Source organism: Amycolatopsis sp. NPDC059657 (assembly GCF_042734395.1).
Lineage (GTDB): Bacteria > Actinomycetota > Actinomycetes > Mycobacteriales > Pseudonocardiaceae > Amycolatopsis.
Genome location: NZ_JBHWEB010000026.1, coordinates 1 through 57,671 on the forward strand (window position 1 = coordinate 1; position 57,671 = coordinate 57,671).

Genomic DNA, 57,671 nt, shown 5'->3' on the forward strand with positions numbered 1-57,671 from the left:
CGGCGTCGAGGTTCGTTGCCCGAGTAACTTGGCCGCGATGTGGACGGGGCGGACCGCCGATTACGGCCTCGATGGTCGGTGTTCTCTTATCCGGACGATGCGGTCAGGCGCCTGTGTCAGTGGCGCCCCTTGTCACGTCAGTGGGCCGTGTCTGCGGCACGGCATCGCACCTCTAACCGCAGCTGCCCCGTCCGTCGCAGTTGCAAGTTAACGAACGCCTCGTGCGCAACTTGACCGTTGCGTATGAGGCGTCGTATCAGAGTGACTCTTAGGTCTTTGGGTTCTTGTATTGTGCTATGCGCTTGGCTTCTTGTTCTTTAAATCTCTGCGCTTGTTTCGCGGAGATGGGAACAACCCTGAAAGTGCTTGTTGTGGGTTCAAGTGAGAGTAGCTGGTCGGAAAGTGTCCACCCGAGACTGGCTGTGAATTGCTCTTTGATTGTGGTGCCATCTTCCGTTTCCCAAGTGGGCGACGCTGATGGGATTATCGATCGTACGCCTGGGGGTGAGGATAGCGTAGTACTTGTAGTTGCGCTCCTGTTCTTCCTCTGGTGTGACTGCCTGCAAATTTGAAGAATTATCGGAGAATGTGACAGTGAAGCCACGATGACCCCGTTGGGGGTCCGCAGATTCTCGGTACTTTTCGCTACTCTCTCGAATTTGCTGGACTTGAGCCTCGGTAATGGGTGTGACTTGGTAGGTTTCATGTCCGTATTTTATGCGGATTAAAAGGTCTGACCACGCCCACTTTGAATCGTGTGTCAAAATCTCTTCTGCCTGCACGCCGTCGCCGCGATCTCCCTGGCGCAAGATCGCGAACGGATCGTCAGTCGTGGTGTTGTGGTCTACAATCGCATAGTAGCGGTATGTTTTCTGTGTCAAGAGTCCTCCCTGCGCTGCGGCGATCTCAGAGGCGGATGGCGCCGGCTGGAATTGGGACATCGCCAAATATTTCTCTCATTATAGCTTCTGCGGCTTCGATGTTGGCCGGCGTCTGGTTAGGTACCCGCTTCTCCTCGTACTGTGGGTGGGTACTTTGCTTTGCGTCAAAGCTATCGCGTGTGTGGAATTGAATTTCGAAGACCTGGCCTGTTTCTGGGTCGAGCCAGTTGGTGTTGAGTCCGCGATACGCGGCCTCGGCATCCCCGTTGTCGATCATCGCCTGGAGTATCTTTTCAAATTCAATGTTCCAATAGTTTGTTGTGTTGACTTCCTTGAATCCCTTTGCTTCAAGATATTTTGCAGCAGGTTTTCGAGCAGTTCCCGCCGCTCCGGCGACGGTTCCGCGGCCACTTCGTCGTATGCGGTGGCGAGTGCGTCCGAGTAGAGGTCGATCGTCCGCCAAACGGTCGAACTCATCGCCGCCGTTTGCGCCGAGCTGATGAACCCTGGCCCGGCCAGCCCCAGTAACGCCTAGTAGACGAAGATCCCGCCGATCCGGAACGCCCGCAGCACCGACGGCAGCGGGATGCCCTGCCGTGCCTGTGCCAGCCTGGTCTTGCGGGCGGCGTCGAGTGAGAGTTCGCGTCCGTCGGCGAACGAGATGAGCGCCCCGCTTCAGGTTCGCGCGGCAGGCCTGGCGCAGCTCATCGGGGGCGACGGTGTCGACCTGGTGGTAGAACTCGTCTTTCTCGCTGAGCAGCTTCGCCAGGCGGTCGGCGAACTCCGGGAGCCGCGTGAGCATCGCCTGCATGGGCTCACGCTGCTCCCGAGGAGCCGGAGTTGCGAGAGCCTCGGTGCCCATCCGCTGACTCTAGCCCGCCTTTGCGTGACGACACAGTTCACTGGATGTGACATCTGGGTGTCAACGGTGTCAAGGGGCCCGGACATCCAATGGTCGGTTGTCTGCAGGCTGCTGGGCTCGACGGTTCGGGATTTAGCGGGCTTTACTCCGGAAGGGCTCGCCCAGGCTCCCCGATTTCGGTTTTCGGCGCGTCCGGCTTCATGATCAGATCCGTTTGGAACCCGTACTGTTGTAGCTTCGGAATAGAATAAGGTTCCTCACTTCGGGCTCTCCGAAGTGAGGAACCTTAAGGGTCGTGATCGACACCTAGCGTGGTGTCTTAACCTTCTAGTTTTCGTCGTTCGACGCGTTCTGCCTGAAATTCCTCAAACCTTAGAGTGGCCTCTTCGTTGATCGGGAGGGCGTCATGACTGAGGCCTCCGTTGCTAATGCTCCGCAGGACGCTGGATTCTTCCCACTTTAAATTGATGGTAAATACTTCTTCGGATTCGATCCCCTCTTCTGGGCCCCATGCCCGGACCACTGTAAGAGGCTCCTCGACGGAGTAGTTCGGAGTTACGATTGCGTAGTATCTAAATTTTCGCTCTTGCATGAACTTCCCTGCTTGGGGAACTTGGGGATCTGCACTGCGCCTGGCGGGGGTGGCACGTTGCCGTAGATGAGTCTATTCGACTTCTGGAGTGCCTCTATCTCGGCCGCATCGGTCTCGCTGTTCAGTACTGTGTTGCGCCAAGTGCTGTTGATACGCACATATTTGCCGTTGGTCTCATTCCTTTTCCAATTGTTTTTCAGCTCAACCATTTCGAGACGCTGGGCCTTTAAGTGCTCAATGGTATCCAATTTCAAGATAGCACGCTGTCATTTATTTCAACAAAAGCATTGGCGACGGTTTCACTGAGGTCGAGTTCGTCAGCTTTACTTGGGACTGGCGGGCGAGTGGCGCCTCTGCTGTGTTAGATGCAGTGGAGGTGTCACTTGTCCATCGCGTCACGTGGTCAAGCGGGTTGGCTTAGGCTTCGCCGAAGATTGACGATTGTGACAATTGGGCTGCCCGTCTTGGTGAAAACCGATTCCATTGACTTGGTGAAAGAAAGGTTAACCCCTCCTCTTTGCTTATCCTGAAGAGGAGGGGTTAACGATCAATGTGACGCGATCGGCGCTTGTTGAATGTTCTTAATCGTCTTGCGCTCGCTTTGCAACTCGCTCTGCTTGAAATGCCTCGAACCTCAAAGCGGCTTCTTTGTCAATGGGGACGGCCTCGTAGTCGAGGCTTCCGGTGCTGATGCTGCGCAGTTTGCTGGATTGTTCCCATTTCAAATTTATCGTGAAGGATTCCTCGAGTTCGATGCCGGCTTCCGGACCCCATGCGCGAACTACTGTGACCGGCTCTTCTGTGGAGTAGTTAGAATCCGTAATTGCGTAGTATCTGTAATTTCGGTCGTGCATGGGAACTCCAAATTAGAATGGTCTCGTGATTTCGATCGCCCCAGGTGGGGAGGGAACGTTGCCAAAGATCAGTCTAGATGTCTCTCTGAGGGCGTTGATTTCGGCCTCTTGGGTCTCCTTGTTTAGGACGCGGATATCCTCGTAGATGGGATGCTCGATCGTCTTTGCCCAGTAGCTGTACTCTGTGTGGAACTGGACTTCAAAGATTTGCCCGGTTGCGGGGTCGCGCCAAGTGGTGTTGAGGCCCACGTACTTACCGTTGGTTTCGTTCTTCTTCCACAGATTGTTGAAGCCGGTCATTTCGAGATCCTGGCTTCGTAGTGTATCGAATGCTTTCTGTGTCAAGCTAGTGTATTGAGTCTCGGGGAGAGTTATGGTGTACCGAACACTGTCGTTAACCTTGCCAAATGCGTAATCTGCGGTTTGACCATCCGCGATTTCCGAAGCGATTTTCCGCTTGAGTGAATCTTCTCCTTTGAGTCGATATGGCCAACCTTCGGCTTTAGCGGCCGGTTCGCGCAAATCCTCGATTGTCCGCTCAATTTTAGGGGATATGGTTTTTTCGTTCTTCTCGGCCGCGGCGAGCAGGTCGTCCGCCCGCTTGTTAACTGAAGGATCGAGACCGAGTTCTTGGCCGTTCTGTCTGCCAATCCAGGAGCCGTCGTGCTGCGTGCCGGTGGGTAGTCCGGGCGCTTCCGGTCCCTTTGGAGGCTCGAACTTGATACCAGAGACTTCCAGCTTTCCGACACCTTGATCGAGGGAGAGTGTCGCGCTTTCGATCTTGGCGGTCCAGCCCTCCATGTTGGCCAAATTACGTTGACCGTTGTAGACGTATTCATTAATCCGGAAGAGTTGTCCATCGAGAGCAGCGACTCCTCTATTGAGGGTGACTGTGCCGTTCTCGATCTTGATCGTAAGCCCCACGACCTGAGCCGTGTCGCCCATAAACCTGCCAGGCACCATCTCGGCGACTTTGGCGGTGAATTCGCCTACCCTGCCGAAGCCGTTGCTGATCTTGGCAACCGCTCTCGAGAGCGCGGCGCTGACCGCCTCGGCGACCTTGCCGACGGCGCCAGACCCGCCGGGGATGGCGAACGTGGCGATGTCGAACAGGGTCATCCCGAGCGCCTTGCCCGGGTTCTCGTGCCAGTCGGTGAGGTGGATCACTTCGAACGGGTGGTTGTACAGGTTCGTGAGGCCGTTGCCGATCGTGGCGCATGCCTGACGCTGTCCGGGGTCAAGCGGGCTGCCGAGTCCGCAGTAGCCGAGGTTGAACAGCCCGATGCCGAAGTTCTTCGCGCTCTCGAACAGGCCGTCTTCCATGTTCTGCTGGAACAGGTAGATCTTGGCGCTGGCCAGCTGCCACGCGTCGCACGCGGCCTGCTGACCCTGTACACAGTGGATGATGTTCGAGAAATAGTCGCCGATTGCGGCGGAAACGTCGTTGTAGACGTCCTCGACGAATTTGCCGACGATCTTGCAGGCCCTGGTGTCCACAGTGCACTGCCAGATGCGGTACAGGGCGTTCTTGAAGCTGTCTTCGTACTGCTGCTGCCTGCGCGCTACTTCGGCTCGCTGTGCGTTGGCGTCCTCCACCTGCTTGAGCATCGAGATGATCTCGGTGGTGAACTCGTGGATCGAGTTCGTCGACGCGTTCGCCCAGTCCCGGATCTCTTCGGCTTCGCCTGCCGCGCGCTGCGCCGCCTCCGCCGCCCCGGTGGCCATCATGGCCGCACGTCCGGCGAGGGTGGCGTCGGATCGTGCCGAAGACGCGGATTGGGTGGCGTTGGTGGCGGCCCGGTGCGCACCGGCTGCCGCCTGCACGGCTGCGCGAGCCGCTTCGGTGGCGCTGTCCGCGTCCTGTGCCGCCTGCAACGCCGAGTTCGCGGCGCGAGCGGCGGCTTCGTAGGCGGCCTTCATCTCCTCGACCGCGGTGTCCGCGGCTTGACGGGCCCGCTGGGCCGCTTCCCCTGCCTCGGCCGCCTTGTCCTTGGCGGACTTGGCCTGCTCGTCGCCGATCATCAACGCGTTTGCGGCCACGTCCATCGCTCGGCGCGCGTCGGCGTTGATGCCGGCGAACGACCTGGCGATGATCGTGGCCGTCTTGGCGGGGTCGACGACCATCGCGGAGGAGGCGCTGGCCGCGTAAGCCGCCCGATCGGCGACGTAGGTCTGGAACACCGCCTGGTTGCTCTCGGAGATCGCGGCTTCCGCCTCGTAGCGGGTGTGGTCCGCGTCGGCCTGCGACTGGGCGGCCGCACTCGCCGCCTCCATCGCAAGACGGTTCGCCTCATCGGCAGCGCGGCGGGCGGTGAGCGCTTCCTGATCCGCCTGTGCCGCCGCCTGCCTGGCGCGCTGAGCTTCGGCGCTCGCCGCCGCGGCCTCCGACCTGGCCACCGCCGCGGCGTTACGGGCACGTTCGGCGCTGGCGCCCGCGGCGTTGGCGTTGTCACGTGCGCGTTTGGTCGCCTCGGCGATGTCCTTGGTGGCCTCGTCCGCGTTCTTCCCGGCTTTGGTCGCCTCGTCGCGAGCTCGCCGCAGAGTCTGCTCGCTGGTGTCGGCGACCTTGATCTGTGCCCACCAGTAGGGAATCGTGAATTCCATGCTGGCGGCGGTCGTCTTGACGTCCGCGATCGCCTTCGATTCCCTGGTGCTGGCCTTCGCCGCGGCGTTACGCGCGCTGATCGCGGCGTTGCCCTTGTTGATCGCGTTGATGCCGGCGCTCTGGGCGTTGATCCGCGCGGTCCTGGCGTTGGCGGCGTGCTGACGTGCCTTGCGTGCCGCGTCTTCGGCGACGGCCTGCTGAGCCCTGGCCCTGTCTCTGGCCTGGACCGCGATCTGCAACTGGACCTTCGCCGCGGCCGCGAGATCCGCGGCGATCTGGGCTTGCCGGTCTGCTTCTTCGCGCCACTTGCGCGCGTTGTCGGCGTGCTCCTGCGCGTTCGCGTCGGCATCGAGCGCGCGGCTGTCGGCCAGTGTGGCTTCGGTCGCGTGCTGCGCGGTCTCTGTCGCCTTCGCCGCCGCCTGGGTGGCGGAGCCCACCGCGATGGTGACCTTGGCCCAGTCGACGCCGTTGGTCATGCCGGTGTGGATCAGGTTGGCCGCCGCGTTCTGCACCTGCGCGGTGGTGCTGGCGGCGAAGTCCGCCGCCGCGGCCGCGCTCTCGGTCTGGCGGGTGGCTTCTGCTCGCAGCGCGTCGATGTCGGCGTTGCGTCCACGGTGGCCGTTGGCCCGAAGCGGCTTGTCTTCCTGCAGGATCTCGTCCGCGCGCTGCGCGGCCGCCCTGCCCCGCAGCATGGCTTGGCTGGCGTTGTCGAGGAACTGGACCGCGTCGATGTTGGCTCGCAGGATGGTCGTGCGCGCCTTCGCCGCGTCGGCTGACCGCTGCGCGATCGCGGTCAGTTCCGCGATGGCCTTGTTCCGGTCGTCCAGCGCCTTTTCGATGACCTTCTGGTACTCGTGGTCGCGGTTGTTCGCTTGGGCGTAGCCGGTTTTGTAGAACGCTTCGATCTGCGCGTAGTCGCCGCTGGCGAGCGCGGCCGCGCCTTCGGTCTTCACCTGCGGCCCGCCTTGGGCGACCATGGCGCGCACGCGGCCGGTGATCCGCTCGCGCTCCGCCTTCGAGTCGATCTCGGCCTGGGCGTCCTGCTTCTCGGCGATCTCCTTGCCGAAAGCGACGAAGTCGTTGATCCGGGTGTCGTCCCCGCTGTCGATCGCAGCCTTCGCGCCCGCCCGCACGTTGGGCCCGCCGTTCTCGACCCAGCCCTTGACCGTCTCGCGATTGGCGAGCGTGGTCAGCCGCTTGCGTTCGGCGGCCCGCTTCTTCGCCGCGGGCTCGCCGTAGTCGAGGAAGTCGAGGATCACCGCCGGGTCGTTGGTGGCCAGCGCGGCTTGAGCCGCCTCACGGACCTCGGGGTCATTGGCGAGCCTGGCGATGTCTTCGACGAGCTGGCGGTTGAACGCGTCCTCGTCATCGTCCGCGACCGCTGCGGTTGTCATCGGAGTCGCGGCCATCGGGACGGGCGGCGGCTGGACGCCCGCGGCGTTGGCCGTGGTGCCGCTCAGCAGCGCGATGATCATCGCGAGGACGATGACCACGCTGCTTCTGGATGTGGTTCTCACTGGTTCCCCCCATTGCGACTCTCCGCCGCGGTCGCACTCGCTCGGGCCTGCTCCGCCGTCGCGGCCCACTTGGCGGCCTGCGTGACCGCCCATTCGGCTTCCTCTGCCCACGAGGCCTGGTTGGCGCCCGCCCTGGCGAGCACGCTCGCCCAGTCCTGGCCGGTCGTGGCGGCGTGGGCATGGTCGGCGACGCCCGACCAGGCGGCGGCTTGCGCGGCAGCTTTGTCCCGCTCGGCCATCCAGTTCACAGTGGACTGCCCGGCGACGTCGGCGAGCGTGCGCCACGCGGCGATCGCGTCCGCACGTGCCTTGTCCGCCAGCACTCCGCTGGTCTCGCGTTCGGTTCGTTCGGCAGCGAGCGCGGCTTCCAGAAGCCGCTTCACGCTGTTCTGCCACAACGCGTCCCGATCAGCGGTGAACATGCGAAACGCTTCGTTGTCCAGTTTCGCGGCGCTGGCCCAGTAGTAGGCGAAGAAATCCGCGATGCCGGCATCGTCGCCGTCACGCAGCGCGCGGCTCGCGGCCGCCCGGACCTGCGGCCCTGGATCGTTGACCGACAGGTCGGTGACGTAATCGCGGTCGGCTCGGGCTTGTTCGGCGACGTGCTGCTCGTATTTGTTGTCGTTCAGCCGATCCGCTTCTTGCGCCTTGTCGAATCCGGTGCGGACGTACTCGTCTTTCTCGGTGTCGGTGCCCAGCAGCGCACGCTCGGCGGTGACGCGCACGTTGCTGCCGGTCAGCGAGGTGGTGATGGTGCGCTGGATGATTCCGGTGTTGCGGCGCGCGTTGTCGGCCGCACGCGCCCTTGCCTTGTCCAAGCCGGTGGCCAGGAATTCGGCGATCGCCTCGTCGCCCCGGCTGCTCAGCAGCGCCGTCCATGCGGAGGTCTGGACCTCTGGCCGTGGATCTCGCTTCGCGATCCGCTTGACCCTCGCCCGGTCCGCTGCCGCTTGCTGAGCCGGATCGGGTGCGGTGATCACCGTGTCCGCGACAGCCGCGGCGGATCCGATGGAACCCGTTGCCCCCATGACTATCGCGGCGACCATGACCGCGCGTATGAGCGTATGACGCCCCACGTGGTTTTCCCCCCTGCAAATGTGAAATTAGAATTTGCCCGACCTTTTTCTAGCACGTGTCGAACCGGCCGAAGGTCGGGGGTTTGGTGATGTGGATCACCAAACTTGCGTGTAACGCGAATCGCGTGCGAAGGTCCGATCGGCATTCGGCTACGGGGAGCCGGTTACTCTTTTTGGGTGATGCCGCACGGTTAACTGAATTGAGGGGGGAATTTCTGGTGCTCACCAGAACATCTGTTGTGCGCGGGATAGCCGCGCTCGCGGCCGTGGCATCGCTGGCCGCCGGCGTGACCACCGCTCCCGCGATCGCCGCGCCTGTATCGGCATCTGCACAGGTCACGGTCCCGGAGTCGTCGGAAGAGGCAAAGGTTGCCGCGGCTCGGGTGCTGGGTATCCAGGCTCGCGAAGACCTGCTTGTGCTCAGCGACAAGAACTTTGTCATCGCTCTGTGGCAGAAAGCCAAAGACGGCAGCGAGATCAAGGCGGCCGCGCTGCGCGCGTTCACCGACAATGGCGACGAACTGGCCTGCAAGAAGTACATCGAGACCGGCATCTACGAGGCCGACCGGCTCGACCAGATTGCCAAAGCCGTAAAAGCACAACGTGACACCGAGCGACGATCGGCCGCGCAGGAGCTCGGCATTGTCGCAACCGATGAAATGCTGGACGCGACCAGTGAGAATTTCATTTTCCGCCTGTGGGAACGCGCCGAGACCGGCAGCGACGTGAAGAAGGCCGCGGTCGCGGTCCTCAAACAGGGGACCACAGAGGAACAGCGCCAGGCCTTCATCGTCAAGGGCATCCACGACGCGGCCGCGATCGATCGCCAGCGCAAGATCGATGAGGCCGACCGGCTCGAACGGGAGGCCGCCGAGCGCAAGGCCAACCAGGAGGCGAAGGCCGCGGCATTCGCCGCCGCGCTGAACGTGATCGCGAGCGACGCGGACAAGAACCTGCCCGATCACGAGTTCATCTACGAGATCGTCAGGCGCACCGCCGGCGCCCAGGTCAAGGCAGCCGCACAGGCCGCCTATGACAGCCGGGAGCCCGCCGTCTGGAAGGCGTTCATCTACACCGGTGTGCACGCGGCGCATAAAGCCGACGTCGACGAGCGCAACCGCCTCGAGGCCATCGAGGCCGAACGCCAGGTCCGGGTGATCCTCGACGCGGCCGAGCGCGATGGCTTCCAGCCCAATCTCGTCGCCGCCGCACGTGCCGCGCTGGCCGGAACCGTCGCAGACCGTAACGCCTTCTTGAACACCGGCCGCCACACCGCCGCGAAAGCCGACCTGATCAAGCCGAAGAACAACCGGGTCATCGAGCTGCAGGGCACCCAGTCCGGGCGTTGCCTGCAGGTCTCCGGTCTCTGGGACCAGCCCGACGAGGGCGCCAACGCCGACGGGGCCACCACCGAGCTGTGGGACTGCCAGCGCGGACCCAAGCAGGTCTGGGAGCTACTGGCCAAGGACAACGGCCAGTACATGTTGCAGAACCTCGGCTCGAAGCGCTGCCTGGACCTCAACGGCGATCTGGTCGTCCAGAATGGCTGCGACGACGACAGCGCGACTCAGCGCTGGGAGTTCCTCGAGAACGCCAACGGCACCTTCCAGCTCCGCAATGTCGCGACCGGCAAGTTCGCCACCGCTCTGGACTCCGGGACCGCCAACGCGACGCTGGTGGTGCAGTACACGAACACCAACGCGATCGACCAGCAGTGGCGCATCATCGATCCCACCCATGTCTCGTGGACCGTCGCGATGACCCCTGGCACCGTCGAGCTCAAGAGCGTCGACTCCGGTCGGTGCCTGCAGGTCGCCGGCCGCACGGACCGGCCCGACGCCGGGGCCAACGCTGACTTGGCGCGCACCGAGATCTGGGACTGCACCCAGGGAGTCAAGCAGGTGTGGGAACTGATCTCGCTGGGAGAAAAGAAGTACGGGCTCAAGAACAAGAACTCCGGCAAGTGCCTGGACATGCTCAACAGCGATCCTGCCAACGGTGCGCCGCTGATCCAGTACAGCTGCCACTTCGCCGGCTCACAGCAGTGGGTGTTCACCCAGGGCGACAACGGCAGCCTCGGCCTGGCTAGCGCCTACACCGGCAAATTCGCCGATGTCGAGAACGCTTACACCGCCAATGGCTCGGCCGTCATCCAGCAGGACGGCACAGGGGAGCTCAACCAGCGGTGGACGGTGCACCAACTCACCACCGCATAGACAGCCTGCGCGAGGTGCGGGTGCAACGCAGGCCCTGGTGGCATGCACGGACCTACAGTTGACTCAATGGCCCGCTGGCACGATCTCGAGACTTCGGGGTCTGCCAGCGGGCTTGTTTTATGCAAAGAAGGCAAGTGCGGACGCCGGTCCATAGGCATCGAAGATGCACCACTCCGGCCACTTAGTTGCTGGGCTTGGACCTATGCCGACTCCGCATCATGGCCGACACGTTGGCGGCCTGCGGGTCGCCAGCTTCCGCTTTGCCTCCGGCGCAGTGGGTTCTCAGTCCGCGCGGAGTCCGATCCGACTCTTCGCAATGTTACGTATCTTCTTGGTGCTGCCGGACTCGGCGAGCAGGTCGAGTACCGGCGCTGACGTCGTTTCTTCGGCTAGGAGGCGCTGCATCCAGTCCGTGATCTCCGCCAACTCTGCCGCCGTCGGCACCTGGCCCTCTGCAACGGATAGGTAGAGCGACCAGTCGCGGACACGGTGGCGGATGAACGCGCGGTGGCCTTCCGCTTTGAGGTGATCCAGTGCCGGCAGAAGTTCAGCGGCCCAGTGCTCGAAGGAGGCCGGATCGGTTGCCTGCCTCGCGATCTCGTCCACGAGTGCCACGACCGCGGTCTTGGACGTGAGCTCTTGAGGGTCACGCAGGATGGTGGCCACGATCGCGAGGTCACCGTTGCGGTTGGGCGAGGCGACTGCCACCGCAACTATGCGCTGGTAGGCGGCAGAGCGCACGCGCTCGTCCGCGACGGCCTCATCGACGTCCACGTCGACAATCCCGGCGTCTGTGAGCAAGGTGGTCAGATCCGTATGCAGTGTCATTTTGCCCCACCGGCGAGGCGGGGAAGGGACTCCTGTGTCAGCACCGGTTTGTCCTCAGTACCCGGCCTTCGACTCGAAGTCCCTGAGCCAGTGCCGGAAGTCGTCTTCGCCGTAGAGGTAGACACCAGGATCGGTTTCGGTGTCAGCACCGCTGAGCCAATCAAGGGTGTCCCGCACGACCTCGTCCTCGACATCGCCGGCTTCTTCGGTGATCCACGGTGTTGCCCAATCCGAAGCCTCGCGCGGGCTGACCTCACCGGAGATCAGGCCCCGCAGGATTTCCCGGACCTCGTCCCTGGTCGGTTCCTGACTGCCGTGAGTCGTCATGCGTCGATCCTGTTTCCGTCGGCGTCGAAGGTGTGGTGCACCTGGGGACCTGGGAGTCCAACAGCGCCAGCAGCTCTTTGGCCAGCTTTCTGGCGGAGCTACCGTCGGACCGGTCATCGGCTACGTCACGCAGGAGTCCCGCTGCGTCGCGGATCTGGCGCTCGACTGCTTCTAGCAGGTCGACAGGTCGCCCATCGGCGCCCTGGTAGCTGGCGTAGCCGGGCTCGGGCACAAAACAGCCCCACCAGTCCAACAACGCGCTCAGCACCTCGATACGCGGCTTGCCCGGCATGTCCCGGATAACCTTGAGAAGGATGGTCATCGCAGGGACCACGGCTGGGTACAGCGCCCCAGCGTGGTCATTGCCCACCGCGGCCATCAACCGGCCGACCGCCAAAGCGGCGTTGTCAGCCGACACTGACGCCGCTAACTCTTCAACAGCGCCGGCGGCTGCCTCTGGCCGGTACCACGTCGGGCCGGGCAACGCGAACCAATCGATGGTCGTCCAGGCGTCCATCGCACCACCGTACTCAAGCCGCCGTCGCCGGCACGCCGAAATTAACCCGATGCACAGCGTGCGCCGACAAGCTACCGATCAGCGGTGCTGAGAGTGCGTTGCGGCCGAGCAGCGACAAGGGTATTTGGTAGTCAGTCGCGATACCTCGTAGGTCGCTGCTGAAGTGGCTCTCGTCTGGTCACTTCTCGTGCGACGCCCACCCAGCGAGGTTCGGAACCGAGGTGGAAAGCCGTGCACTGGACCGCGAACGCGGCCACGACCTTCCCTGACGACAGCAAGAACTCCACGCCGAGACTTCCGGGGCTGACATCGACTACATCAGCTGCCGAAAGTATGTGGCTTCGCCAAGGATTGACCACTCGTAATCGGTCACCGCCGAGTTCAATGCGTGAACGAAACGCCGACCACACCAGCAGCCCCATGGCGACGTAGAGCACCGCGGCCCAGAACCATTCGGACGCGGGCATGCCATCACGCTGCCACTCCGGGTTGAGCAGCAAAGGCTGGAACCACACGAATGGCGACAGCAGCAGCGGCACCGCCACGGAAAGCAAACGAACCCACCACCGCACACGCCAAACTCGACGACTTCTGGGCGATCCGATCACTTCGTGATCGTTCCATGGCTCTCCGACCTTGGCTGAGGGCGCCCCAGGGAGGCGCGCTGAGCGGACGCGGCCAGCTGTCTGGAACGATAAATCCGTGGACATCGCATGGCCCGGGCAGCGCGAGGACGTGCTCGTCGCACTCGAAGTGCTCGCGGCAGAACCTCCGGTGCTGGACGACGCGGGACGAGACACGCGATGGCCTGACCTCACCAACGCTATCCACTGGTTTGTGGATGACACAGGGTGGGATCAGCAGGATCCGGCCACCTCAATCGGGACAATTCTCCGCAACGAGCACGAGGCCGACCTGGTTCGCGATGTCGTGGCCGCGGTCGTCGCCGTGTCGGATCGTCAAGGTGCCACGAGTTCGGATGCGGCCTGGTTCGCCGATGGCGGTTGGTGCGAAGTTCGGCGGCTCGCCACCGACGCACTCACCTTCCTGGCACGGTGAAAGCGCTCGGTCAGCTCCGGAAAATGGCGGCGATGATGGCGTAGGAACCTGTTTTTCAGGGGCGGTGGGCATCCGCGCCAGGGGAGCGGACGCCGAGGAGGAGACTGGCCGGGTGTCTAGTGGCGAACGACGGAATCGGGCGGCCATGCGCCGTGCCGCGGTCGACGGCGTGGCGGCGTACCTAGCCGACGAGGACGCGGACGTCTACAACATCACCGACGCCGCCGTCCGCGAGAACGCGATGGGGGCAGCGTTGAACCTGGTCGCGCTGGCAGCGGCAGCTGTCACGGCCGTCGCCGAGGCGACCGGCCGCACACCACACGAGGCTCTACGCTCGATCGACCAAGAATGCGTTGGCGAGGCACTCGGGGAGGCCACATGACGTCACCGGCACGGCGCAGATATGACGTCATCGACTGTTCGGTAGTCGGCCAGGCGCACTACGGGCTCCTGATCGAATCCGAGGATGGCGAACGTGGGTTCGTCGACCGCGCGCATATCTCAGACGATCCGGGCGAGCCATGGCCGGTGGTGGGCCAACGGTTGCGCTGCGTCGTACTGGGCTACACGAACGACGGCAGGCTCCGAGCCGCGTCGACTCCCACGTATGTCGAGATGGTGGCCACGGCGGAAGATCCCGCCCTGGCGGCGGCCCGGTGGAGTTCGCTGACCGGCAGGTGAGAACAGCGCCAGGGTCACTGCTCGCGCTTGTCCGTGAGCTCCTCGATCTTGGCGATGATTTCCCTGTCGGATGCGACGCTGAGCACGGTGAGTCCGCTAGGACCAGGTGCCCGCTTGAGCAGCCCGAGCTTCACCGACAGCCACGCTCGCAGGTCAGCAAGCTCTTGGCGCAGCGCATTCCGCTCCGCGCGCACGTCCTCGAAGCGCTCCTCCACATCAGCCTGCTCCCTCACGATGCCAGTCTCACATAAGCCTGCCGCCTGGACGCACGGCTCCGATTGGCTCGCTGCTACTCGGCATGAGTGAGCGAGGGTCTGGACTGCGTGCGCGGTCAACGAGTGGCTAGTGGGGCCGAACGAGGTCGATCAAGCTGTACGAGCCGTCTTCGTGCCGCTCGAAGTACGGTGTGTACCCACCCGGGTTGCCGACACGATGCTTGGGCAAGAACACGCCGTATGTGTGGTCAGCCCAGCCTGGGCAAGCTGTTCGGACGTCTGCTGGCCGAAACCGTTCCGGCAAGGTCCCCTGTGTCCGAGCCTGCCGGATGTCCTCGACGAGCCGACTCATGGCAGCAGCATCGCACGCCGCCTATGCCGCAGGCAGCGCGAGTGTTGGTCACCGACTGGCGACAGTGACGCGTGTCGCGGGCAACCCGGTCAGCGGCATGTGCGGACGTCAGAACCCGCGGAAGACACCATTGTTGTCTACCGAACTCGTGAAGTCCGCCCAGTCCATGTTCGCCAGGTTGATGTTGTTCTCCACGCTCCACAGCTCGGCGGGTACCACTCGGAATGGCTGATGGTCGCGTCGGTCACCGCCACGGTGTGAGGCGACCCGAACAGCGAGGATGGGATGCTCAGCGCTGCTGAGAGTTGTCTCATCCGCGAGGAACGACACGACCGGCCCAGCTGACTGCTTCTCCGCCAAAGCCTCAGCGGTTAGGCCCTCGAAGGCTGGGGCGTCCACGAGAGCGACCGTGGCAAGGAACCCCTCGCCGCTGGGTGCCTGAACCCGTCGAACCAGAGATTCCCATGCGCCGTCACCGCCGAACCATGTGCGGACAAGAACGGAGGCGCTCGGCAGCGCTGTCATACCGAAACCATAGCCACACCGGCGGCACCGGCCCCGATAGCGACGGGCCGCGCGAGCGTCGTCTGGCTCTCCAGGTGTCGCTGCAATTCCGACTCAACGTGGCCGCATCTGTTAGCCGACCCGGCTTCGATCGTCGCGAGAGCGTCTCGGCACAGCTGGGCCGACTTCTCGTCCTGGAGTTCTTCATAGATGGGGATGCTTTCGCGGGCGTTGTCGGCGGCGAACTGCCACTGAGCTCGTGTCAACCGAATGGCGATGATCTGATCGAACGGCGGCCAGTCACCGTTCACCCAGGGGACCTGGTCCCACCCCGCTTGCCGGATGTCTCGCCCGATGCGCACAGCCTGCTCATCTCCGTCGACTGCGGCAAGAGACACGACATTGTCGATCCCGGCATCGATACCCGCCCAGACGCGGGCAGTCATGTGCAGTGTGGCCGGCTCATCTGGCAGGTGATTCATGGAAGACATCCTGCATCCACCCCGTCAAGCTGTTCAAGATCGGCCGTGCGCTCGCTAGGGCAGGCACGGTTGCCGTTTCGATGAGCCACCTCAGCGATCTCATATGTACGTCGCGAATGAGAACGCGTTGACGACCACACAAAAAGGTTCTGGCACGGGAAAAGTGACACGGTGACGGCGCGTGATTGTCAGTGGCGGTTGAGGATGCGGCAGCGGAGCAGGTCGAGGTTCGCTCGGCCGAACATGGTCCTTTTCAACATCTTCACTCTGTTCACCTGCCCCTCAACCGGTCCCGAATTCCAGTGCAGGCTCAGTCCCGCGGTGACTGCTGCCTGATCACGCCGCAGCCCAATGACCAGGGAGCGCAAAGCGGGAAGAGCGCTTGCTTCGACCGAGCACATCCAGTCTTCGAGAAGGTCGCCGCGTGGGTCGCGCATCATGGCCGCGAACTCACGGACGTATCCGGCCGTGGCATCGAGCTCGGGGCAGCGGGCCAGAATCTCTTTGAGCCGCAACGCGTCCTCGGCATTGAGGTCGTCAGGTTTCGTCATGATCCAACGGGCCACCTGCCGGGGCTTGGGTGGCGTCGGGGCGACGGGCGGTGCGGTGAGCGTGGTGCGGAACGGATGCACGTAGCGGCGGACGGCCTGCACGCTGCCGCGCCAGCCGCGGGCCTGGATTTCGGCGTGGAGGCGGGTGGCGTCGGTGCAGCCCTCGTTCCATCGCTGGTTGAGATAGGGCTTGTAGCGGTCGAGTTTGCTGGCCCGGTTCACCGCCTTGACCAGCAGCTCCTCCACGCAGGTGGCGCGGGCGAAGCGGCGCACCGTCGAGTGGTCCAGTTTCAGTTCCCGGCTGATCTTGCCCAGCGAGTACCCTTGGGCGAGCAAACCCTGGACATCGTCGTAACGCTGCCGGGTCCGGGCCACCAGCGGGCGTTCCCGCCCGCAGACGTCGCGCATCCCATCCGGTTCAACGGGCGCGTTTTCCGATACCGCTGACGATTCACCGTCATCGTCGTCAGGTGTGGGTTCTGGTTTCCGCAGGCAGCCGTGGTGGGTGACGACCGTTTTCTCCACGGCCTCACCGAGATTCGCCCACAGGTGGTACCGGTCGGCGACCTGGATCGCCTCAGGCGCACCCAGACGTGCTCCTTCGGCGTAGGCGCCGGCCCGGTCCCGGCAGATGATCTCCACTCCGGGATGGGCCTTCAGCCACGCGGCGAGCGTGGTGGCCTCGCGGTCAGCGAGAACGTCGATCGGCTGGCGGGTTTCCATATCCAGCAAGATCGTCGAATACACATGCCCGCGGCGCAGCGCGAAATCGTCGACACCGAGCACGCGTGGGGTCGTGATCTGCGGCTCGGGTATGGCTCGTACCAGCCGTAGCAGCGTCATCCGCGATGTCGCGATCGCCATACCGGCGGCCAACCGAGCGCCGGCCCGCCCTGCCAGCGCCAACCCGATCGACGTCAGCACCTCAGACAACAGCGAACTACACCGTCGACGCCGCGACGCCAGACCTTCCACCTGCTCGACGAACGTCCGGCGGACACAGTCCTTGGTGCGGCAGAAGAACCGCCGGACCCGCAGCATGATCCGCACCGGCTGACCGCCAGCGGGCATATCGGCGAGTTGACGCTCGTAGCGGCTGTGCACCGCGGCCGAGACCGCGGCACAGTCCGGGCACACCGCGCTCGTCCCACGCGGCCGCGCCCGGATCAGCAGGATGCCGACTTCGGCATCGACCTGATCAACAACGACCCCGGACAGATGCGGGAACACAGCCTCGGTCAGCTTGGTATCAAACACAAATGACCATGATCACCAACCACGATCACCGACCGTCACGGGGTCACGCTTCCCGTGCCAGAACCGAATTACCTGATCGTCCACAAAAAACCTGGTCGACAGGTGCGCTTGCCGCTGGCAGCATCACGGGATGCAGGCGCTCCGGGGCATCAAGGGCGACGCGACCAGCCCACACGCCAAGGGGCCGAAGATCATCGCGCACGTCTGCAACGACCTCGGCGGGTGGGGCAAAGGCTTTGTTCTGGCCATCTCGAAACGGTGGCCAGAACCGGAACACGCATATCGAGCCTGGCATCGCGCGCGACCCGGCAACGACTTCGGGCTCGGTGCCATTCAGCTGATCCGAGTCCGAGCCGATACCTGGGTGGCCAACATGATCGCCCAGCACGGCATGCGCGTCGGCAGCAAGGGCCCGCCGATCCGCTATGACGCCGTCGCCAGCTGCTTGGCAGACGTCGCCAGCCACGCACTACGACTCGGAGCCAGCGTGCACATGCCTCGCATCGGCTGCGGCCTCGCCGGCGGACGCTGGGAACGCATCGAACCCATCATTACCGATACATTGCTGACCAACGACATCCCTGCCACGGTCTGCGACTTCGACTGACCCCACGCCATTCGGCACGACACCGCGTGATCTACGGCATGACCGTGGCTTGGCTCGAATGTCCTCATCGCGGCAGAAGAGGGCGTCGCGGCTCTAGAGGTGGCTGTTCCAGGGACTTCCCACGCCTGTTCGTGTCGCGCTGCTGCCGGGTGGCAAGTAGAGGAGGTCGATCAGGCTTTGGTCTTCGTCGATGGCGTGGTGCAGGTGCCCGATCTTGCCGGTACCGCTGTCCGCGTCGGAGACGCCGATCAGCTGCCAGACGCCGTCATCAGCGTCATGCTGAACGTACAGAATGGGCTCGTGGCGCTCGAAGACCTCGAAGGTCTGGATGCAGGTGGTTCGCAGCAGCCAGTGCCGCATCCACCAGGCCCGTCGATCGCGCTGCATGACCTGGTCGGTGACCCACCAGATGAACGGCAGGTCCTCATGCGCGCGTGCCTGGTCCGCGGTCAGGTCCGGGCCGCCCTGCGGCACGTTCTCGAACGGGTCGTCGGTCAGCGAGAACGCATGCCCGCCCTCGTTTTCGAAGATGACGGCATGGAAGGTTCCACCGCCGGGATTGCCCGCGCCGATTCCGACCGACAGGCGAGCGACGTGTGGGTCTGACCCGGTGGTCCAGCCGAGTGCGTACGAGGCCAGCTCACCCTGCGGGCCGACGAACTTCCCGAACGCGCGCCGATCAATTCCCGTGACAGCGTTTGTGGGCGCCTCGAGCAGCGCACCCTCCCGCACCTGGATATCCACCCCGGCAACATAGCCGATCAAGAATGCACACCCAGGTACCCGCCACCTTCAGAGGCCGAGAGGATGGGCGGAGAGCCAGTCGGCGTGACGACATTTCAGGGCGTCACGTTCATCGGTGGTGGGCAGCAGTATGTCGGCGCCTCCGTCGTACGGGTGGTAGACGCGGTCGAAGGACAGGCTCGTGACCATCACCCTGCCGGTGACATCGTCGGCCACGGCACGAAGCAGGTCGTCTACGAGACCGGATCGCCAGGGGCTGCGGCTGACGTACAGGTGGATGTACGTGATGAATTCCGGGTCCGTTTCGTGCTCGTCGGTCCGCACCGACGTCCAGTGACGAGCGCCGGGGTTCCAGAGCGCGTGCCGCGCGGACAGCGGCGGCGGCTCCGACGTGCCCGACCAGTCGGCGGTGACGATCCTGACTTCCTCGCCGCTGAACAGCTCGGCCAGGACGGTGTTGTAGCGATGGAGCACGATGTCGTACTCGACGTCGTGGCCGGGGTAGCGCTTGGACCCGGGCAAGCTGTGGAAACGCACCCATCGGTCGTGATAGGCGTGTTTCAGGTCGTCGGCCAACGGAGGGCCCTTGGGCCACTGCCGCTGCCACAGCTCCGAAAGGTCGTCTGACACGCGATCATCTTCTCCAACTGCAGTCGCTACCGAGCCCCGCCGAATTTACGTACCGAATCATCCGTACGCAGCCCGTTTTCTGCTCATCGGCACGAGAGCGCGGACGGTGTGGTTAGTCCTGGCTGTTCCAGAGAAGTTGGTCGAGGGAGAGTAGAGGGAAGTCGATCTCGGCAGCAGCAGCCCTGGCCAGGACCATGATCGAGTGGGTGTCACCGGGAACTGTGAACCCCAGTCCACGTAAGGCTTTGGCTACCCTCAGGTCGGGCTTGAGCGCGTCTGCGCCGCAGCGCATCCGCAGGTAGGCGAACAAAGCTGGACCGATACCTGGTACCGCGCCCACTACCGGGTCGAGGCGATGCGCGTGCTCGAGCACTTGGACGCTGTCGGCCCATATGCGGCATCCGGTGTCCTCGTCCGTTCTCAAGTCGCGAATCAGTTGTGTCAGGTTTCGCGCGATGGTCTGCATGGTGACTGGTTCGGATGGTAAGAGGCCATACGTTGCTGCGTCCGGCGGAGTTTCGGCCAACACCTCCAGGGTCGCTGGCTGGTGATCGGCTTCCCATCGTTTGACCATGGGAAGCACTCGCTCGACGTAGCGTCGTTGCCGGGAGGCGACCACGTCGATGACCATCGAGCCACGCCGTTTCGCGTATTCCGCGGCGTACTTATGTGCGGCAGTGCGTGCCTCGTTACCAAATTCATCGGCGAGATTCTGCAACCTGCCCACTGCGGCTCGCCACTCGGGACGCTGCCGGAGCACAAGCAGCTCATCGGATTCCATCGCACCTGTCTATCAGCAGATACCAACCCGGGCACCAGAAGCGCCCGGCGGCCGTATCTCGCGGTTTGCGGCTTGAGAATGCGTCCAGGTCACGAACAGTCAGTCGATGAGACCGTTGGCTCGTGCTTTCGCCAGTTCGTACCGTGCTGGTTTGGTGTCGAGCAGTTTCAGGCCGCTCACCGCCCAGGATCGCAGCGATTCGTCGTCGTTGTGGAGCTGTTCTATGAGTACTGGTAGTGCCTTGGGTGAGCGAGCTTCGCCGATGAGTTCGAGCAGCCAGCAGCGCAGGCCATGGTCGGCCTGCTCCTGGTTGAACTCGGCGATGAGCTGATCGAGGTGTTCTGCGGTGTGGGGTAGTAGGAGCCCGAAGCCGTCTTCGCGGTCCTGCGGGTTGCGTTTGCGCATGAGATGTATGGCTTGCTGGAAACGCTCTGTCACACCGTAGAGGCTAGCGACCGGGTAGAGCGACAGCGATGACTCGCGGCGATACAAGGCCGCTAGCCGCTCCTGAGGCCAAGTGGGCACTGCGGCGGCGTATCGCCTGAGCCGGAGCCGGTTGAGCCTGAGACTCAGTTCTGAACGACGTCACGACGGCGCTGAGCGATAGCATGTCGCTGCGGGACTCGCAGAGTTCACTTGCCGTCAGCCGCTGGATCCGACCAGTTGCCCGCGTTCATCAGGACCAGCAGCTCCTTGGCCATCTTTCTGGCGGAGCTGCCGTCGGACCGGTCGTCGGCGACGTCGCGCAGGACGTCCGCCGCGTTGCGGATCTGGCGCTCGACTGCCTTGAGCAGGTCGACAGGTTGCCCATCAGTGCCCTGCTAGATGGCATAGCCGGGCTCGGGCACGAAACAGCCCCACCAGTCCAACAACACCCCCAACACTTCACTACGCGGCTTGCCCGGCATGACCCGGACAACCTCGATCAGGATGCTCACCGCCGGGATCCAGCGGGGCGGCGACGGCCACCATCGACGCGAAGTCGGCGTTGGCGATCGGCAACTCGTCCGGATGCAGGTACACCGCGCAATCCCAACGACGTGCGAGGTATCGGGCCGCACCGGCGTGGTCGGGATGGACGTGGGTGAGCAGGATCGCGGCCGGCGGGCCGGCGGTGGCGCCGAACAGTTTCGGCCGCGTTTTCGATTCGCAGGGCGTCTTTCGCCCAGCCGGCGTCCACGAGCACCCACGCCGGGCCCGACCGGACGAAGTAGACGTTGGTGCGGGTGTGTCCGGGCAGCCCCAGCCAGAACACGTTCGACGCGATCTCGCGTACTCCTGCGGCGTCGCTGACGTTCTTTCCTCTGGCCATCACCATCACCTGGCTCGATGTCGTTCCCGCGGCCGAGCGCGGGCCGGATGCCCTCGCCGGTGGTTCCGCCGCGGCCCACTGTCGATGACGCCCTCACTCCGCGTCGGCCGGTCCGGGCTCGGCGACCCGGAACACCGGATAGCGCTCGGCCACCGCTGCGATCTCGTCCGGTGGCGCTTGGACGCTGATGCCGAAGTAGTGGCGAGCCTCGGCCGCCCGTCCCCACGAACGGCCGGTTCGGCCGGCCCTGCCGAGGTATGCCCGAATCACCGGTGGCCGCTCTCCGAGTGCGACCTCCTGCAGCGTCACCGCGCGTCGCTCCCGGCGGCCGAGCACCGCCCGGCCGCCGGCCGCGCGGACGTTGCGGACCCAGTCCGACTCACCCGCCAGCGACACCAGAAAGCGCTGCTCATCGAGGACGACCTGGACCACCGTCGTCCGGCGGATGATGGAACTCCGGCGCCCCGGCACTTCGAGGGTCGCCACATAGGCCGGACTGAGTCCGTGCCTGGTCAGCCACCACCCCAGCGGTTGCAGCCGCTGATACAGCCAGGGCGTCCCGCGGTATCGAGTGCGTGCGGTGTAGTCGACCGGCCCGATGATTCCCTCGACGATCCGGTACCGGCGAAAGCTGGGCATCGCGCGACCTCCCCGCGTAGGCGTGACGGTTCGAGCGTCGAGGGGCAAGCACCTCGGCAACGAGAGTCGAAGGTCCCCCTGTGGCCGCCTTTCGGCATGAGCGGGTGGCGATGCGACCCCACATCGACGCGGCGCCGACGGACCCGGCCACCAGCACGGATGCTCCGCGACGTCGAAGCCTGGCCTGTGGTGGCGGAACATGCACCTTGAGTAGTTTCACGCTGCCGAGAGCGTTGATCGGGACCTATCGTTGATCTTCATGGAACGACAGCGGGCGGGTGGGGGATGCCTGATCGCGGGGATCATCGGTTTGGTCGCGTTGATCCCCACGATCTTCGTCGTCTCCGCGATCTCGGTCATGGCCTCCGATGGGTGTTTCACCCCGTATGACAGGCCGATTTGCGATCCGGCGCGTCAGGCGCTGGTCGGCTATGTCCCGTTCGGTGCTGTGGTGGCCGGGCTCCTGCTGGCAGTGGTCGGCGGCGGGTGGGCGATGCGCCGGCACTCGACACCGATGTGGTGGGTCTCGGCCGCTTATGCGCTGGTCGGGATGGCTGTGTTCACGGCATGTGGCCTCGCCACCGCAAAGCCGTCTCAGCACGATCGTGAACGGGCCGACGCCTACCGAGCAGCGCAAGCCGAGCAACGTGCCGCCGAAGATATCCGGGAGATGAAGGCACTACCCAATCTGGAAGACATGGTCGCGCGCTACGGAAAGCTGCGGGAACAGCTAGAGCGCGACGTGACAGCCGCGGTGCCGGGCATCCGTTGGCCACGCCTCTACGAGGGTGACGGCGCATCGTGCTACTTGCCCGGGTTGGATCCCCGCAGGATGTCCAGCGACCGCCGTGCGACCGCCACCATGTCACCTGGCGCTTCCGGCACTATGTTCACTGCGGATCAGGTCAAGGCGCTCGATGCCGCGATCCGGCCTGTGGCCGCCGCCGCGGGGCTCACCGGCCCTGCGCTGGAATTGCCGTATGGAGCTGACCGTGTGGGGAGCGCGCTCTATGCGCGTATCGAGCTGGTGGGGCCGCATCGGGAGCGGCTGTTGCTGATCGTCGCGCACTTGACGGACATCACGGTTGAGTTCAGCACCCCGTGTTTCCTTCCCTCGGCCCAACACTGACTAATCCCCCCCCCCGGCAATCAGGTACACCACGAAAGCTCGCTTTCGGCAGTACCGAATACGTTGCGCCACAAGGACTCTCGTCCGTTGCCCGCGCTCTTCGCGGCATAAGCGGCTGTTGGTCATGGGTAGGTAAGGGCGCCGCCGCCGGACATCCCCCGACGTAGCATCGATGGCTTCCGGCCCTCGGTTCCGGTGACCTAAGGCCAATGCGTCCCCTGTATGACGCGCGCAGGATCGTGTCAGACAACGTGGAACGATCGCTGGAGGAGGTCACGGCTATGCCGTCTGACGAGAGTGTCGCCCAGATGTACAGACTCATCCATCGGAGCCTGGTCAGCCCCGATGCGAAGACTCGCGTGGACGGCATCGATATGGCGTATGACGATTCATCCGGAATGGGCTGGTACGGCGGAGATGGCGTGCGGGAGCAAATCACGGACATGATCTCGCACGATCCCTCCCCTTGGGTGCGACGTGAGGCCATTTTGTGCGTCGGGAATGAGCGGACAACACCCGGCTCCGTCCTGTTGGGGGCGGCGCGAGACGACCCCGATCGCGCCGTACGTCACAGTGCCCTGCTGGCATACCTGCGCACTGGCCAGGGGCGGGACGCTTCTGGGGAGCCGAACATCCGGCCCGATGTGCAGGCCCTACTGCGGAAGGAGGCGGGTCCGCCCCACCGCCGGCTGTTCGAGCGGCTGTCCCAGCGAAATGCGGACCTTGTCGCCCGGTGTGTGTCCGCGGGCATGACGGAGTACCTCTCATTGCTCAAGAAGCTTCTCAGCAGGGTTGTGCACTGGGATTGGGGCGGTCTGCGACTCGCGATCGTCGATTTCTACAACGAGCATCCGCAGGACTGGGTGCGGGAGGCCCTCGACGGAATCGTTGAGAACTGGGACCACCTGGACGGCCGGGATCGCCGGTGGACGAAACGGTTCTTGAAGCGGCTCGCCAAGGCCGAAAGCGAGTACGCGAACTACTCGTCGGCTGCGAGGGCCTGCCTCAAGAAACTCGAGTCGCGGTAGCCTCACTCACTGGCCGCTTTGGAAAATGACAGGAGAGTCGGACTCGTCGACATACAGTAGTTCGCCACCTGGCCAACGCTCGCTCATCGGCATGACAGGACACGACTCGCGGCATGTGAGGATGTCGCAGGGAGGTCCGGTGCTGAGCGCAGCATCTGCCGGCGAAAAATCAACCAGTGGCGTGGGCGGACGTTGTCGATGTCAGGGCGTGGCAGCGCGACGATCCGGATAGGTGACCAGCAAAGGGTTACGCTCGGCAAGCTTGGCGAGAATGTCTGCTGTGGTCGATGCCAGCATCGTTTCTTTCTCGTCAGCGGTAACGCCGACAACCTGCAAGAAGATGAGGTCGCCATTCGGGGTGCCGATCTGGCCGAGTTGAGGGTCCATCGTGAGCGCGTACACCGTCAACTCGGTTGCCGGCGCGTCCGGCAGGTGAGGGTGGCCCGTGATGGGTTGGCGAAGATCGATCCGATGCCCTGGCTTGAGTAGCACCTGGTTGTTGTTCACATATTTCGCCAGTTCCTGCAGCATGGCGAACGGCCAGCCAGGCGCCTGGTCGTCGTCGGGCTTCCGTGGCACGCGCAGCGTCAGCTCGAAACCCCAGCCTGACCACTCGGGGTCGTCTTCAGATTGGGGCTGGTATAGCTCGCTCAAACCGTAGGTGACGTAATGCCAGTGCCCCTCGGCCGGATACGCCGAGCAGCCTTGCAGCGCTCCACCGACGAAACCACGCGGCGGGTGGTAGCCGACGTGGTGAGGCTCGATACCGGGATACAAAGCTGCCAGCACGGCATCGATCGCGTCCCATCCGGGCGCTTCGTCAACATCTGTCACGACATCATCCTCTCTAACGCCGAACTCCCCAGGCTTTGGCGCTGACGTCGGCATGGGCGCGACTCAGTCAGACGAAAGACTGTTCACCGAAGTTGATCCCGTTGCGCTGGGCCATGGTGAGGACTTGGCGAGACACGTGGTGCGGCGGCGTGCGCAGATACTGCCGGTAGCCGTGGGCTCGCAGGCGGATGTCGAAGTTCTGGCCCTGGATGTGGTGCCACGCCGGGTATGCGTGGTCGTCAGGTGAGGCTAGCCGGTGCACGTCGTCGATCCCCAGGGGTTCGTGTAGCGGGCCGAGATGACCGGTGATGTCCCATGCTTGCTCGAACACGAGTGTTGCCGGTGCGATCCAGAAGGTGAAGTGCTTCTCCGGCGGTACCGGGTCGACCCAGCGCACGATGTAGTCCAAGTCAAGCAAGAGCCGAGTCGGCGGGACCGTGTCGTCGTCGTACTTGGTGACGCCGAGGGCGCGGATTCTGCAGTCGTGCCAGCCCATGAACTGGAAGTCCGCATCGGTCCAGGTGGCTTTGGACAACCCGGAAGGCGGGTGCGCTGCAGCGGTCATCGGCACAGTATCGTCGAGACACTCATGCCCCGCACCGCAATTGCGGCGTCCGCTCATCGGCATTTCCGGATGTTCGATCGACGTCGCCATGATCGGTCCGCAAGGTAGATCTGGAACTTGTTCTCTTGGTGGATTACCTGCTGTTGTGGGTCCACCGGCCGGCAACAGCAGGTAATCCCGCAACAGGTGGCAGAACAACGGTCAACCTCAAGGCAACGGTCGCGTGGCCGCGGTTGGTCGACGAGCATGTGGCGATCACTGACCGTGCAACTGGCCGCGAGCGGGAATCGAACTGGCCGTCCATGGGTGGTCGTCCACGGGGAAATTCCGACTGGCCGCTGACAGGGGCGGCAAGGATCGGTTGTCACGGAGAAACGTGGTTGCATCTCGTGAACCAAACCAGCTTGCCGGTCGTGGTTGCCCCGTGCACCGCGGCGGCGCTCGAGCGGGCGCTGGGTGTGCTCGCCGACGAGGTCTACGGCTTCGCCTACGGCAGAGGGGTCCGCTCTGGTGGGGTTGTGGGGACTGTTGGGTGTGGTCCTGGCGTGTGTGGTCGGGGCAGGATGTCTGGTTTCTGGGTCGCTACGTGCGAGCCTTGGACGACCTTGCCGCCGACCTGTGCGAGCGGTGATGGCCTACGCCGGCTTGCGCCCGCCGAGGAGGTTGTGCTCGACCTCGCCATCCAGGACGCCGAACGCCGCCACCACGATGAACCCGAACTCACCGCAAACTGGAGACCGGGCTGTCACCTGCGCGGTTCGCGACTACGACTGGTTCGCTCTGCAGGACGTGCTGTTCCAGGACAGAGACTGTGACGGCGGACGCTCTGGAAGACCTGCTGGATAACCCGTCCGACCCCAAAGTGGGGACAGAGCAGGGAGATGACCATGGGGCGATCGCAGGTCAGCGCGCTGACCTGCGAAAACTGTGGGGCGCGTGGGACTCGAACCCACAACCTACAGATTAAAAGTTTGCGGCTACCCGGTGTCGCCGAGTGTCACTTGATGTCAGTTTGCACCGCTGGTGCAGGTCGACGCGAGAGACGTTCACTTTCGAGTGTCGTCTAGTGCGTGCTGGTGCCGGGCGATGTTTCGGCACAGGAGCACCCAGGGAGCACGCTGCGGCGGGTACGTGGCTGGCCGGGTGCGAGGACTGCCAGCGCGGTCGAGGCGCTAACAGGGGCCGCGAATACGTGGGAGTCCCCATCGACCGCTTCTTTAACTCCAGGTTGCGAGGCGAGGGCGTCTTGGCAGTTTTGCGTAGCCAATTGCTGATCTTCGAGCGTTTACGCCAGCGCGTAGTCACAAAATACTGCTGGGCGGGCACCAACTGCCTTGATGCCAGCGTCGGCAGACGATCATGGCCCTCTAGCGGCGAGGATGACCGTCACGGTCCTGGTGCCATTGTCCGCTGAGCCAGCCGCAGGGCCCAGTCCATGAATTCGACAGAAACTCCGTCGACCCTAGGGCTGATGCTCACTTTAGCGTTCGCCCACTCGTCGGACGTGTTGTAAACGGCGAGGACCGCACCTACTTCCTCGGTGTTGGAATCAATGAACTCCAACACACGTTCACCGCTTACATCGTCAAAGTCGATGACCTGCACCCGGCGTCCGTTAAATTCCTCATATCGCACGAGAACACCCTACTTGGCCAGGTACTCGATGTCGGAGACGACGAACTCGCCATAGCCGAACTCTTCGCCCAGCCTGATGTAACGCTCATATTGGGCAGTGGACAGTACGCACCCTCGTTGATTGATGATGCGGAGCAGAAGACGAAATGCGAGGTCTGGTGAGCATTGCCGTACACATCGGATCAGCGCGGCACGGACGTCATCCGCGGGCAAAACCTCGATCACTTCCGCTTCTACGGCGGATGCGAGCTGGTGCCCTGGACCAGGAACCTCAACTTCCAGAGCATCATGTTCGACGAGCCGCCGGCCACAGCGCTCGGCGATGAGTTCCATCCAGCGAGTCCCGGTCGGAACTCCGATGGCAGGGTCGCCGAGTTTGAACCCGTAGCAGCTCGCGTTCCACAGATTCTCGATCTCAGCCGAGCTGAGTCCATCGCGCAGGAGTATCACGTCGTTGCGCAACGCGACCACCCCTGACCGGTCGCCGCCTGGGTGCATGCCGACCTCGACCACGTCCATCGGCCCGCCAACGTGGCTCCAATCCTGATGGAACTGCGACGCTAGCCCTGTGATGCCGAAATCGAAGTCGGTGAACGTCACGGGTTGGCGTTCTCGAACGAGTTCGCCTACCTCCGACATGACTGTTTCCGCGTAGTCGAGTTCCTGGCCAAGCAGAGCTAGGCGGTCGTACTGCTCACCCGACACCTCATACCAACTGCTGCGAAGAATCTTGAGTAGGAAGCGGAATGCCAGATCCGGCGAGCAGGCCGTCGCGCACCGCAGCAGGGCAGTTTCGGTCTCGTCGCCGGGCACTGCCTCGGTGATTTCCTTCGCGACACGCGTCGTAAGTTCTTCTGTCGGCGCTGGGAACTCGATGTGTGGAGCGTTGTGATCAGCAAGCCACTGGTCACAACGCTCCACGACATCGTGCATCCACTGCGTCCAGGACGTGTCGTCCTTGGTCACGATCGGGAGGAAGGTCGCAGGCACGGTGCTCATCCACAAAGACTCGATTTCGGCTGAGCTGAGGCCGTCGCGAAGGAGCATCGCGTCGGTGCGCACGGCGAGTACCACCGCCGGGTCGTCTGGCATCGCCGAGGCCACCACGTTCAGCGGATCGCCGTGGCGCTGCCAGGTGGCCGGGATGCTGGCCACCAGACCTGTGATCCCGAGATCGGACTTCATGTACAGCTACTCATCTCTCCTGGACGGGAAACCCAGTCAACACGAAGTATCCTCGCGCGTGTCCCGGTTGCCGTTTCAACCTGACGACGAACCGGTTGGTGGCGTCCGCGATGGAGCCGTCGGCCTTCGCGATCCATCCGATCGAGTTGTTCACCCCGGAAGGAAATCGAGCGCATCCAGCGGCATTGTGCTCAGGTGGAAGCACGACTAGCAACTCAGAGAATCTGAACTCTGCCTCGATGGACAGAGACCTGTTCGCGAATTTTCCTATCGCGAACAGGTCTCCGGCAAAGTTGGCGACCTCCATCAGCTACTCGGTGAGGTACTTCACGTCTGAAACAACAAACTCGCCGTAACCGAATTCCTCACCTAAACGCGCATACCGCTCGTACAGTGTTGTGCTGAAGCGGTGCCTGCGCTCACCGATCACGCGAAGCAAGAACCGGAAGGCGAGATCTGGCGAACATTCACTTACGCATTTGACCAGCACTGCACATAAGTCGTGCTCGGACAACGCTTCTGTCACTTCCGCCGTAACAGTCGAGGCGAGTTGACGGCCAGGACCGGGGATTCTGGAGGTCGGCGCGCTGTGGCTCGCCAACCGTCGATCGCAGCGCTCGATGATGCGTTCCATCCACTGAGCACCTGTCGTGATCCCAAAAGTGCGCGAACCGAAGAAGTTTCCACTGTATGCCGAGGCCAGCCACAGCCTCTCGATCTCGTCTGACTCCAGTCCGTCCAACAGAAGCATTGCGTCGTTGCGCAGGGCGATAACTTCGGCGTGGTCATCATCGTCGCGCATGGTGGTCTCGACTACGTCCATGGGTCCGCCGACGTGTCCCCAGTCTTCGTGAAATTGGGAGGCCAGTCCGGTGATGCCGTAGTCGAAATCAGTGAACTCCAGCGGCCGATAGTCGGACACAAGATGTAACAGCGAAGCAACTATCGATTCATCGTAGTCAAATCCTCTGCCCAGCTCCACGTAGCGTTCATACTGCACACTGGGCAGATCACTGAAATACGCATTGATCATCCTGAGCAGAAAGCGAAAAGCTAAGTCCGACGAACACTTCCGAACGCACAGGGTCAGCAAGGATTGCTCTTCCTTGCACAATCCAGACTCAGAGATCTCCTTGATCACGCTGGCCTTGAGCCGATCACTCGAACCCGGAAGTACGCCCGCTCGGGTGCTGCGGCCAGCGAGTTGCCGGTCGCAGCGCTCGACGATCAGGTTCATCCATCGCGTGCCAGACCAAGCTTCCCCGGTTTCATCGGGACAGGAGTCCACGCGAGCCGCGCCGACCCACAGCGCCTCGATCTCGGCGGCCGACAGTTTCTCGCGCAGCAGTACTGCATCCTGCCTCAGCACAACGAGTGCAGCAAGGTCGTCAGGCATGCATGAATCAAGCACATCCAACGGACTGCCATGGTCATGGCGATCGGGTGGAAACGCAACCAGTAGCCCGGTGATCCCGAACCCGGCGTCGATGGATGGCACAGTTCACTCCTTGACTGGAAATCCGGTTAGCACGAAGTATCCCGATTTATGTTCTTTGGGCGACACGCGCTTAAGGACGATGACGTACTGCGTGCCAGCAGCGACGGGTGGACCTTCAGCCTTGGCGACCCACCCTAGCGAAGTCGTCCCGAACTCACCTTTGAGCTCCAGGTTGCGCGCGCTCATCGGGTTCTTTCCGGTCTTGTTCTTCCAGTTGTTGATCGTTGTTGCATGCTTGAGCAGAGCGTCCGCTACGACTTCTTCCGCGAGCTCCTGACTAAGGAATACACCGTTTGTATCACCCTTGTTCTCTGCTTTCTTCTTGCGAGCCAGCGCAATCGCCGTCGGCTCGTCAACATTGACGTGCTCGTCGAGGATATGCGCTTCTCGGAACTGGGCCGCGTCTGCGGTCAACCGTCCGCAGTTGTGTACCAGGACCGGGGTTCCTGCGGCGACCACGTAGAACGTGTGCACCGTGTCGACGCTCAGATTGTACGTGCGCATCGTACCCGAGTAGGCGCGTGTGGCTCGGACCTCGGTACTGGCGTCCGGCGTGGCGAGCTGATCACCCGCACGCAGGTCAGCGGCGTCAAGCCAGCCGTGTTTGGCCGGGTTCCAGAACCAGTGGTGCGCGGTTGTGGTGATGGTTGACGCGCCGACTGCGAGATCGACGAAGTCCCGGTCACTGTCAGTGACGTTCGTTGCCAGGACCTTGTGTTTCTCTGCGACTCCGCTATCCGGGACGGTGTTGGCCACCTCGTCGCCGACCGCCACCTGGGCGATCGGTTTGGTGGTGCCGTCGGCCATGAGAACTTGAGTGTTCGCGGCGAAGCTATTCGAGCACCCGGGGTCGAAGGGGCCTGGCTTGATCGGTGCGGTGGGTTCGAGTCCTGGATGGACCGGCTCCACCTTGAGCGTTCCGCCTTCGAACTTGGCGACGTCGCCCTCGAGACGGATCGTCCCGCCTTCGATACGGCCTGTCATCCCTTCCAGCCTGGCGAGATCACCTTCGGCCTTGATCGCGCCGATCTCCAGGCGATACGGCACGCCATCGATCTTCACGATCCCGTTCGTGATCTTGGGAAGCCCGTTCTCAATCTTGAGTGTGAGGCCCAAGACCTCGGCCACCTTGCTGGCGAAGTTCGCCAAGGGGACAGCGAAATGATCGATCTTGATCACGTTGCCCAGGAACCTGGCGACCGCTCGCCCCACAGCGCTGCCGACCGCGTCCAGCACCTTGATCAGGGCGCCAGCGGGGTTCGGGATGGCGAAAGAGGTGAGATCGAACAAGGACAGTCCGAGCGCCTTGCCGGGATTTCGGTCCCACTCGCTGAGGTGAAACAGCTCGAGCGGGTGATCAAGGAGCTGCTTGAAGCCATCGGCGATCCGGCCACACGCGGCAAAGCCGCTGGTGACAATCGGGCCTGACAGGCCGCAGTGACCGAGCTCCAGCAGGCCCTTGCCGAAGTTGACCGCGCCTTCCTTGAATCCGTCGATCGCTTGTGACACGAAGTAGTCGATCTTGGCGTTGGCTTCGCGGAGCTTGACGCATGCCTGCTCGTCATTACCGAGAGTGCAGCTGAGCAGGACGGCGTAGTAGTCCTTGATCGCGTCTTTCGCCTTACCTGCCAGTTCGTCGATCTTCGACTTGACCTCGCCGCAGGCCGTGGGGTTGCTGTACTTCAGGCATTTGATGACGTTGGTCGCGCCGAGCAGGAAGTTGGCTTCCAGTTCGCGCTGGTGCCGTTCGGCCTCTTCACGTTTCAGCCTGGCTTCTTCCTCGGCTTGTTTCTTGAGGTCGTAGAACTGGGTGAGTGACGCTTGGACGTTGGTGGCGAACTGGTGAATGTTGCCGGTCGTCTCGACTGCCCAGGCGTAGAGCGCCTCGGTTTCACCGGCGGCCTTGCCGGCTACCGCGGCGGCCGACGAAGCGATCGCTGCCGCGTTGCCGGCCTGCACGGCCTCGGAGCGAGCCATCGAAGAAGCTTGCGAAGCATCGTTGGATGCCCGGTGTGCGTTCTGTGCGGACTGCGCCGCGGCGTTGGCCGCGTTGTTCGCGGCCTCGGCGGATTGCGCTGCCGCCGCCGCGGACTCCGCCGCGCGCTCCACTGCCTCGAATGCGGGTTTGACCTCGTCGATGGCCGCTTCAGCCGCAGCACGGGCGCGCTGAGCGGCCTCGTCGGCCTCTCCCGCCTTGGCCTGTGCGGCCGCGGCCTGCTCCGCACCGATCTCCAGAGCATCAGCCGCTGATTCCAAGGCGAACCGTGCGTCGGCGTTGATCTCCGAACTCGGCGTGCCGAGGTCGACCACTGTATGCGCCGGATCGATGATCTGCGCGGACGAGGCTCTCGCCGCGTACGCGGCCCGGCCCGCGACGGCGGACTGATAGGTGGCTTGAGCCGCTTCGTCCACTGCGGCATAAGCCTCGCTCTGGGTGTTCTCCGCAGCGGACTTCGCCGCGTTGACGGCAACAACCGCTTCGACGGTGAGCCGGTTGGCCTCGTCAGCGGCCCTGCGCGCGGTCACGGCTTCCTGGTCGGCCTGGGCCGCGGCCTGCTTGGCTCGCTGGGCTTCCGCCCGCGCGGCGTCGGCTTCCGCTTTCGCCCGATTGGCGAACGCACGGGCACGCTCGGCATATCCAGCCGAAGCGTTGGCGTCCGCGCGAGCTCGCGCGGCCATCTCACCCATCGCCCTGGTGGCCTCGTCCGCGTCCTTGCCTGCCGCGATTGCCTCGTCCCGGGCGCGCTTGAGGCCTTGTTCGACCTGATCGGCGTAGCTCTGCTTGATACCGCACGAGTGCACGGCGAACCACAGATCCGACGAAGCCTGCTGCGTTCGTTTGAACGCGGCGTCCTCGCCGACCTTCGCCTTGACCGCGACATTGTGCGCAAGGACCGCCTTGTTACTCCGATCGATCGCGTTCGCCGCCATCGCCTGGGCGTTGACGCGTGCCGTGCGCGCGCTGGCCGCGTGCGCACGGGCCTTTCGGGCGGCGTCTTCAGCGGCCAACTGCTGGGCTTTGGCTCGTTCCGCGGCCTTGACCGCGATCTGCTCTTGCACCTTCGCGGCGGCGGCCAGGTCAGCTGCGGCCTGTGCCTGCCGTTCCGCTTCCTCGCGCCATTTCCGCGCGTTGTCGGCGTGCTCCTGCGCGTTCGCGTCGGCGTCGAGTGCTCGGCTGTCGGCCAGTGTCGCCTCGGCGGCATGCTGTGCGGTTTCTGTTGCCTTCGCGGCGGCCTTGGTAGCGGCGCCTACCGCGATGGTGACCTTGGCCCAGTCAAGACCGTTCGTCATGCCTGCTTGTTCGAGTTTGGTGGCCGCGTTCTGAGCCTGCGCGCTGGTGCTGCCGGTCAGTTCCGCTGTCTCAGCCGCCTGCCTGGCGTGCTGGGCGGCTTCGGCTCGGAAAGCGTCGATCTCAGGATTACGGCCTCGCTGTCCATTTGCACGAAGAGGCTTGTCCTCCTGGAAAATGCGATCGGCGTTGCGCGCGGCCGCAGTACCCAGCTGCATGAACCGGACGCCGTCTTCCAGGAACTTGAGCGCCTCCATGTTGGCGCGGATGATCTCGGCACGAGCCGTCGCCGCGTCCGCGGAGCGCTTGGCCAGGTCGATGAGCGCAGCGATGGCCTTGTTCCGGTCATCGAGTGCCTTTTCGATCTGGGCTTGGTACTCGTGGTCGCGTTTGTTGGCCTCGGCGTAGCCGGTCTTGTAGAACTCGGCGATCTGGTCGTAGTCACCGATGGCGAGGATGGCTTCGCCTTCGACCTTCACCTGCGGCCCACCGTGGGCCACCATGTCGCGGACTCGGCCGATGATCCGGTCTTGCTCGGCCTTGGTGTCCACTACGGCCTGCGCGTCCTGCTTCTCGGCGATTTCCTTGCCATAGGCCACGAAGTCGCCGATCCGGACATCGTCACCGCTGTCCCAGGCCGCTTTCGCGCCTGCTCGGACATTGGGACCACCGGTCTCGGCCCAGAGCTTCACCTTCTCGCGGTTCTCGAGGATCACGAGCTTCTTGCGGTCGGCCGCCCGCTTCTTGGCCGCGGGTTCGCCGTAGTCGAGGAACTCGAGGATCTTGGCCGGATCATTGGTGTCCAAAGCCGCTTGAGCGGCCTCTCGCACCTCGATGTCAGCCGCGCCCTTGGCGATGTCCTCCACGAGCTGCCTGTTGAATGCGTCCTCGTCGTCATCGGTGACGGCAGCGGGCACAATGGTGCTGGCCGAAGCAGCCGGCGCGGCGAAGGCGGCCACCTGAACAGTGCCGCCGAGCAAGGCGCTGATCACCATCAGGACAACTGCCATGGTGAACTTTCGCCGCCACCAAGCGGCACTCAGGACCTCGGGTCTCGCGTTCACTGGTTCCCCCCGTTGCGAATGGTGGCCGCGTCCGCGCTCGCGCGGGCTTGGTCCGCGATACCGGTCCACTTCGCGGCCTGCGCGATGGCCCACTCGGCTTCGTCGGCCCACGACTTCTGGTTGGCGCCTGCGCGGGCGAGCACGCTCGCCCAGTCTTGGTCGGTGGTCGCGGTGCGGGCGTAGTCGGCGACCGTCGCCCAGGAAGCAGCCTGGGCCAGTGCCTTGTCCCGCTCCGCACCCCAGTTGACCGATGACACGTCGGCCTGGTCCGAGATCGAACGCCACGCGGCGATCGCGTCGGCACGCGCCTTGTCGGCGAGGGCGCCGGACGATTCACGTTCAGCCCGCTCAGCAGCCAACGCGGCTTCCTGCAGCCGACGCACGGTGTTGTGCCAGATCACGTCCCGGTCAGCGGTGAACATCCGAAACGCTTCATCGTCCAGCTTCGCCGCGCTCGGCCAGTAGTAGGTGAAGAAGTCCGCGATATCGGCGTCGTCACCGGTGCGCAGAGCACGGCTCGCCGCTGCCCGGACCTGCGGGCCGGGATCATCGACCGACAACCGGGTCACATAGTCTCGGTCCGCCTGAGCCTGTTTGGCGACATGCTCCTGGTACTTGTTGTCGTTGAGTCGATCCGCTTCCTGAGCCTTGGCAAAACCGGTGCGGACGTATTCGTCTCTCTCGGCGTCCGTGCCGCGCAGTGCGCGTTCGGCGGTGACGCGCACGTTGCTGCCGGGCAGCGACGTGGTGATGGTGCGCTGGATGATGTCGGTATTGCGCCGTGCGTTGTCGATCGCACGTGCCCTGGCCTTGTCCAGGCCGGTGGCCAGGAATTCGGCGATCGCCTCGTCGCCCCTGCTGCTCAGCAGCGCGGTCCACGCGGAGGTCTGGACCTCCGGCCGTGGGTCCCGCTTGGCGATCCGCTTCACCCGCGCACGATCCGCCGCCGCCTGCTGAGCAGGGTCGACCGCGGCGATCACAGTGTCCGCGATTGCCGCGGTGGATGCGATCGCCCCTGTCGTTCCGATGATTATCGCGGTGACCATGACCGCGCGCATGAGCGTATGACGCCTCACGCTGTCCCCCCTGCAAATGTGAAATTAGAATTTGCCCGATCTTTTTCTAGCACGCGCCGGACCGGCCGAAGGTCGGGGGTTCGGTGATGTGGATCACCAAAGTTGCGTGTAACGCGAACCGCGTGCGAAAGTCCGATCGGCATTCGGCTACGGGGAGCCGGACTACTCTTTTCGAGTGATGCCGCACAGTTAATTGAATGAGGGGGGAAGTTTCTGATGTTCACCAGAACATCGTTTGTCACCTATGGCGTGCGGGGGATCGCCGCGCTCGCCGTCGCGACGTCGGTCGCGGCCGGGGTGACCGCCGCGCCCGCGCTTGCCGCACCTGCGGTGGCGTCCGCGCTGGCCACGGTGCCTGAGTCGTCGGAAGAGGCGAAGATCGCCGCCGCTCGCGTGCTGGGCATCCAAGCCCGCGAAGATCTGCTGGTGCTCAGCGACAAGAACTTCGTCATCGCCCTGTGGCAGAAGGCCAAAGAAGGCACTGAGATCAAGGCCGCCGCATTGCGCGCCTTCACTGACAATGTCGATGAACTGGCATGTAAGAAGTACATTGAGACCGGCATCTACGAGGCTGACCGGCTCGACCAGATCGCCAAAGCTGTCAAAGCGCAGCGTGACACAGAGCGTCGCTCCGCCGCGCAGGAACTTGGCATTGTCGCCACCGATGAAATGCTCGATGCGACCAGTGAGAATTTCATTTTCCGCCTGTGGGAACGTGCCGAGGCGGGCAGCGACGTGAAGAAGGCCGCGGCCGTCGTCCTCAAGCAGGGGACCACTGAGGAGCAGCGTCAGGCCTTCATCGTCAAGGGCATCCACGACGCGGCCGCCATTGATCGCCAGCGCAAGATCGACGAGGCCGACCGGCTCGAGAGGGAAGCCGCCGAGCGCAAGGCGAACCAGGAAGCCAAGGCTGCGGCGTTCTCCGCGGCGTTGGGCGTCGTCGCCTCCGAGGCCGACAAGAACCTGCCCGACCACGAGTTCATCTACGAGATCATCCGCCGCACCACCGGCGCCCAGGTCAAGGCTGCCGCGCAAGCTGCCTATGACAACCGGGACCCGGCCGCGTGGAAGGCGTTCATCTACACCGGCGTGCACGCCGCGCACAAGGCCGACCTCGACGAGCGTGACCGGCTCGCCGCCATCGAAGCCGAGCGTCAGGTACGCGTGATCCTCGACGCGGCCGAGCGTGATGGCTTCCAGCCCAATCTCGTCGCCGCTGCACGCGCCGCCCTGGCCGGAACCGTCGCGGACCGCAACAACTTCCTCAATACGGGACGGCACACCGCTGCCAAGGCGGATCTGATCAAGCCGAAGAACAACCGTGTCATCGAGCTGCAGGGCACCCAGTCCGGGCGTTGCCTGCAGGTCTCCGGTCTTTGGGACCAGCCGGACGAAGGCGCCAACGCCGACGGTGCCACCACCGAACTGTGGGACTGCCAGCGCGGACCTAAGCAGGTCTGGGAGCTACTGGCCAAGGACAACGGCCAGTACACGCTGCAGAACCTCGCCTCCAAGCACTGCCTCGACCTCGACGGGGACCACGTCGTCCAGCACGCCTGCGACGACGCGAAGGCCACCCAGCGCTGGGAGTTCTTGGAAGACGTGAACGGCACGTTCGGGCTGCGCAATGTCGCCACCGGCAAGTTCGCCACCGCGCTGGACTCCGGAACAGGCAACGCGACCCTCGTCGTGCAGTACACCAACACCAACTCGATCGACCAGAAATGGCGCATCATCGACCCGACCCACGTCTCGTGGACCGTCGCGATGACCCCGGGCACCATTGAGCTCAAAAGCGTCGACTCCGGCCGATGCCTGCAGGTCGCCGGCCGCACAGACCGACCCAACGACGGTGCCAACGCAGACTCGGCGCGCACCGAGATCTGGGACTGCACCCAGGGGACCAAACAGGTGTGGGAACTGATCTCGCTGGGCGAAAAGAAGTACGGGCTCAAGAACAAGAACTCCGGCAAATGCCTGGACATGCTCAACAGCGATCCTGCCAACGGTGCGCCGCTGATCCAGTACAGCTGCCACTTCGCCGGCTCACAGCAGTGGGTGTTCACCCAAGGCGACAACGGCAGCCTCGGCCTGGCTAGCGCCTACACCGGCAAATTCGCCGATGTCGAGAACGCCTACACCGCCAACGGCTCGGCCGTCATCCAGCACGACGGCACCGGAGAACTCAACCAGCGGTGGACGGTGCACCAGCTCACCACCACGTAGCCGGTCAGTCTGCGCGAGGCGCGGGTGCAACGCAGGCCCTGGTGGCGTACACGGACCTGCAGTTGGCTTACAAGCCCGCTGGCACGATCTCGACACTTCGGGGTCTTGCCAGCGGGACTTTTTCTGTACAAAGAAGACAAGTGCGGACGCTGGCCGCATATACATCGAAGACGTACTACTCCGGCCACCTGGTTGCTGGGCTTGGAGCTATGCCGACTTAACGTCGTGGCCGACACGTTGCCGGCCCTGGACCCCTCAACGAGATGGTGACTGGTTTCCGCACGGGGACCCGGTTTGTCATCCGTCGAGCGGCCTGAGGGTTTCCAGCTTCTGGCTCAGTTGGTTCTCAGCCCGCGCGGAGTCCGATCCGACTCTTCGCAATGTTACGTATCTTCTTGGTGCTGCCGGACTCGGCGAGCAGGTCGAGTACCGGCGCCGACGTTGCCTCTTCGGCAAGGAGGCGCTGCATCCAGTCCGTGACCTCCGCCAACTCCGCCGCCGTCGGCACTTGGCCCTCTGCAACGGACAGATAGAGCGACCAGTCGCGAACACGTTGGCGGATGAACGCGCGGTGGCCTTCCGCTTTGAGGCGATCCAGTTCCGGCAGAAGCTCAGCGGCCCAATGCTCGAAGGAGGCCGGATCGCTCGTCTGCGTCGCGATCTCGTCCACGAGCGCCACGACCGCGGTCTTGGACGTGAGCTCTTGAGGGTCACGCAGGATGGTGGCCACGATCGAGAGGTCACCGTTGCGGTTGGGCGAGGCGACTGCCACCGCAACTATGCGCTGATAGGCGGCAGATCGCACGTGCCCGTCCGCGACAGCCTCATCGACGTCCACGTCGACAATCCCGGCGTCTGCGAGCAACGTGGCCAGATCCCTGCGCAGCGTCATTCCGCCTCACCTGCTAGGCAGGGCAGGCACTCCTGTGTCAGCACCGGCTTGTCCTCAGTACCCGGCCTTCGACTCGAAGTCCCTGAGCCAGTGCCGGAAGTCGTCGTCGCCGTGGAGGAATACGCTGGGCTCGGTTTCGATGTCAGCACCGCTGAGCCAATCAAGTGCGTCCCACACGACCTCGTCCTCGACATCGCCGGCTTCTTCGGTGATCCACGGTGTCGCCCAATCCGAAGCCTCGCGCGGGCTGACCTCACCGGAGATCAGACCCCGCAGGATTTCCCGGACCTCGTCCCTGGTCGGTTCCTGATTGCCGTGAGTCGTCATGCGTCGATCCTGTTTCCGTCGGCGTCGAAGGTGTGGTGCACCTGGGGAACTGGGAGTCCATCAGCGCCAGCAGCTCTTTGGCCAGCTTTCTGGCGGAGCTACCGTCGGACCGGTCAGCGGCGACGTCACGCAGGAGTCCCGCTGCGTCGCGGATGCGGCGCTCGGCCGCTTCTAGCAGGTCGACAGGTCGCCCATCGGCGCCCTGGTAGCTGGTGTAGCCGGGCTCGGGCACGAAACAGCCCCGCCAGTCCAACAACGCACCCAACGCCTCGATACGAGGTTTGCCCGGCGTGTCCCGGATAACCTTGAGAAGGATGGTCATCGCAGGGACCACGGCTGGGTACAGCGCGCCAGCATGGTCATTGCCCACTGCGGCGACCAATCGGCCGACGGCCAAAGCAGCGTTGTCAGCCGAAGCCGACGCCGCTAACTCTTCAACAGCGCCAGCGGCTGCCTCCGGGCGATACCAGGTCGGGCCAGGCAAAGCGAACCAATCGATGGTCGTCGAGGCGTCCATCGCACCACCGTACTCAAGCCGTCGCCGTTGGCACGCAGAACTGGCCCGATGCACAGCGTGCGCCGACAAGCTACCGATCAGTGGCGCTGAGAGTGCGTTTGCGGCCGAGCAGCACCAAGGGTATTTGGGAGTCAGTCGCGATACCTCGTAGGTTGCTGCTGAAGTGGCTCTCGTTTGGTCACTTCTCGTGCGACGCCCACCCAGCGAGGTTCCGAACTGAGGTCGAAAGCCGTGCACTGGACCGCGAACGCGGCCACGACCTTCCCTGACGACAGCAAGAACTCCACGCCGAGACTTCCGGGGCTGACATCGACTACATCAGCTGCCGAAAGTATGCGGCTTCGCCAAGGATTGACCACACGTAATTGGTCACCGCAGAGTTCAATGCGTGAGCGAAACGCCGACCACACCAGCAGCCCCATGGCGACGTAGAGCACCGCGGCCCAGAACCATTCGGACGCGGGCATGCCATCGCGCTGCCACTCCGGGTTGAGCAGCGAAGGCTGGAACCACACGAATGGCGATAGCAGCAGCGGCACCGCCACGGAAAGCAAACGAACCCACCATCGCACACGCCAAACTCGACGACTTCTGGGCAATCCGATCACTTCATGATCGTTTCACGGCTTTCTCGACCTTGACTGAGGGCGCCCCAGGGAGGCGCGCTGAGCGGACGCGGCCAGCTGTCTGGAACGATAAATCCGTGGACATCGCATGGCCCGGGCGGTGCGAGGACGTGCTCGTCGCACTCGAAGTGCTCGCGGCAGAACCTCCAGTGCTGGACGACGCGGGACGAGACTGTCGACGGCGAGTGAAAACTGATCACGGCGTGGCATCTGAATTTTGACCCCTTGTCCGGTGACTCTGGCTGGAACCGAGCCAGGGAGGACGAAGGGTGTTGTCCGTGGAGGATTGGGCTGAGATTCGTCGTTTGCGCAGGTCGGAGGGGTTGCCGATCAAGGCGATCGCTCGGGTGTTGGGTATTTCGCGCAACACTGTGCGTGCCGCGCTGGCTTCGGATGCGCCGCCGAAGTATGTGCGGGCGCCGCAGGGGTCGATTGTGGACGAGGTGGAGCCTCGGATTCGTGAGCTGTTGCAGGCGTTTCCGACGATGCCGGCGACGGTGATCGCGGAGCGGATCGGCTGGACGCGGTCGATCCGGGGTGCTCTCGGCGCGGGTGGCGGCGTTGCGGCCGGTGTATCTGTCGCCGGACCCGGCATCGCGCACGAACTACGTGGCAGGCGAGATCGCACAGTGCGATTTGTGGTTCCCGCCGATCACGCTGCCGGTCGGGTTCGGGCAGGTGCGCAAACCGGCCCGGTTGCCGGTGCTGACCATGGTCACCGGGTATTCGCGGTGGCTCTCGGCGGTGCTGATCCCGTCGCGGGGCGCGGAGGACCTGTTCGCCGGGTGGTGGCGGCTGATCGAGCAGCTCGGCGCGGTGCCGCGGGTGCTGGTCTGGGATGGTGAGGGCGCGATCGGCCGGTGGCGCGGCGGGCGCAGCGAGCTGACGGCGGAGTGCCAGGCGTTTCGCGGGACGCTGGGCACGAAGGTGATCGTTTGCCGGCCGGCGGACCCGGAGGCCAAGGGCCTGGTCGAACGTGCGCATGATCATCTGGAGCGGTCGTTCCTGCCGGGGCGGGTGTTCGCTTCGCCGGCGGAGTTCAACACGCAGCTGGCGGGTTGGCTGGCGACCGTGCGCACCCGCACTCGGCGGGCGCTGGGATGCGCTCCGGCCGACCGGATCGTCGGCGACAAGGCGGCGATGCTCGAGTTGCCGCCGGTGGCTCCGGTGGTGGGCTGGCGGGAGACGAGCAGGCTGGCGCGGGATCACTACATCCGGCTCGATTCCAACGACTATTCGGTGCACCCGGCGGTGATCGGCCGCCGAATCGAGGTGGTCGCGGATCTGGACCGGGTGCGGGTGTTCTGTGACGGGAAGACCGTCGCCGATCACGAGCGGATCTGGGCGCGGCATCAGACGATCTCCAATCCTGAGCATGTCGCCGCGGCGAAGTCGTTGCGCCGCAAGCGGATTGGTGTATTGCGGCCCGCGCCGGAACCTGAGGTCGAAGTCCGGCGCCTGGCCGACTACGACGCCGCGCTCGGTGTCGAGGACGAGGGTGGGGTGGCCTGATGGCGGTCGTGAAGAAGACCACGAGTTCGCGGGATCTGACCGCGGAGGTCGCTTACCTGACCCGGGCGTTGAAAGCGCCGACCCTGCGCGAGTCGGTGGACCGGCTGGCCGGAGCGGGCGAGGGCGGAATCCTGGACGCATGAGGAGTTCCTCGTCGCCTGTCTGCAACGCGAGGTCGCCGCGCGTGAGTCTCACGGCGGCGAGGGCAGGATCCGTGCGGCCCGGTTCCCGGCCCGCAAATCGTTGGAGGAGTTCGATTTCGACCACGCTCGCGGACTCAAACGCGACACGATCGCGCACCTGGGAACTCTGGATTTCGTTGTCGGTAAAGAGAATGTCGTGTTTCTCGGGCCGCCGGGCACCGGGAAGACCCATCTCGCGATCGGCCTGGCGATGCGGGCCTGCCAATCCGGGCACCGCGCGTTGTTCGCCACCGCCGCCGAATGGGTCGCCCGCCTCGCCGAGGCGCATCACGCCGGACGGCTGCAACAGGAACTGGTCAAACTGGGCAGGGTTCCGCTGCTCGTGGTCGACGAGGTCGGCTACATCCCGTTCGAGCCCGAAGCGGCGAACCTGTTCTTCCAGCTCGTGTCGTCCCGCTACGAGCGGGCGAGCTTGATCGTCACATCCAACAAGGTCTTCGGCCGGTGGGGCGAGGTGTTCGGCGACGACGTGGTCGCCGCCGCCATGATCGACCGCCTCGTCCACCACGCCGAGGTGATCGCCCTCAAAGGCGACAGCTACCGGCTCAAGAACCGCGACCTCGGCCGCGTTCCCGCTGCCGGCACAACCGAAGAATAACAAGATCAACTGACATGCAAGGGGTCAAGATTCAGATGCCGGAAAGGGGTCAGAATTCAGCCGCCGTTGACAGAGACACGCGATGGCCTGACCTCACTAACGCTGTCCACTGGTTGGTGGATGACACATGGTGGGATCAGCAGGATCCGGCCACCAGGAATTTCGTGGCGGCTTCGACGTCGGCGAGGTTTGTACGCTGGGGTGATGGAGGCGGAACTGGCTCGCGAGCTGGAGCGGGTGGGGGCGGTCGCACTGCGGGCGACGGCGTGCGGTCTGGCCTGGGTGGTCGGGCTGGTGGTCCTGCTGGTCCCGTACAGCAGCGGCAGCGACATCTTGTCGTTCGGCGCGTTTGTGGTGATCGCGGCGTCGGTGTGCTTCACGCCGGGGGCGGTGCTGTGGTGGATGCGCTATGAGTCGGTCCGGCGCACCGGCTGGCGAGCCGTGACGGTCCAGGCGGTGATCGTGAGGGAACCGGCAGGGTGCCTCGCAGCCGCCCTCGCCGCGGTCCCCGGGCCATCGGTGGATCCCGAGCGGAAGCTCGACTACGTCGTCCGGTACCGCGACGGCGATGGTGCTCGGCTGCGGGGCGGAGCCAGCTTGTGGCACCGCCCTCCGCTGTCGGCGTTCGATCGCGCGCAGCCTGGGTGGGTCGGCGGCACGGGCCGCTCGTGCGTCGTCCTGTTCGCCGGCGGGGGCTGGGGCCCCCGCCGTCCGCGTGCTGTGCCCGCGACGTTCCTCGCCGACCTTCCCGCACGCCCGCAGTAGCCGGCCGGGGCCACCGAGATCAGGGATGGGCGGAGTTCCGGTCCGCGGGCGGCGGGGGATGGGTCACGCCGCCGTCGTCGGAGCGAGGAGGCGTAGGCCGGTGTGCGGAGTCTGATCAGCGTCGGCAGGTGTGGATCGAACTGAAGCCGCCACCGTGTGGTCGTTACCGACCCACGGTGACGCCGACATCGCCGGGTAGGCGGGACGCATTGCTGCGCCCCGCCCCCTCAGAACCGTGCGTGCATCTCGTCGATGCACACGGCTCAAGCAAGCCCCTTAGGGCGATTCAGTTCAGCGGGCCTTCCGGTCTCCGCCGCCGGATGTGTCGTGCGGGGAGACTTGTCGCGCAGCAGGCCACGTAGCCCGAGTTCGCGCATGAGTCGCTCGACCGCGACGCCTTGGCGGTTCAGCACCGACACCGGCGTCGACGTGTTCTTCGCCGCTCCGCGTAGTCCCTGGCAACGCGGCACGAACGAGAACACGAACAAACTGCTGCGGCAGTACCTGCCCAAGGGGACAAACCTGGCCACATTCAGCCAGCACGACCTCGACACCATCGCCGCGAAACTCAACAACCGGCCCCGCAAGTGCCTAGGATTCCGCACACCGGCCGAGAGTGTTGCCTTGACCGGTTGAATCTAAGGCTCTGGACCATGAGACCCCCAGGCATTGGGCATGACTTGCCTGCTCTTGCCGACTATTTCGCCTCGTGGCGAGGTAGGCTTAAGTACAGGGATACGAAGACGCAGGCGCTGGTTGGCTACGATCAAGTACGCGGGACGCTGATCATCGAGAACTCGTATATAATCCATGGCTACCAATACAGCTACGATACGTTCCTTAACAGTGGGAGATATGTCAAACTGTGATGACCAGGATTTTTGTCGCCTCATCGGCCGACAGGTATGTAGTCCGAACTGCTGGGCCGCAGCGTTCGGTGCTTGAGTCAGCACTGCTCTTCATGCGTGACCGAAGGGAGCTTGATCACGCTCTGAAAACTCGGGTTGGTTGCAGTCGCGCCAAACTTTCCGAACTTTACGAGCAGATCAAAAGCGGCGAAGAATCGTCGCTCTCGATCGACGATTTGCACACAATTCACTCGGTGCTGCTTTCCGTGTGTAGTCTCTTCGCCTCGGAAGAGGACTTCTATATCAAGATTGGATTCTTCAGGGAGAATGTTTTGGCTTTGGCGAACGCATTGGCTAAGGCTGTCGGAGAAACAGAACCGTGACGGAGATGGCGTGACGATCACCGTTCCGAGTAATCGCGTGTCACGTGTGCTTAACACGCGACTACTCGGCGGCGGTACACATCGTGTGGAACACCCGCTTATACGTTAGCGCACCTTGGAACTCAAGAGCTTGCGATATCGCGGCCGCTCACTAGCTCGAGCGTGCCTCTCGGTAGTTCGCTCCGCGGCATGAGCGGAGGTTGACTTCCTGAAAATGGGTCCGGTGTCGCCAGGCGAGGGCTATCAGTGCTGCCGCTGCGGGCAGTCCGCATCCAGTATCAGTACCGTCATGTCCAGGAGTCTTTGGTAGTACTCGCGACCGTAGGCGTCCAACTCGGGGATAACCCGAACGAGTCGCTGTTCGCATTCGGCGAGGACGTTCCATCTCCCGTCATCCAGAAGACCTTGTCGCTTCAGCCAGACGGAGACACAACCGGCTGGGTCCGCATCAAGCATCACCATGTCGAAGCCGGCCACGTCGGCACCTCGCCACCGGCTCGGGAACGGCGCCTCGTTGTGAGCGTCGAAAAGCATCGTGACAGCTGTCAGCCGATCCGTGAGATCCAACGGCTTCCCCTCTAGGTCAACGAAGCAATGGTACGGGCGCATGCTCATCGGCACGAGCGCGCATCCCTCGTGGCGGTCCACGGGTGCTCGACTCGCGGCAGATGAGGACGTTTGTCTATGGTCGAAATCAGAGGGTGCCGACTGTGACGACTGCTTCCGCCGGATCAACCGCGACGCGAATCACCCCCTACAGCCTGTCGCAGTTATCGGGCCCGGCTCACCTTTGACCTCCGGTACAGCCTCGTCGCGCCAGCGGCGACTGGTCGGCAACGAAGAAGTCCGCTACAGACGTTGAAAGGCCAGAATCTGGCCGTGGCGGCTTGGCCTCGGGGGTGAGTCCGGTTTGGTGAGGAACCCGTTGATGAGATCGAGCCGGTACTGGATTGGTTGAGTCGGTTGCGCATGATTGCGGCGAGGTGGCGGTATGACCGGGGACGCGACCGGAGCGTGGCAGGTATCAGGAAGCCGGTGGCAGGGCTCGCAGGTCCCGGGCGGTCGGCGGTAGGCCGGCCACCGCCCAGCCTCGTCATCGTGTACGTGTCGTGCTGATGCTTTCGCTCAGTCCGGCAACGAGCGGCTAAGTACTTGCTTGGTCCTGCTGCGAAGGGCTTCGAGCTCGGTAGAACTGCCTCTTACCTCGATGCTGAGCTCGACGGCGGCCAGCAGGTACTCAAGGGCGATCACATCCTCGTCGAACGGAGCGTCATCCTCGAACCGATCGAGCAGAACCTCGAAGTCGGCCAGTACCGCCTCGACGTGCCGGGCGGCTCGGCCAGGATCGCCGTTGCGCTGTATGCAGCGGGCCGACTCGATCATCACTCGCCCAACGAAGGCGTGACATTGGCCCAGCAGCCGGGTGACGATGCGTCCTACCAGTCCCAGGCCTTGCTCCTCGAGCTCCGGGTCGGGCTGAGCGGCGAACTTCGCGGTGACCTGACGGGCAGCCGCGGCGAGCGCGACACCGTCGACCCACTCCTGGGAACCTTCCGGGGCACAAGGCTGCGGCCCCAATCGGTCGATGCACGCTTCAGCGGCGACCGATAGTGACGTCGCTGCTTCGAGGAGAAGGTAGAAGCGCGTCCGATCCGGCTCCTCCGACGCGACCGCCAATCGCGCCACCTCAAGCGCTACGGCGACGTCTTCGGTGCCATGGGTGGGCTCGCCACGCCTCGCTCGCTCCAGGAGAGCCTCCGCGGCCGCCCGCTCCTCGAGCGATGGCTCGAGCGCATCTTCCTCGACGGGTAGTCCGAGCGTGAGCCGGTATGACGTCCACGCCAACGGGTCCTTGACGGGATCCGGCTCGTTCGCTTGGTTGCCGGACGCGGCACGAACGACTCCGCCCCCGACACGGTCCATCGCAAGCCGCGCATCGTCGAACGACAGCGCGAACCGCTCGGTCAAGACAGCGAGGACATCGCGACGGCTTGTCCCCTCCTCGTCCGCCGCTCGCAGATACAAGACAAGTGCGCGTGCCGATGTTCCACGAGCAAGGCGCGCGGTCATGTCGTCCGTCCACTGCATGATCCAAGGATGCCACCTCGAAGGACAACCGAGCCACATCTCCGTGCTTAGGGCTTCCAACTGATGCCGGTCCACCTCAACGTTGATCCCCCGCAGAGGTTCAGGGCACTCGCTGCGCCATCGGGCGTTGATCACGGTGCCGTGCACGTTCAAGGAGTACTAGCCCGGACCGGGGTGCCACACGTTCCCCTCTGGCTGCTGTTTCATAGGTTCCCGCCACAACGCAGAAATGCCGGTAGCCGAAACCTACTGATCAACAACGCCGGAAACACCGATCGCGGGACAGACCCCCAGCCGGGGTGAATCGAGCCCTAAGCGCCGCGTACAGGTAGGCCGGCAACCGAGCCAAGTTCGTGTGCCACGCCGCCGACACCAGTGGCGGCAGCGAGCAACCAGCACACCGTCGCGAAAAGCACATCACGCCGAGACTGCGCCTCCCCGCGGTCGAGCCCAAATGATGGCGGTTTGTTCACCCGGCCTCCCCGATGCCGATCCGTGAGGTCGCGCTACTTCCTGACGAGGTGGCACCCAGTGGTCAACGCGACCACGGTGTTCTTCCCTGACCCGACCGACAGCTGCGCACCGAGCTGGTCAGTGAGAGTGAGCTCGGCGTCGCCGGCCTGGTTCGTGTCCAAAGCCACCGTGGTGAAACCGGACCCGCTAGCGACCTCGCGCACCACCTCCTTCACCTCACCCCAACGAGCTAGGAGAGAAGTCGGCGACGACCAGCGCGACAGGAACTTCTTACTCGCCTCCTGCTCGGTCACATCCGGGAATTGCGGAGCACACCCCGCGAACTCAGCCGAATTGGGCTCCTCAACCCACTGCGCGACACCAAACTCACTAGTGAGCCGGTCCCGGATTGCCGCGCGGAGCTTCTCATAGCCCGCGACCGCGTCATCCAGAGTCGGCCGAGTCGCCAGTTGCGCCTGCTGCTGTTGCTTCGACATCGAGGGTCCCGTGGGTTGAGGATCAAGGTATTCGTGGCCGCCGCTGCACCCGGCCAGCAGCAAGACGCCGGTCAACACCGCGGCGATCGGCCATACTCGTGACAACACGTGAACAACTTTCCTAGTGGGCCGGGACCGTCAACTGCGGCTTGCCAGCCACGATCGCCGCGATGTTGTGCTTACTCGTGCTGTCCACACCCTCCGGCGTGGTTCTGGTGTACTCGCTGTGCCCGTGCGACCCGGCAAGCGGCGCACCGTCCGGCCCCGTGGCCGCGTCCGCCGACAGCTGGACCATGCCGTCCATCGCATACGGGGCACGCCCATACCGCCAGGTCTCCGGCACCCACTGCGCGACCGGATCACCATCCGCGGTGATGTTGTAAGCGTGCCCATCGGGCACTTTCAAGTCGTGCGCGGTGTTGTCGACCCCGAAATGATCCGCTACACCAGGACTACCGAACACCACCGCGTCATCAACCCCCGTACCACCGTGAGTGAGACTGACCCCGGTCACGATCGAACCCTGCGAATGCCCCAACGCGGTCAAATGCGGATCGCTCGTGCGGGCTGCGTTGATGCCCTGATCGAATTTCGCGAGCTTATCCCCGCCGATCCCGGCGTTCTCGCCCGTAGCCAACCCCAACAAGGAACTGGGATCATCGCCGGTGCTCGGCTCGTAGCCGATCCACGTAACCGTCGCGACGTTCGACATATCGCCAGCACGACGCAACATGTCCTCCGCACTACGGCGAACACCTTGCATGTCGTTGACGTAACCGTTCATATTCCCGTCAACCGTAGAGTTCATCCCGGGAGTGAACACCGCCACATGCTGAGCGGTATCCACGTCGCCGTTCGCGATCGCGGCCTTCGGGTGGTCGCCAGTCATGTCCAGCGACATCAGCTGCCGATTCGGATTCACGGTGCCATCCGGGTTGTGCATCATGCCGGTGATCGAGTCCAGCGCCTTCAACCGCTGCTCCAACCGGGCGATCTCGTCCGAATCGCCGTCTACGCGTCGGAGCCGATCCAGCTCGGCAGCGAAAGAACGTTTCTCCTGCTCCAGCAAGTTCAGGTTGGCCTTGCTACGGTCAGCCGCCTTGACTCCATCCCGGTTGCCCACCCAATCGGGATGCTCAGCGATCAGCCGCTGACGCTGCTTGTCCGACAACGCGGCCCACCAAGCCGCGTTCATCGACGGATCCGCGCCCACCGGCGGTGGCGCTAGAACCGAGGCTGTCGCCAGCGCGGCCCCCGCGTTGCCGGCCGCGGCGAGGCTGGTGTTCTCGTTGTCGTTCCCGCCAGTGTCGATGAGGTGACCGGCTTGGATCTTGTCCAGCACCGAGCACAAGTCATCATCGATGTCGGCAGCTTGCCGCAGAACCTCTTGCACCCGGTCTTTCAGTTCCTCGGCAAGACGGGCACGTTCCTCCGCCACCAGCTGCCGCTGATCGGCCGGCACATCCGGCACGCCGCCATCGACGATCGCCCCGTCGGCCGCGATCGTGAAGTGGTTGCCCGCCGCGATCGCCTCAGCTTCTCTTACGCCGTTCTGCACGCCGGTGATCGCGTCGCCAGTATCTCCGGCCGCTCGGCGCAGGGCCGCGATATCCGCCGCGAACTCCTCGAGACCGTCGATGATCTGGTTCACTTCGCCGGCAGCGGTGCTGGCCGCCTCGCCGTGCCACCCGTACGGGGTGTTGACGTCGCGTAGGTCATCCGAGCACGCCACTAGTTTGTTGTAGGCGGAATTGATCGCTCCCACTGCGTCCTGCAACACCGCATGGTTCCACCGCGACACCTCAGACCAGCCGACCATCAGTTCGCCTTCACCGGACCCCGCGCACCGGCAGTGATGTCCGTCTCCGCGGCCGACTCCTGCGCCGCATAGTGATCAGCCGCCTTGGCCATGTTGCCCGCGTGCGTGTCCAGCCGGGACTCGAAACCCAGCTGCCGATACACCAAGACGTGCTTGACCTCCGCCATCCTCAACGCCGCTCGAGACCCCGGCATCCCCAGATCACCCGCCGGTACCGCCTGGGCGCACCCGGCCCCGCGCAGCCCCTCAGCAACCTTGCCCGCCGCCTCGCCGGTACTGCGGATCTTCTCGATCGCAACCTGATAACCCGAGCTCACAACGCCTCCCCACCGCTGGTAACCACCCAGTCACCCTACGGCAGAAAGACATGCTCACTCAACCCGTCAAACCAGCCTTGAACAGGAGAAACAGGGATTCACGCGGATCTACCCACACCCAGTTGAGTAGATCTACTCAACTCTCACCAGCCGCTGCCGGACCGTCGCGATCCCGCAAGGGCAGCTGCGCACGAGCGCGCACGGCCGCCTCCTCGAGCTGCTTAACCAACTCGCCGGTGCTCGCCGGCGCGCGCTCCCGTCAGCGATCGCCCGCCGCAGAGTTGCAACGGCCTGCTCTAAGAGCCTGTCTGTGATCCCGTTTTGGGATATGGGTCGGGCCTCTGCTAGTGATCTAGACACCACATCATGATCACGACCAGCAGAGGCCCGATCTCCTTTGTACCGTGTTGTCGATCAGCCCACGTCAGCGGGCTGCCGCACCCGTCGTTACCCCTCGGACACCACTGACGCCGAGTGGGCGCTGCTGGAACCGTTGCTGCCGCGCCCGGCATGTGAGGGCCCGGCGGGTGGCCGCCCGGAGAAACATCACCGCCGCGCGATCGTCGACGCGTTGCGCTATGTCACCGACAACGGCATCAAATGGCGTGCCCTGCCGTCGGATTTCCCGCCATGGCAAACGGTGCACGGGTTCTTCACCCGCTGGTCCAAGACCGGGATATTCGAGCGGGTCCGGGACCGGCTACGCGAGAAAATCCGGTCCCGCGCGGGACGCAATCCGGCCCCGTCTGCGGCGGTGATCGACTCCCAGTCGGTCAAAGCCGCCGAAACCGTCGGCCGTCCGTCCCGTGGCTACGACGGCGGGAAGAAAATCGACGGCCGCAAACGCCACATCGCCACCGACACCCAAGGACTCTTGCTGGTCGTGCTGGTCACCGCCGCCAACCTGCAAGACCGTGCCGCCGCACGCAAGCTGCTGCCGGCACTGCACGCCGTCCAACGCGGTGTGACCTGGGTCTGGGCCGACGGCGGTTACACAAGTAAAGCGCTGGTCGACTGGGCCAAAGACACCCTGCGGATCACCTTCGACGTCGTGAAGAAGATCGCCGGACAGGTCACCTTCGTCATCCTGCCGCGGCGCTGGGTCGTCGAACGCACTTTCTCCTGGATCACCCAAGCACGACGCAACGTCCGCGACTACGAACGCCTGCCTGAGCACTCCGCCACGTTCATCAACATCTCGATGATCACTATGATGACCAGGCGCCTGACCCGCCGGAAAAAGCGGGCCAGGACCACCTGACCAGGTTCAAAGACAGGCTCTAAGAACCCGTCCTTGATGCCGGTTGCGGGTATGGGTCGGGCCTCTGCTAGTGATCTTGACACCACATCACGATCATTCCCAGCAGAGGCCCGGTCTCCCTTTGTACTCGATCACCGATCGGCCCACGCCAGCGGGCTGTCGTTCTCGTCGCTACCCCACCGACACCACCGACGCCGAGTGGGTGCTGCTGGAGCCGTTGCTGCCGAAACCGGCATGTGAGACCGCGGCGGGCGGGCGGCCGGAGAAACATCACCGCCGCGCGATCATCGACGCGTTGCGGTATGTCACCGACAACGGCATCAAATGGCGCGCCCTGCCCTCGGACTTCCCACCCTGGAAAACGGTGCACGGATTCTTCACCCCGCTGGTCGAAGGCCGGGGTGTTCGAGAAGATCCGTGACCGGCTACGGGAGAAAATCCGGCTGCGCGCGAACAGGAACCCGGCACCCTCGGCGGCGGTGATCGACTCCCAGTCGGTCAAGGCCGCCGAAACCGTCGGCAAACCCTCCCGTGGCTATGACGGCGGAAAGAAGATCGACGGCCGCAAACGCCACATCGCCACCGACACCCAAGGATTACTGCTGCTCGTGCTGGTCACCGCCGCCAACCTGCAAGACCGATCCGCCGCCCGCAAGCTGCTGCCCGCGCTACACGCCGTGCAACGCGGAGTCACCTGGGTCTGGGCCGACGGCGGCTACACCAGCAAAGACCTTTGTCAACTGGGCCGTCATCCTGCCTCCTCGAGGATCGGGAACCCATCACGGTACGGCGACCGACCGACACACCCGGCGTCCGACACGCCCGGGAGTTCCGGGCGTTTCCGCTGGACAGAGCCCATGCGTCACTTGAAGTCGCAGTTGTCCCACGAGCCTCAGCGGTAGCACCATGATCGGTGATGATCGAGTGACCCGCCCAGGACCGTCCTTGTCGACTCGGCACCGAGTGGTGTGATCATCGCTGGATCAAATTCGTGCTGAAGGTGGATGATGTTGATGTTCGCCATCCGGGGCCGGAGGTGAGACGTCATGGTGAGCAAATCAGCAGGAGTCTTCAAACGTTGCGGGTGCCGCGACGAAGGCGGTAAGCGGCTGTATTCACGCTGTTCCCGGCTGGGGGAGCGTGGTCACGGGAGCTGGTATTTCCGTATTGAACTTCCTGGGTGCAACGGCAGACGCCGGCAGCTGCGGCGAGGCGGGTTTGCCTCGCGGGCGGCGGCGGTGCAGGCGCGGAATTATCTGATCAACCCGGCGACCCCGGAACCCGCCGCTACGGCGATCACTGTCGGGCAGTGGCTCCAACTGTGGGTGGACACTCGGGTTGGGCTGGAGAAATCCACTTTGCGCAGCTATCGCCAGCACGTCCGAGCCTATCTGATCCCTTACTTGGGCCGGATCAAACTGGGCAAGCTCAAGCAGCCCAAAGTGCAGGCCATGTTCACCTCGATCATCCGCACCAGCGGTGTCGCTGGTTCCCCGCTGAGTGCGGGAACCCTGCAGCGGATCCACGCCACGCTACGCGCGGCACTCAACGCAGCGGTACGGCTCGAGTTGATCGACCGTAATCCCGCTCGGTATGTCGAGCTGCCGGCGGGGCGGCGTCCACACGCGGTGGTGTGGACGCCGCCGCGTGTCGCGCAGTGGCAGGTGCTCGGTGAACGCCCGCCGGTGGCGGTGTGGACGGTCGAGCAGACTGCCGCGTTCCTGGCCGGTGTCCTCGAGCACCGGTTGTACCCGCTGTTTCATCTGTGCGCGGTCCTCGGTCTGCGTCGCGGTGAGGTCGTGGGGTTGCGGTGGAGCGACATCGACCTCGACGCCGGCTTCTTGACCGTGTCGCATCAAGCACGGCAGGTCGGCGGTCGGGTTGAGCTTGGCAAGCCGAAGAGCGAGGCGAGCAACCGTGTCATCGCCCTCGATCACACCACGATGAATGTGCTGCGCCGTTATCGGGCCACCTGCCGCAATCCGGTCGTCGGGCAGCCGGTCGGGTTCCTCTTCCCGAACACGAATGACGAGCCGATCCGTCCGGACTCGGTCACCCATCTGTTCCGGCGGCTCAATACCGAGTCCGGGCTCCCGCCGGTGCGGCTGCACGACCTGCGCCACGGCGCTGCCAGTTTGTCCCTCGCCGCTGGCAACGACCTCAAGACGGTGCAGGCGTTGCTCGGCCACGCCAGCATCGTGCTTACGGCCGACACCTACCTGAGCGTCCTGCCCGGCCTCGCTCGCCAATCCGCCGAAGCAACAGCTCGGCTCATCCTCGACGCTGCACGAACGACGGGAACACGTCTGCGACCACGCAGACGACGCAAGTCTGGGAACCGGCAGCCGCGAACAGCTGGCAGGCACCACGCGCCCACCGCTCGTCAGGCCGCATAGCGACAACGACTCGACCACGAATCATCACGGCAAATCGGAAAGACAGATCGAAAAGGCGATTCGCGCGTGGCTTCGTCCTGCGCCATGACACCGGAAGAAAGCTCGCGACATGGCCGGGCACTCCGGGCGCCCCCACGGAGCCCACCCAAGATCATCGCGCTCCGAGCAGGATCCGCCAACAAAAACATCCCCGCTGGGCGGCGGGGATATCGATCGAGTGGGTCGTGTGGGACTCGAACCCACAACCTACGGATTAAAAGTTGCCTAGTGTCGTCTAATGCCGATTGTGCAGCTAGAAATGAGAGGTGTTCGTTTTCGAGTACCGTTGAGTGTCGCCCGGTGTCGGGCAATGTTTTGGCACGGGAGCACCCTGGGAGCGCTGTGCGGTGCGTGTCGCCGCTGGTCGCAGCGCTTGCGAGGGTCCGTCGCGGGGAGCCTAATGTGTCCACGGTTTTCGACCGCGCCGCGGCGTTCCTCGTGATCATGTGTGGTGGCTATTCGAAGCGCGTCCGGGCTGTTTCGCTCTTCGTGTTGCTCCGGGCTCTACCTTCGTCGGATGCCCTGCTGTGGGACCACCGGGTCGCCAGTCGTGGGACCATCGGCAGCAGTGCAAAGTGGAAAAGGTTCTTGCGCGGGCGGTTGGTGAACGCTGCGTTCCCGAACGATCGGTAAGCGGCATAGACAGATGTCCTTGAGCCACGAGTTGCCGTCTGCTGTTGGAGTTCACCGGAATAGCGGATTGGCCAACAAAACCACTCGGTTGAGCACCGGGTCGTACCCGAGGACCGGGTGTGCCCGATTTCCGCCTTCCGGCGTCATGAGAACTGGCTTCTTCAGCTCCCGCCCGATTTCAGCGAGGAACCCGCAGAGGATGTCGACGCCGGCCTGCCCCTGCAACTCCCTCAGATCGATGTCGAAGTCGATCTCCTCGGCCACCACGAGACGGAAGATCACGAGCACCCCTGGAACCGGCCAGACCCTCAGTTCCGCCAGCTCAGCGTCGGCTGAGCGAACGAGCGCTTCGGTGGCCAAAGGCATTGGCGACATCACACCGCCCAGCCGGAACTCCCATTGCCAACCACGCGCCTTGACCATGTCGAACACTGTCTGCCAGTCATCTGCAGAAGCATCCGGTACGAACACGTCGGGAAGGGCCCCCACCAGACCAGGGTCGAAGAAGTCCTTGACCTCATCCCACTGAAGATCCGACATGCGGTCATAGTGCCCGCTCGTCGAGGAAGTCGCAGCCGAATTGAGTCAGCCGCGGTGGTCGGGTTTGACCAGACCTCCACCCCGCCGCGGGCTGAGCGGATGTCGTGGGGACATCGGCATTGCCGGACGTTCATGAACACAGTGACGCGGCTCGATCTAAGTGGCCGGTATCGACGTCTTTGAGCGGGTCTCAATGACCTGGCGTTTGTTTGGTGAGGAGCTGAGATCCACACCGGTATCCCGCGGCACAAGGATACGAACGCGCGCTGCTAGCGGCCGGATCTCGGTTGGTAATCAGGTGCTTAACCGCCCTGAGCGGTGCTTACCTCTGCGGCCGGTTCCTGGGACCCTTGTCAAGGCTTGTCTGTTCGCCGAACCACAGGGAGGGGCGATGGTGGCGAGGCGGGGCTCGCGGCATCACTTGATCGTGGTGGCAGATGTGGAGGGGTTCGGGGATCCGCGGCGGACGGGGCCGCATCAGCGGGCCGTGCGTGACGGCCTGTACACGGTGATGGCTGCGGCATTCGGCGCGGCTGGCCTGGAGTGGGAGGACTGCTACCGGGAAGATCGTGGGGACGCAGTATTCGCCCTCCTACCGGCCGAGATGGACAAGGCCGTGTTCGTGGAGGCGGTGCTGCCAGCGTTGGTGGCACGCCTACGGGTGTACAACGACACCCACCCCGAGGCTCAGCAGATCCGGTTGCGAATAGCCCTGCACGCCGGGGAGGTCAGCTACGACGAGCATGGCGTCACCTCCAGTTCGCTGATCCTGGCTTTCCGGCTATGCGACGCCCCGCCACTAAAAGCGGCTCTGGCCGGGTCACCGGGTGTGTTAGCGGTGATCACGTCGAACTGGTTGTTCGACGACGTCATCCGCCACACTCCCGCAGCCGCACCCGGTACCTGGCGCCCGGTCTCGATTGAGGTGAAGGAAGCTGACACGACCGGCTGGATCACCCTGCCCGACCATCCCTTCCCTCCCAACCCTGCGGCGGCGGTGGTCGGAGGTGGCGCGCCGAGCATCGGGCGACCGCGCACGAGAGTGGGCGGGTTGGTGCCACGGCAGTTGCCGGGCTCTGTGCGAGACTTCACAGGTCGCGCTGAGCACCTGGCCGCACTCGACGCGTTGATCCCACCAGGCCCCCGCGAGCCCAGCCTTGATGGACAGGCTGCCCGCTCGGTGGTGATCACCGCAGTCGATGGAGCTGGCGGGATTGGCAAAACTACCCTCGCCCTACACTGGGCCCACCGTGCCCAGCACCGCTTCCCTGACGGCACGCTGCACGCGAATCTGCGCGGCTATGGCCCCGGCACTCCCGCCACCCCGGGCGAGGTGCTCGGCGGGTTCCTGCGCGCGCTGGGCGTGGCACCCCGCGCGATCCCTGTCGAGGTGGGTGCGCAGGCGGCTTTGCTGCGCTCGCAACTTGCGGGCAAACGACTGCTGATGGTGCTAGACAACGCCAGCAGCGCTGAACAGATCCGGCCTTTGCTGCCCGGCGCCGCCGACTGCATGGTGGTGGTGACCAGCCGCGACAGCCTTACCGGTCTGGTCGTCACCGACGCCGCCCACCGCCTCACACTCGACCTGCTTACGCCGCTCGAGGCGCTCGATCTGGTAACTGGTGTCCTGGGTGCGCAGCGTGTCGCCGCCGAACCCGACGCCGTCGACGAGCTGATCCGGCTGTGTGCGCGGTTGCCGCTGGCGCTACGGATCGCGGCCAGCCGCGTCGCGGCGCATCCACATCTGGCTGTCGTCGATGTCGTCACCGAACTCGCCGACGACTGGACCCGCCTCGACGTTCTCAGCGAGACTGGAGACGAGCGGGCTGCAGTCCGTGCCGTGTTCGACTGGTCCTATCAGAGTCTTCCAGCAGCACAAGCACAGCTGTTCCGGCGCCTCGGCCTACATCCCGGGCCGGACCTGTCGCTGCCCGCTGCCGCAGCCCTCGCCCAGTTGTCCCCCGCTGACACCCGCCGGCAGCTCGCCGCTTTGGCAAGTGCGCACCTGGTTGAACTCACTGCGGGAAGCCGCTACCGATTCCACGACCTGCTGCGTGCCTACGCCGCCGAGCAAGCCCGCCGCCACGACACCTCCGACGACCGCGACCGCGCTCTCGACTCCGTGCTGACGTGGTACACCCATACCGCCCGTACCGCCGACCGCCAGCTCTTCCGCGTATTCCGCCAGGTACCGGCTGTCGTGGTCGAACCGGACTACCCGCACCCCATCACTGGAATCGATGAAGCGTGGGCCTGGGTCGTCACCGAACGCACGAACTTGCTGGCCGCGCTCCAGTACGCCGCTGACCATCAGCTCGAGCATCACATCATCCCCCTTGCCCACGCTTGTCGATTCCTTGGCTCTGCAGGCAGTCCGAAGGAGGAGATCGCTGTCGCAGAAATGGGGATTGCCGCAGCTGACCGGGCGGGTAACCACACTCAGCAAGCGTTTTTCCTTCTCCTCTACGGAGAAACAGCTATTGGGATGGGTTGGTGGGAACAGGCTCAGACCTACCTCGACCGCGCAGTAAGGCTGACCCAACAACTCGACGATCCAGAGCTCCAGGCATCTCTTCTCAACTCCCGTGGCTTGCTGTTCTTGGCCAAAGGCCAAGCTGAGGAGGCAGTCCGGTGTCTGGGCCCGGTACTACCGCTGAGCCGGGGAATCGGTGCCAGACGCATGGAGGCAGTGGTGGACGGAAACCTTTGTGAAGCCCATACCCGCATTGGAAACTACCAACTCGCACTCGAACACGGCGAGCGCAGCCTGAGCTTGCGGCGCCAAGTTGGCGACCTCCGCGGGGAAGCAGCGGCATTGACACAATTGGCGCGAGCCTGGCTCGGATTGCACGATCCCGACAGGGCCATCGCGCTGTGCCGGGACGCGATCGCCCTCGGGCGCAGTACCCCGCTTAACCGCGACCACACTGTCGCGGAGCCGTTGGACGTCCTCGCGACCTGCTTGCACCAGCTCGGCCAAACCTGCGACGCCATCTCGTGCTGGCAAGAAGCAGCCGACGTCTACGACGACACCGGCCTCCCCCACAAAGCTGCAGAGGTCCGCCAACGTCTCAACGATGCCCAGATCACGCCCTGACCCGCTATACCGAATCTGCCAGTGAAGGTAGAACGCAACGTAAGGGAGGCGGAAGGCCGGCAGCGACACAGATACCGGTCATTTCTGGCCGTCTCGATACCCATCTAGTCGAACACTCAACTTGCCGAGGGCGAGGGACCACCATGTCGCTAGCCGTGGACCAACCGACACCAGCGCAGGTTCCAGAGCAGTTCTCCGCAGAAGTCGGTGCCATGGCGGGCGCGCCAGCGTCCGTCGATCAG

General features: G+C 64.1%; 51 protein-coding genes and 4 pseudogenes (1 of these 55 running past the window's edge). 20 read left to right on the forward strand and 35 right to left on the reverse strand.

Going from position 1 to position 57,671, the window contains the following annotated elements; genetic code table 11:
- Nucleotides 1-377: 377 nt before the first annotated feature.
- The 6 genes from ACFV15_RS16590 to ACFV15_RS16615 all read right to left on the reverse strand — a co-directional run bounded on the left by ACFV15_RS16590 (nt 378) and on the right by ACFV15_RS16615 (nt 8,357).
- Entirely contained in the window at nt 378-881 is a 504-nt protein-coding gene (locus tag ACFV15_RS16590) for a hypothetical protein (protein WP_378351320.1), read from the reverse strand.
- A gap of 25 nt (nt 882-906) precedes the next feature.
- Entirely contained in the window at nt 907-1,692 is a 786-nt protein-coding gene (locus ACFV15_RS16595) for a hypothetical protein (protein WP_378351321.1), read from the reverse strand.
- A 606-nt stretch (nt 1,693-2,298) separates the two neighbouring features.
- A complete protein-coding gene (locus ACFV15_RS16600) occupies nt 2,299-2,589 on the reverse strand; it encodes a hypothetical protein (RefSeq protein WP_378351322.1) in 291 nt (96 codons plus the stop codon).
- Nucleotides 2,590-2,916: 327 nt separating this feature from the next.
- Complete coding sequence (locus tag ACFV15_RS16605; protein WP_378351323.1) at nt 2,917-3,189, reverse strand: hypothetical protein; 273 nt, start codon at nt 3,187-3,189, stop codon at nt 2,917-2,919.
- Nucleotides 3,190-3,201: 12 nt separating this feature from the next.
- Nucleotides 3,202-7,269 (reverse strand): hypothetical protein, encoded by a 4,068-nt coding sequence (locus ACFV15_RS16610; RefSeq protein ID WP_378351324.1) that lies wholly within the window; start codon nt 7,267-7,269, stop codon nt 3,202-3,204.
- Nucleotides 7,270-7,307: 38 nt separating this feature from the next.
- The gene (locus tag ACFV15_RS16615; protein WP_378351325.1) at nt 7,308-8,357 is read right to left on the reverse strand and encodes a hypothetical protein; all 1,050 of its coding nucleotides are present in this window, start codon (nt 8,355-8,357) and stop codon (nt 7,308-7,310) included.
- A gap of 119 nt (nt 8,358-8,476) precedes the next feature.
- On the opposite strand from ACFV15_RS16615, the gene ACFV15_RS16620 reads away from it, so the two are divergent.
- The gene (locus tag ACFV15_RS16620) at nt 8,477-10,603 is read left to right on the forward strand and encodes an RICIN domain-containing protein (RefSeq protein WP_378351326.1); all 2,127 of its coding nucleotides are present in this window, start codon (nt 8,477-8,479) and stop codon (nt 10,601-10,603) included.
- A gap of 282 nt (nt 10,604-10,885) precedes the next feature.
- Here ACFV15_RS16620 and ACFV15_RS16625 read toward each other — a convergent pair whose 3' ends face one another.
- From ACFV15_RS16625 to ACFV15_RS16635, 3 genes are all read right to left on the reverse strand, one after another.
- Nucleotides 10,886-11,431 carry a hypothetical protein gene (locus ACFV15_RS16625; protein WP_378351327.1) on the reverse strand — a complete coding sequence of 182 codons (546 nt, stop codon included), beginning with the start codon at nt 11,429-11,431 and terminating at the stop codon, nt 10,886-10,888.
- 54 nt (nt 11,432-11,485) lie between these two features.
- Complete coding sequence (locus ACFV15_RS16630; protein WP_378351328.1) at nt 11,486-11,758, reverse strand: hypothetical protein; 273 nt, start codon at nt 11,756-11,758, stop codon at nt 11,486-11,488.
- 648 nt (nt 11,759-12,406) lie between these two features.
- Nucleotides 12,407-12,820 carry a hypothetical protein gene (locus ACFV15_RS16635; RefSeq protein WP_378351329.1) on the reverse strand — a complete coding sequence of 138 codons (414 nt, stop codon included), beginning with the start codon at nt 12,818-12,820 and terminating at the stop codon, nt 12,407-12,409.
- A 157-nt stretch (nt 12,821-12,977) separates the two neighbouring features.
- On the opposite strand from ACFV15_RS16635, the gene ACFV15_RS16640 reads away from it, so the two are divergent.
- The 3 genes from ACFV15_RS16640 (at nt 12,978) to ACFV15_RS16650 (ending at nt 14,015) form a co-directional block, all read left to right on the forward strand.
- A complete protein-coding gene (locus ACFV15_RS16640) occupies nt 12,978-13,334 on the forward strand; it encodes a hypothetical protein (RefSeq protein WP_378351330.1) in 357 nt (118 codons plus the stop codon).
- 112 nt (nt 13,335-13,446) lie between these two features.
- Nucleotides 13,447-13,716: a hypothetical protein gene (locus ACFV15_RS16645; protein WP_378351331.1), complete on the forward strand. Its 270-nt coding sequence runs from the start codon at nt 13,447-13,449 to the stop codon at nt 13,714-13,716.
- A complete protein-coding gene (locus tag ACFV15_RS16650; RefSeq protein WP_378351332.1) occupies nt 13,713-14,015 on the forward strand; it encodes a hypothetical protein in 303 nt (100 codons plus the stop codon). Before ACFV15_RS16645 ends, ACFV15_RS16650 begins: the two co-directional genes overlap by 4 nt.
- A 14-nt stretch (nt 14,016-14,029) precedes the next feature.
- Here the strand turns inward: ACFV15_RS16650 and ACFV15_RS16655 are convergent, their stop codons facing one another.
- The 4 genes from ACFV15_RS16655 to ACFV15_RS16670 all read right to left on the reverse strand — a co-directional run bounded on the left by ACFV15_RS16655 (nt 14,030) and on the right by ACFV15_RS16670 (nt 17,376).
- The gene (locus ACFV15_RS16655; protein WP_378351333.1) at nt 14,030-14,248 is read right to left on the reverse strand and encodes a hypothetical protein; all 219 of its coding nucleotides are present in this window, start codon (nt 14,246-14,248) and stop codon (nt 14,030-14,032) included.
- 442 nt (nt 14,249-14,690) lie between these two features.
- Complete coding sequence (locus tag ACFV15_RS16660) at nt 14,691-15,107, reverse strand: DUF6924 domain-containing protein (protein ID WP_378351334.1); 417 nt, start codon at nt 15,105-15,107, stop codon at nt 14,691-14,693.
- Nucleotides 15,104-15,568: a hypothetical protein gene (locus tag ACFV15_RS16665; protein WP_378351335.1), complete on the reverse strand. Its 465-nt coding sequence runs from the start codon at nt 15,566-15,568 to the stop codon at nt 15,104-15,106. The genes ACFV15_RS16660 and ACFV15_RS16665 overlap by 4 nt, the downstream gene beginning before the upstream one ends.
- Nucleotides 15,569-15,756: 188 nt before the next feature.
- Nucleotides 15,757-17,376, reverse strand: coding sequence for an ISL3 family transposase (locus ACFV15_RS16670; RefSeq protein WP_378351336.1), 1,620 nt, complete (start codon nt 17,374-17,376; stop codon nt 15,757-15,759).
- A 130-nt stretch (nt 17,377-17,506) separates the two neighbouring features.
- Here ACFV15_RS16670 and ACFV15_RS16675 point away from each other — a divergent pair, with 130 nt between their 5' ends.
- Nucleotides 17,507-17,983 (forward strand): macro domain-containing protein, encoded by a 477-nt coding sequence (locus ACFV15_RS16675; RefSeq protein WP_378351337.1) that lies wholly within the window; start codon nt 17,507-17,509, stop codon nt 17,981-17,983.
- Nucleotides 17,984-18,076: 93 nt separating this feature from the next.
- On the opposite strand, the gene ACFV15_RS16680 is transcribed toward ACFV15_RS16675, so the two are convergent.
- From ACFV15_RS16680 to ACFV15_RS16700, 5 genes and pseudogenes are all read right to left on the reverse strand, one after another.
- Complete coding sequence (locus ACFV15_RS16680; protein WP_378351338.1) at nt 18,077-18,727, reverse strand: hypothetical protein; 651 nt, start codon at nt 18,725-18,727, stop codon at nt 18,077-18,079.
- 48 nt (nt 18,728-18,775) lie between these two features.
- The gene (locus tag ACFV15_RS16685) at nt 18,776-19,357 is read right to left on the reverse strand and encodes a hypothetical protein (RefSeq protein ID WP_378351339.1); all 582 of its coding nucleotides are present in this window, start codon (nt 19,355-19,357) and stop codon (nt 18,776-18,778) included.
- 112 nt (nt 19,358-19,469) lie between these two features.
- Entirely contained in the window at nt 19,470-20,138 is a 669-nt protein-coding gene (locus ACFV15_RS16690; RefSeq protein ID WP_378351340.1) for a hypothetical protein, read from the reverse strand.
- 99 nt (nt 20,139-20,237) lie between these two features.
- Entirely contained in the window at nt 20,238-20,576 is a 339-nt protein-coding gene (locus ACFV15_RS16695; RefSeq protein WP_378351341.1) for a HEAT repeat domain-containing protein, read from the reverse strand.
- 450 nt (nt 20,577-21,026) lie between these two features.
- Nucleotides 21,027-21,269, reverse strand: a pseudogene (locus ACFV15_RS16700) (MBL fold metallo-hydrolase); the annotation flags it as partial.
- A gap of 95 nt (nt 21,270-21,364) precedes the next feature.
- Between ACFV15_RS16700 and ACFV15_RS16705 the strand changes: the two are divergent.
- Entirely contained in the window at nt 21,365-21,538 is a 174-nt protein-coding gene (locus tag ACFV15_RS16705; RefSeq protein ID WP_378351342.1) for a hypothetical protein, read from the forward strand.
- Between the two features lie 5 nt (nt 21,539-21,543).
- Here ACFV15_RS16705 and ACFV15_RS16710 read toward each other — a convergent pair whose 3' ends face one another.
- Nucleotides 21,544-22,089 carry a nitroreductase/quinone reductase family protein gene (locus tag ACFV15_RS16710; protein WP_378351343.1) on the reverse strand — a complete coding sequence of 182 codons (546 nt, stop codon included), beginning with the start codon at nt 22,087-22,089 and terminating at the stop codon, nt 21,544-21,546.
- Nucleotides 22,090-22,348: 259 nt separating this feature from the next.
- On the opposite strand from ACFV15_RS16710, the gene ACFV15_RS16715 reads away from it, so the two are divergent.
- Nucleotides 22,349-23,218, forward strand: coding sequence for an LppA family lipoprotein (locus ACFV15_RS16715; RefSeq protein ID WP_378351344.1), 870 nt, complete (start codon nt 22,349-22,351; stop codon nt 23,216-23,218).
- A gap of 359 nt (nt 23,219-23,577) precedes the next feature.
- Nucleotides 23,578-24,246: a HEAT repeat domain-containing protein gene (locus ACFV15_RS16720; protein ID WP_378351345.1), complete on the forward strand. Its 669-nt coding sequence runs from the start codon at nt 23,578-23,580 to the stop codon at nt 24,244-24,246.
- A 201-nt stretch (nt 24,247-24,447) separates the two neighbouring features.
- On the opposite strand, the gene ACFV15_RS16725 is transcribed toward ACFV15_RS16720, so the two are convergent.
- From ACFV15_RS16725 to ACFV15_RS16755, 7 genes are all read right to left on the reverse strand, one after another.
- Nucleotides 24,448-25,080, reverse strand: a complete 633-nt coding sequence (locus ACFV15_RS16725; protein ID WP_378351346.1) for a suppressor of fused domain protein — start codon at nt 25,078-25,080, stop codon at nt 24,448-24,450.
- Nucleotides 25,081-25,147: 67 nt separating this feature from the next.
- Nucleotides 25,148-25,645 carry a hypothetical protein gene (locus ACFV15_RS16730; protein WP_378351347.1) on the reverse strand — a complete coding sequence of 166 codons (498 nt, stop codon included), beginning with the start codon at nt 25,643-25,645 and terminating at the stop codon, nt 25,148-25,150.
- 1,386 nt (nt 25,646-27,031) lie between these two features.
- Nucleotides 27,032-27,280, reverse strand: a complete 249-nt coding sequence (locus ACFV15_RS16735) for a hypothetical protein (RefSeq protein ID WP_378351348.1) — start codon at nt 27,278-27,280, stop codon at nt 27,032-27,034.
- A 9-nt stretch (nt 27,281-27,289) separates the two neighbouring features.
- Nucleotides 27,290-28,465 carry a hypothetical protein gene (locus ACFV15_RS16740; RefSeq protein ID WP_378351349.1) on the reverse strand — a complete coding sequence of 392 codons (1,176 nt, stop codon included), beginning with the start codon at nt 28,463-28,465 and terminating at the stop codon, nt 27,290-27,292.
- Between the two features lie 310 nt (nt 28,466-28,775).
- Nucleotides 28,776-29,963, reverse strand: a complete 1,188-nt coding sequence (locus ACFV15_RS16745) for a hypothetical protein (protein WP_378351350.1) — start codon at nt 29,961-29,963, stop codon at nt 28,776-28,778.
- A 3-nt stretch (nt 29,964-29,966) separates the two neighbouring features.
- On the reverse strand, nt 29,967-34,262 hold the full coding sequence (locus ACFV15_RS16750) for a polymorphic toxin-type HINT domain-containing protein (protein WP_378351415.1): 4,296 nt from the start codon (nt 34,260-34,262) through the stop codon (nt 29,967-29,969).
- Between the two features lie 50 nt (nt 34,263-34,312).
- Nucleotides 34,313-35,392: a hypothetical protein gene (locus ACFV15_RS16755; protein WP_378351351.1), complete on the reverse strand. Its 1,080-nt coding sequence runs from the start codon at nt 35,390-35,392 to the stop codon at nt 34,313-34,315.
- Nucleotides 35,393-35,608: 216 nt separating this feature from the next.
- Here ACFV15_RS16755 and ACFV15_RS16760 point away from each other — a divergent pair, with 216 nt between their 5' ends.
- Nucleotides 35,609-37,618, forward strand: a complete 2,010-nt coding sequence (locus ACFV15_RS16760) for an RICIN domain-containing protein (protein ID WP_378351352.1) — start codon at nt 35,609-35,611, stop codon at nt 37,616-37,618.
- A gap of 346 nt (nt 37,619-37,964) precedes the next feature.
- Here the strand turns inward: ACFV15_RS16760 and ACFV15_RS16765 are convergent, their stop codons facing one another.
- The 3 genes from ACFV15_RS16765 to ACFV15_RS16775 form a co-directional block, all read right to left on the reverse strand.
- On the reverse strand, nt 37,965-38,510 hold the full coding sequence (locus ACFV15_RS16765; protein ID WP_378351353.1) for a hypothetical protein: 546 nt from the start codon (nt 38,508-38,510) through the stop codon (nt 37,965-37,967).
- Between the two features lie 54 nt (nt 38,511-38,564).
- Nucleotides 38,565-38,837, reverse strand: coding sequence for a hypothetical protein (locus tag ACFV15_RS16770; RefSeq protein WP_378351354.1), 273 nt, complete (start codon nt 38,835-38,837; stop codon nt 38,565-38,567).
- 648 nt (nt 38,838-39,485) lie between these two features.
- Nucleotides 39,486-39,899: a hypothetical protein gene (locus ACFV15_RS16775; protein ID WP_378351355.1), complete on the reverse strand. Its 414-nt coding sequence runs from the start codon at nt 39,897-39,899 to the stop codon at nt 39,486-39,488.
- Nucleotides 39,900-40,249: 350 nt separating this feature from the next.
- Here ACFV15_RS16775 and istA point away from each other — a divergent pair.
- The 5 genes and pseudogenes from istA to ACFV15_RS16800 all read left to right on the forward strand — a co-directional run bounded on the left by istA (nt 40,250) and on the right by ACFV15_RS16800 (nt 44,289).
- Nucleotides 40,250-41,492: pseudogene (gene istA, locus ACFV15_RS16780) on the forward strand (IS21 family transposase).
- A pseudogene (gene istB, locus ACFV15_RS16785) lies at nt 41,492-42,293 on the forward strand (IS21-like element helper ATPase IstB). Before istA ends, istB begins: the two co-directional pseudogenes overlap by 1 nt.
- A gap of 204 nt (nt 42,294-42,497) precedes the next feature.
- A complete protein-coding gene (locus ACFV15_RS16790) occupies nt 42,498-43,058 on the forward strand; it encodes a hypothetical protein (protein WP_378351356.1) in 561 nt (186 codons plus the stop codon).
- A gap of 405 nt (nt 43,059-43,463) precedes the next feature.
- Nucleotides 43,464-43,694: pseudogene (locus ACFV15_RS16795) on the forward strand (IS30 family transposase); the annotation flags it as partial.
- Between the two features lie 229 nt (nt 43,695-43,923).
- Complete coding sequence (locus ACFV15_RS16800) at nt 43,924-44,289, forward strand: hypothetical protein (protein ID WP_378351357.1); 366 nt, start codon at nt 43,924-43,926, stop codon at nt 44,287-44,289.
- A gap of 243 nt (nt 44,290-44,532) precedes the next feature.
- Here the strand turns inward: ACFV15_RS16800 and ACFV15_RS16805 are convergent, their stop codons facing one another.
- The 5 genes from ACFV15_RS16805 to ACFV15_RS16825 form a co-directional block, all read right to left on the reverse strand.
- A complete protein-coding gene (locus ACFV15_RS16805) occupies nt 44,533-44,766 on the reverse strand; it encodes a hypothetical protein (protein WP_378351358.1) in 234 nt (77 codons plus the stop codon).
- A 648-nt stretch (nt 44,767-45,414) separates the two neighbouring features.
- Nucleotides 45,415-46,377, reverse strand: coding sequence for a hypothetical protein (locus ACFV15_RS16810; RefSeq protein WP_378351359.1), 963 nt, complete (start codon nt 46,375-46,377; stop codon nt 45,415-45,417).
- Between the two features lie 506 nt (nt 46,378-46,883).
- Nucleotides 46,884-47,435 carry an LppA family lipoprotein gene (locus tag ACFV15_RS16815; protein ID WP_378351360.1) on the reverse strand — a complete coding sequence of 184 codons (552 nt, stop codon included), beginning with the start codon at nt 47,433-47,435 and terminating at the stop codon, nt 46,884-46,886.
- A 13-nt stretch (nt 47,436-47,448) separates the two neighbouring features.
- Nucleotides 47,449-49,146: an alpha/beta hydrolase gene (locus tag ACFV15_RS16820; RefSeq protein WP_378351361.1), complete on the reverse strand. Its 1,698-nt coding sequence runs from the start codon at nt 49,144-49,146 to the stop codon at nt 47,449-47,451.
- On the reverse strand, nt 49,146-49,463 hold the full coding sequence (locus tag ACFV15_RS16825) for a hypothetical protein (protein ID WP_378351362.1): 318 nt from the start codon (nt 49,461-49,463) through the stop codon (nt 49,146-49,148). The genes ACFV15_RS16820 and ACFV15_RS16825 overlap by 1 nt, the downstream gene beginning before the upstream one ends.
- Before the next feature lie 397 nt (nt 49,464-49,860).
- Between ACFV15_RS16825 and ACFV15_RS16830 the strand changes: the two genes are divergently transcribed.
- The 4 genes from ACFV15_RS16830 to ACFV15_RS16845 all read left to right on the forward strand — a co-directional run bounded on the left by ACFV15_RS16830 (nt 49,861) and on the right by ACFV15_RS16845 (nt 53,120).
- On the forward strand, nt 49,861-50,724 hold the full coding sequence (locus ACFV15_RS16830; RefSeq protein WP_378351363.1) for an IS5 family transposase: 864 nt from the start codon (nt 49,861-49,863) through the stop codon (nt 50,722-50,724).
- 121 nt (nt 50,725-50,845) lie between these two features.
- Nucleotides 50,846-51,145 carry a transposase gene (locus ACFV15_RS16835; protein ID WP_378351364.1) on the forward strand — a complete coding sequence of 100 codons (300 nt, stop codon included), beginning with the start codon at nt 50,846-50,848 and terminating at the stop codon, nt 51,143-51,145.
- Nucleotides 51,126-51,626: a transposase gene (locus ACFV15_RS16840; RefSeq protein ID WP_378351365.1), complete on the forward strand. Its 501-nt coding sequence runs from the start codon at nt 51,126-51,128 to the stop codon at nt 51,624-51,626. Before ACFV15_RS16835 ends, ACFV15_RS16840 begins: the two co-directional genes overlap by 20 nt.
- A gap of 144 nt (nt 51,627-51,770) precedes the next feature.
- Nucleotides 51,771-53,120, forward strand: coding sequence for a tyrosine-type recombinase/integrase (locus ACFV15_RS16845; RefSeq protein ID WP_378351366.1), 1,350 nt, complete (start codon nt 51,771-51,773; stop codon nt 53,118-53,120).
- Between the two features lie 723 nt (nt 53,121-53,843).
- Here ACFV15_RS16845 and ACFV15_RS16850 read toward each other — a convergent pair.
- Entirely contained in the window at nt 53,844-54,332 is a 489-nt protein-coding gene (locus tag ACFV15_RS16850) for a hypothetical protein (protein ID WP_378351367.1), read from the reverse strand.
- A gap of 391 nt (nt 54,333-54,723) precedes the next feature.
- On the opposite strand from ACFV15_RS16850, the gene ACFV15_RS16855 reads away from it, so the two are divergent.
- Nucleotides 54,724-57,429 carry an ATP-binding protein gene (locus ACFV15_RS16855; RefSeq protein ID WP_378351368.1) on the forward strand — a complete coding sequence of 902 codons (2,706 nt, stop codon included), beginning with the start codon at nt 54,724-54,726 and terminating at the stop codon, nt 57,427-57,429.
- 155 nt (nt 57,430-57,584) lie between these two features.
- Nucleotides 57,585-57,671, forward strand: the start of a protein-coding gene (locus ACFV15_RS16860; RefSeq protein WP_378351369.1) for a toll/interleukin-1 receptor domain-containing protein. Its footprint extends 336 nt past the window's final position; 87 of the gene's 423 nt are visible here — the first part of the coding sequence; the start codon lies at nt 57,585-57,587; the stop codon falls past the right edge of the window.

Excerpts from the sequence above, each read along its gene's own strand:
- ACFV15_RS16595 (WP_378351321.1), bottom strand. The coding sequence starts at position 1,692 with ATGCAGGCGATGCTCACGCGGCTCCCGGAGTTCGCCGACCGCCTGGCG.
- ACFV15_RS16605 (WP_378351323.1), bottom strand. The coding sequence starts at position 3,189 with ATGCACGACCGAAATTACAGATACTACGCAATTACGGATTCTAACTAC.
- ACFV15_RS16610 (WP_378351324.1), bottom strand. The coding sequence starts at position 7,269 with ATGATCATCGCGCTGCTGAGCGGCACCACGGCCAACGCCGCGGGCGTC.
- ACFV15_RS16615 (WP_378351325.1), bottom strand. The coding sequence starts at position 8,357 with ATGGTCGCCGCGATAGTCATGGGGGCAACGGGTTCCATCGGATCCGCC.
- ACFV15_RS16620 (WP_378351326.1), top strand. The coding sequence starts at position 8,477 with ATGTGGATCACCAAACTTGCGTGTAACGCGAATCGCGTGCGAAGGTCC.
- ACFV15_RS16625 (WP_378351327.1), bottom strand. The coding sequence starts at position 11,431 with ATGACACTGCATACGGATCTGACCACCTTGCTCACAGACGCCGGGATT.
- ACFV15_RS16630 (WP_378351328.1), bottom strand. The coding sequence starts at position 11,758 with ATGACGACTCACGGCAGTCAGGAACCGACCAGGGACGAGGTCCGGGAA.
- ACFV15_RS16650 (WP_378351332.1), top strand. The coding sequence starts at position 13,713 with ATGACGTCACCGGCACGGCGCAGATATGACGTCATCGACTGTTCGGTA.
- ACFV15_RS16660 (WP_378351334.1), bottom strand. The coding sequence starts at position 15,107 with ATGACAGCGCTGCCGAGCGCCTCCGTTCTTGTCCGCACATGGTTCGGC.
- ACFV15_RS16665 (WP_378351335.1), bottom strand. The coding sequence starts at position 15,568 with ATGAATCACCTGCCAGATGAGCCGGCCACACTGCACATGACTGCCCGC.
- ACFV15_RS16675 (WP_378351337.1), top strand. The coding sequence starts at position 17,507 with ATGCAGGCGCTCCGGGGCATCAAGGGCGACGCGACCAGCCCACACGCC.
- ACFV15_RS16690 (WP_378351340.1), bottom strand. The coding sequence starts at position 20,138 with ATGGAATCCGATGAGCTGCTTGTGCTCCGGCAGCGTCCCGAGTGGCGA.
- ACFV15_RS16710 (WP_378351343.1), bottom strand. The coding sequence starts at position 22,089 with ATGCCCAGCTTTCGCCGGTACCGGATCGTCGAGGGAATCATCGGGCCG.
- ACFV15_RS16715 (WP_378351344.1), top strand. The coding sequence starts at position 22,349 with ATGGAACGACAGCGGGCGGGTGGGGGATGCCTGATCGCGGGGATCATC.
- ACFV15_RS16730 (WP_378351347.1), bottom strand. The coding sequence starts at position 25,645 with ATGACCGCTGCAGCGCACCCGCCTTCCGGGTTGTCCAAAGCCACCTGG.
- ACFV15_RS16740 (WP_378351349.1), bottom strand. The coding sequence starts at position 28,465 with ATGAAGTCCGATCTCGGGATCACAGGTCTGGTGGCCAGCATCCCGGCC.
- ACFV15_RS16750 (WP_378351415.1), bottom strand. The coding sequence starts at position 34,262 with ATGGCAGTTGTCCTGATGGTGATCAGCGCCTTGCTCGGCGGCACTGTT.
- ACFV15_RS16760 (WP_378351352.1), top strand. The coding sequence starts at position 35,609 with ATGTTCACCAGAACATCGTTTGTCACCTATGGCGTGCGGGGGATCGCC.
- ACFV15_RS16765 (WP_378351353.1), bottom strand. The coding sequence starts at position 38,510 with ATGACGCTGCGCAGGGATCTGGCCACGTTGCTCGCAGACGCCGGGATT.
- ACFV15_RS16770 (WP_378351354.1), bottom strand. The coding sequence starts at position 38,837 with ATGACGACTCACGGCAATCAGGAACCGACCAGGGACGAGGTCCGGGAA.
- ACFV15_RS16790 (WP_378351356.1), top strand. The coding sequence starts at position 42,498 with ATGGAGGCGGAACTGGCTCGCGAGCTGGAGCGGGTGGGGGCGGTCGCA.
- ACFV15_RS16810 (WP_378351359.1), bottom strand. The coding sequence starts at position 46,377 with ATGCAGTGGACGGACGACATGACCGCGCGCCTTGCTCGTGGAACATCG.
- ACFV15_RS16820 (WP_378351361.1), bottom strand. The coding sequence starts at position 49,146 with ATGGTCGGCTGGTCTGAGGTGTCGCGGTGGAACCATGCGGTGTTGCAG.
- ACFV15_RS16845 (WP_378351366.1), top strand. The coding sequence starts at position 51,771 with ATGGTGAGCAAATCAGCAGGAGTCTTCAAACGTTGCGGGTGCCGCGAC.
- ACFV15_RS16850 (WP_378351367.1), bottom strand. The coding sequence starts at position 54,332 with ATGTCGGATCTTCAGTGGGATGAGGTCAAGGACTTCTTCGACCCTGGT.
- ACFV15_RS16855 (WP_378351368.1), top strand. The coding sequence starts at position 54,724 with ATGGTGGCGAGGCGGGGCTCGCGGCATCACTTGATCGTGGTGGCAGAT.